This is a genomic window from Ottowia beijingensis (genome assembly GCF_042680925.1).
In the GTDB taxonomy this organism is placed as follows: domain Bacteria; phylum Pseudomonadota; class Gammaproteobacteria; order Burkholderiales; family Burkholderiaceae_C; genus Ottowia; species Ottowia beijingensis.
This window is the reverse complement of record NZ_JBHUEP010000005.1, coordinates 56,141-111,257: the sequence shown is the minus strand read 5'-3', so window position 1 is coordinate 111,257 and position 55,117 is coordinate 56,141. Positions and strand designations below refer to the sequence as shown.

At 68.9% G+C, this 55,117-nt stretch carries 52 protein-coding genes; 18 read left to right on the top strand and 34 right to left on the bottom strand.

The window, feature by feature from the left end; genetic code table 11:
• Positions 1–34: 34 nt before the first annotated feature.
• Complete coding sequence (locus ACFSCU_RS03910; protein WP_180550619.1) at positions 35–637, top strand: MarC family protein; 603 nt, start codon at positions 35–37, stop codon at positions 635–637.
• 4 nt (positions 638–641) lie between these two features.
• Here the strand turns inward: ACFSCU_RS03910 and ACFSCU_RS03905 are convergent, their stop codons facing one another.
• Positions 642–1,481, bottom strand: coding sequence for a DMT family transporter (locus ACFSCU_RS03905; RefSeq protein WP_180550618.1), 840 nt, complete (start codon positions 1,479–1,481; stop codon positions 642–644).
• Between the two features lie 272 nt (positions 1,482–1,753).
• On the opposite strand from ACFSCU_RS03905, the gene ACFSCU_RS03900 reads away from it, so the two are divergent.
• Positions 1,754–1,960, top strand: coding sequence for a dodecin (locus ACFSCU_RS03900; protein WP_180550617.1), 207 nt, complete (start codon positions 1,754–1,756; stop codon positions 1,958–1,960).
• Between the two features lie 58 nt (positions 1,961–2,018).
• Here the strand turns inward: ACFSCU_RS03900 and ACFSCU_RS03895 are convergent, their stop codons facing one another.
• Positions 2,019–3,029, bottom strand: coding sequence for a fumarylacetoacetate hydrolase family protein (locus tag ACFSCU_RS03895; RefSeq protein ID WP_377559953.1), 1,011 nt, complete (start codon positions 3,027–3,029; stop codon positions 2,019–2,021).
• Positions 3,030–3,110: 81 nt separating this feature from the next.
• Between ACFSCU_RS03895 and ACFSCU_RS03890 the strand changes: the two genes are divergently transcribed.
• Together ACFSCU_RS03890 and ACFSCU_RS03885 are read left to right on the top strand one after the other, a co-directional pair.
• The gene (locus tag ACFSCU_RS03890) at positions 3,111–4,199 is read left to right on the top strand and encodes a DUF3108 domain-containing protein (RefSeq protein WP_180550616.1); all 1,089 of its coding nucleotides are present in this window, start codon (positions 3,111–3,113) and stop codon (positions 4,197–4,199) included.
• Positions 4,200–4,354: 155 nt separating this feature from the next.
• The gene (locus tag ACFSCU_RS03885; protein WP_180550615.1) at positions 4,355–4,636 is read left to right on the top strand and encodes a BTH_I0359 family protein; all 282 of its coding nucleotides are present in this window, start codon (positions 4,355–4,357) and stop codon (positions 4,634–4,636) included.
• A 97-nt stretch (positions 4,637–4,733) separates the two neighbouring features.
• Here ACFSCU_RS03885 and ACFSCU_RS03880 read toward each other — a convergent pair whose 3' ends face one another.
• The gene (locus ACFSCU_RS03880; RefSeq protein ID WP_180550614.1) at positions 4,734–5,843 is read right to left on the bottom strand and encodes an AbrB family transcriptional regulator; all 1,110 of its coding nucleotides are present in this window, start codon (positions 5,841–5,843) and stop codon (positions 4,734–4,736) included.
• A 31-nt stretch (positions 5,844–5,874) separates the two neighbouring features.
• Between ACFSCU_RS03880 and ACFSCU_RS03875 the strand changes: the two genes are divergently transcribed.
• Positions 5,875–6,726 carry a ChaN family lipoprotein gene (locus ACFSCU_RS03875; RefSeq protein WP_377559952.1) on the top strand — a complete coding sequence of 284 codons (852 nt, stop codon included), beginning with the start codon at positions 5,875–5,877 and terminating at the stop codon, positions 6,724–6,726.
• Positions 6,727–7,229: 503 nt separating this feature from the next.
• On the opposite strand, the gene ACFSCU_RS03870 is transcribed toward ACFSCU_RS03875, so the two are convergent.
• The 3 genes from ACFSCU_RS03870 to ACFSCU_RS03860 all read right to left on the bottom strand — a co-directional run bounded on the left by ACFSCU_RS03870 (position 7,230) and on the right by ACFSCU_RS03860 (position 13,176).
• Positions 7,230–7,724, bottom strand: coding sequence for a hypothetical protein (locus tag ACFSCU_RS03870; protein ID WP_257645767.1), 495 nt, complete (start codon positions 7,722–7,724; stop codon positions 7,230–7,232).
• A gap of 105 nt (positions 7,725–7,829) precedes the next feature.
• Positions 7,830–11,123, bottom strand: a complete 3,294-nt coding sequence (locus tag ACFSCU_RS03865) for a carboxyl transferase domain-containing protein (protein WP_377559951.1) — start codon at positions 11,121–11,123, stop codon at positions 7,830–7,832.
• A 439-nt stretch (positions 11,124–11,562) separates the two neighbouring features.
• The gene (locus ACFSCU_RS03860) at positions 11,563–13,176 is read right to left on the bottom strand and encodes an AMP-binding protein (protein ID WP_377559950.1); all 1,614 of its coding nucleotides are present in this window, start codon (positions 13,174–13,176) and stop codon (positions 11,563–11,565) included.
• A gap of 127 nt (positions 13,177–13,303) precedes the next feature.
• On the opposite strand from ACFSCU_RS03860, the gene purU reads away from it, so the two are divergent.
• Positions 13,304–14,158: a formyltetrahydrofolate deformylase gene (gene purU, locus ACFSCU_RS03855; protein ID WP_180550612.1), complete on the top strand. Its 855-nt coding sequence runs from the start codon at positions 13,304–13,306 to the stop codon at positions 14,156–14,158.
• Between the two features lie 113 nt (positions 14,159–14,271).
• On the opposite strand, the gene ACFSCU_RS03850 is transcribed toward purU, so the two are convergent.
• Positions 14,272–16,488, bottom strand: a complete 2,217-nt coding sequence (locus ACFSCU_RS03850; protein WP_377559949.1) for a hypothetical protein — start codon at positions 16,486–16,488, stop codon at positions 14,272–14,274.
• Between the two features lie 179 nt (positions 16,489–16,667).
• Positions 16,668–17,360 carry a YggS family pyridoxal phosphate-dependent enzyme gene (locus ACFSCU_RS03845; RefSeq protein ID WP_377559948.1) on the bottom strand — a complete coding sequence of 231 codons (693 nt, stop codon included), beginning with the start codon at positions 17,358–17,360 and terminating at the stop codon, positions 16,668–16,670.
• Positions 17,361–17,420: 60 nt separating this feature from the next.
• Here ACFSCU_RS03845 and ACFSCU_RS03840 point away from each other — a divergent pair, with 60 nt between their 5' ends.
• The 3 genes from ACFSCU_RS03840 (at position 17,421) to ACFSCU_RS03830 (ending at position 20,956) form a co-directional block, all read left to right on the top strand.
• A complete protein-coding gene (locus tag ACFSCU_RS03840; protein WP_180550608.1) occupies positions 17,421–18,464 on the top strand; it encodes a type IV pilus twitching motility protein PilT in 1,044 nt (347 codons plus the stop codon).
• Positions 18,465–18,660: 196 nt separating this feature from the next.
• On the top strand, positions 18,661–19,797 hold the full coding sequence (locus ACFSCU_RS03835) for a PilT/PilU family type 4a pilus ATPase (protein ID WP_180550607.1): 1,137 nt from the start codon (positions 18,661–18,663) through the stop codon (positions 19,795–19,797).
• 241 nt (positions 19,798–20,038) lie between these two features.
• The gene (locus tag ACFSCU_RS03830; RefSeq protein ID WP_180550606.1) at positions 20,039–20,956 is read left to right on the top strand and encodes an NAD(P)-dependent oxidoreductase; all 918 of its coding nucleotides are present in this window, start codon (positions 20,039–20,041) and stop codon (positions 20,954–20,956) included.
• Positions 20,957–21,116: 160 nt separating this feature from the next.
• Here ACFSCU_RS03830 and ACFSCU_RS03825 read toward each other — a convergent pair whose 3' ends face one another.
• The 3 genes from ACFSCU_RS03825 to ACFSCU_RS03815 all read right to left on the bottom strand — a co-directional run bounded on the left by ACFSCU_RS03825 (position 21,117) and on the right by ACFSCU_RS03815 (position 23,318).
• Positions 21,117–21,896: a BON domain-containing protein gene (locus ACFSCU_RS03825; protein WP_333707516.1), complete on the bottom strand. Its 780-nt coding sequence runs from the start codon at positions 21,894–21,896 to the stop codon at positions 21,117–21,119.
• Entirely contained in the window at positions 21,893–22,492 is a 600-nt protein-coding gene (locus ACFSCU_RS03820; protein WP_333707518.1) for an SIS domain-containing protein, read from the bottom strand. Before ACFSCU_RS03820 ends, ACFSCU_RS03825 begins: the two co-directional genes overlap by 4 nt.
• Before the next feature lie 433 nt (positions 22,493–22,925).
• Positions 22,926–23,318 (bottom strand): YraN family protein, encoded by a 393-nt coding sequence (locus ACFSCU_RS03815; protein WP_333707519.1) that lies wholly within the window; start codon positions 23,316–23,318, stop codon positions 22,926–22,928.
• 26 nt (positions 23,319–23,344) lie between these two features.
• Here ACFSCU_RS03815 and rsmI point away from each other — a divergent pair, with 26 nt between their 5' ends.
• Complete coding sequence (rsmI, locus tag ACFSCU_RS03810; protein ID WP_377559946.1) at positions 23,345–24,271, top strand: 16S rRNA (cytidine(1402)-2'-O)-methyltransferase; 927 nt, start codon at positions 23,345–23,347, stop codon at positions 24,269–24,271.
• Positions 24,272–24,658: 387 nt separating this feature from the next.
• Here the strand turns inward: rsmI and ACFSCU_RS03805 are convergent, their stop codons facing one another.
• The 16 genes from ACFSCU_RS03805 to hpaR form a co-directional block, all read right to left on the bottom strand.
• Entirely contained in the window at positions 24,659–25,906 is a 1,248-nt protein-coding gene (locus tag ACFSCU_RS03805) for a nucleoside recognition domain-containing protein (protein ID WP_180550603.1), read from the bottom strand.
• Between the two features lie 70 nt (positions 25,907–25,976).
• Positions 25,977–26,897 carry a hypothetical protein gene (locus tag ACFSCU_RS03800; RefSeq protein ID WP_180550602.1) on the bottom strand — a complete coding sequence of 307 codons (921 nt, stop codon included), beginning with the start codon at positions 26,895–26,897 and terminating at the stop codon, positions 25,977–25,979.
• A gap of 83 nt (positions 26,898–26,980) precedes the next feature.
• Positions 26,981–27,790 (bottom strand): YecA/YgfB family protein, encoded by an 810-nt coding sequence (locus ACFSCU_RS03795; RefSeq protein ID WP_180550601.1) that lies wholly within the window; start codon positions 27,788–27,790, stop codon positions 26,981–26,983.
• Between the two features lie 185 nt (positions 27,791–27,975).
• Positions 27,976–28,881 carry an EamA family transporter gene (locus tag ACFSCU_RS03790; protein ID WP_377559945.1) on the bottom strand — a complete coding sequence of 302 codons (906 nt, stop codon included), beginning with the start codon at positions 28,879–28,881 and terminating at the stop codon, positions 27,976–27,978.
• 214 nt (positions 28,882–29,095) lie between these two features.
• Positions 29,096–30,088, bottom strand: coding sequence for a 2-dehydropantoate 2-reductase (locus ACFSCU_RS03785; RefSeq protein ID WP_180550599.1), 993 nt, complete (start codon positions 30,086–30,088; stop codon positions 29,096–29,098).
• Between the two features lie 38 nt (positions 30,089–30,126).
• On the bottom strand, positions 30,127–30,906 hold the full coding sequence (locus ACFSCU_RS03780; protein ID WP_180550598.1) for a class II aldolase/adducin family protein: 780 nt from the start codon (positions 30,904–30,906) through the stop codon (positions 30,127–30,129).
• A gap of 76 nt (positions 30,907–30,982) precedes the next feature.
• Complete coding sequence (locus ACFSCU_RS03775) at positions 30,983–31,813, bottom strand: aldolase/citrate lyase family protein (protein ID WP_180550597.1); 831 nt, start codon at positions 31,811–31,813, stop codon at positions 30,983–30,985.
• 14 nt (positions 31,814–31,827) lie between these two features.
• Positions 31,828–32,643: a 2-oxo-hept-4-ene-1,7-dioate hydratase gene (gene hpaH / locus ACFSCU_RS03770; RefSeq protein ID WP_180550596.1), complete on the bottom strand. Its 816-nt coding sequence runs from the start codon at positions 32,641–32,643 to the stop codon at positions 31,828–31,830.
• Positions 32,644–32,652: 9 nt separating this feature from the next.
• Positions 32,653–33,111: a 5-carboxymethyl-2-hydroxymuconate isomerase gene (locus ACFSCU_RS03765; protein ID WP_377559944.1), complete on the bottom strand. Its 459-nt coding sequence runs from the start codon at positions 33,109–33,111 to the stop codon at positions 32,653–32,655.
• Between the two features lie 135 nt (positions 33,112–33,246).
• A complete protein-coding gene (hpaD, locus tag ACFSCU_RS03760; RefSeq protein ID WP_180550595.1) occupies positions 33,247–34,170 on the bottom strand; it encodes a 3,4-dihydroxyphenylacetate 2,3-dioxygenase in 924 nt (307 codons plus the stop codon).
• 28 nt (positions 34,171–34,198) lie between these two features.
• Positions 34,199–34,594 carry a type II toxin-antitoxin system VapC family toxin gene (locus ACFSCU_RS03755; RefSeq protein WP_180550594.1) on the bottom strand — a complete coding sequence of 132 codons (396 nt, stop codon included), beginning with the start codon at positions 34,592–34,594 and terminating at the stop codon, positions 34,199–34,201.
• On the bottom strand, positions 34,591–34,833 hold the full coding sequence (locus ACFSCU_RS03750; RefSeq protein WP_180550593.1) for a hypothetical protein: 243 nt from the start codon (positions 34,831–34,833) through the stop codon (positions 34,591–34,593). Before ACFSCU_RS03750 ends, ACFSCU_RS03755 begins: the two co-directional genes overlap by 4 nt.
• A 54-nt stretch (positions 34,834–34,887) precedes the next feature.
• Positions 34,888–36,360: a 5-carboxymethyl-2-hydroxymuconate semialdehyde dehydrogenase gene (gene hpaE / locus ACFSCU_RS03745; RefSeq protein ID WP_180550592.1), complete on the bottom strand. Its 1,473-nt coding sequence runs from the start codon at positions 36,358–36,360 to the stop codon at positions 34,888–34,890.
• A gap of 148 nt (positions 36,361–36,508) precedes the next feature.
• Positions 36,509–37,285, bottom strand: a complete 777-nt coding sequence (locus tag ACFSCU_RS03740; RefSeq protein ID WP_180550591.1) for a fumarylacetoacetate hydrolase family protein — start codon at positions 37,283–37,285, stop codon at positions 36,509–36,511.
• Positions 37,282–37,971: a fumarylacetoacetate hydrolase family protein gene (locus ACFSCU_RS03735; RefSeq protein ID WP_180550590.1), complete on the bottom strand. Its 690-nt coding sequence runs from the start codon at positions 37,969–37,971 to the stop codon at positions 37,282–37,284. Before ACFSCU_RS03735 ends, ACFSCU_RS03740 begins: the two co-directional genes overlap by 4 nt.
• Positions 37,968–38,477 carry a homoprotocatechuate degradation operon regulator HpaR gene (hpaR, locus tag ACFSCU_RS03730; RefSeq protein WP_180550589.1) on the bottom strand — a complete coding sequence of 170 codons (510 nt, stop codon included), beginning with the start codon at positions 38,475–38,477 and terminating at the stop codon, positions 37,968–37,970. The genes ACFSCU_RS03735 and hpaR overlap by 4 nt, the downstream gene beginning before the upstream one ends.
• A gap of 66 nt (positions 38,478–38,543) precedes the next feature.
• On the opposite strand from hpaR, the gene ACFSCU_RS03725 reads away from it, so the two are divergent.
• The gene (locus ACFSCU_RS03725; protein WP_180550588.1) at positions 38,544–39,617 is read left to right on the top strand and encodes an NAD(P)H-dependent flavin oxidoreductase; all 1,074 of its coding nucleotides are present in this window, start codon (positions 38,544–38,546) and stop codon (positions 39,615–39,617) included.
• Positions 39,618–39,641: 24 nt separating this feature from the next.
• On the opposite strand, the gene ACFSCU_RS03720 is transcribed toward ACFSCU_RS03725, so the two are convergent.
• Together ACFSCU_RS03720 and ACFSCU_RS03715 are read right to left on the bottom strand one after the other, a co-directional pair.
• Positions 39,642–40,085: a BLUF domain-containing protein gene (locus tag ACFSCU_RS03720; RefSeq protein WP_377559942.1), complete on the bottom strand. Its 444-nt coding sequence runs from the start codon at positions 40,083–40,085 to the stop codon at positions 39,642–39,644.
• Between the two features lie 45 nt (positions 40,086–40,130).
• Complete coding sequence (locus ACFSCU_RS03715; protein ID WP_180550586.1) at positions 40,131–41,363, bottom strand: MFS transporter; 1,233 nt, start codon at positions 41,361–41,363, stop codon at positions 40,131–40,133.
• Positions 41,364–41,558: 195 nt separating this feature from the next.
• Here ACFSCU_RS03715 and radA point away from each other — a divergent pair, with 195 nt between their 5' ends.
• Entirely contained in the window at positions 41,559–42,947 is a 1,389-nt protein-coding gene (radA, locus tag ACFSCU_RS03710) for a DNA repair protein RadA (protein ID WP_333705253.1), read from the top strand.
• Positions 42,948–43,180: 233 nt separating this feature from the next.
• On the opposite strand, the gene ACFSCU_RS03705 is transcribed toward radA, so the two are convergent.
• The 3 genes from ACFSCU_RS03705 to ACFSCU_RS03695 form a co-directional block, all read right to left on the bottom strand.
• Positions 43,181–43,975, bottom strand: a complete 795-nt coding sequence (locus tag ACFSCU_RS03705; protein ID WP_180551794.1) for an ABC transporter ATP-binding protein — start codon at positions 43,973–43,975, stop codon at positions 43,181–43,183.
• Complete coding sequence (locus ACFSCU_RS03700; protein ID WP_333705254.1) at positions 43,972–44,874, bottom strand: ABC transporter permease; 903 nt, start codon at positions 44,872–44,874, stop codon at positions 43,972–43,974. The genes ACFSCU_RS03705 and ACFSCU_RS03700 overlap by 4 nt, the downstream gene beginning before the upstream one ends.
• Positions 44,875–44,951: 77 nt before the next feature.
• Entirely contained in the window at positions 44,952–45,929 is a 978-nt protein-coding gene (locus tag ACFSCU_RS03695) for an ABC transporter substrate-binding protein (protein ID WP_377559941.1), read from the bottom strand.
• Positions 45,930–46,579: 650 nt separating this feature from the next.
• Between ACFSCU_RS03695 and proV the strand changes: the two genes are divergently transcribed.
• The 6 genes from proV (at position 46,580) to ACFSCU_RS03665 (ending at position 52,218) form a co-directional block, all read left to right on the top strand.
• Positions 46,580–47,830 carry a glycine betaine/L-proline ABC transporter ATP-binding protein ProV gene (proV, locus tag ACFSCU_RS03690; protein WP_180550585.1) on the top strand — a complete coding sequence of 417 codons (1,251 nt, stop codon included), beginning with the start codon at positions 46,580–46,582 and terminating at the stop codon, positions 47,828–47,830.
• Positions 47,831–47,982: 152 nt separating this feature from the next.
• Complete coding sequence (gene proW / locus ACFSCU_RS03685) at positions 47,983–49,215, top strand: glycine betaine/L-proline ABC transporter permease ProW (RefSeq protein WP_180550584.1); 1,233 nt, start codon at positions 47,983–47,985, stop codon at positions 49,213–49,215.
• 173 nt (positions 49,216–49,388) lie between these two features.
• Positions 49,389–50,435: a glycine betaine/L-proline ABC transporter substrate-binding protein ProX gene (gene proX, locus ACFSCU_RS03680; RefSeq protein ID WP_333705258.1), complete on the top strand. Its 1,047-nt coding sequence runs from the start codon at positions 49,389–49,391 to the stop codon at positions 50,433–50,435.
• Positions 50,436–50,537: 102 nt separating this feature from the next.
• Complete coding sequence (locus ACFSCU_RS03675) at positions 50,538–50,981, top strand: glycerate kinase (RefSeq protein WP_180550583.1); 444 nt, start codon at positions 50,538–50,540, stop codon at positions 50,979–50,981.
• 77 nt (positions 50,982–51,058) lie between these two features.
• A complete protein-coding gene (locus ACFSCU_RS03670; RefSeq protein WP_377559939.1) occupies positions 51,059–51,997 on the top strand; it encodes a branched-chain amino acid transaminase in 939 nt (312 codons plus the stop codon).
• A gap of 11 nt (positions 51,998–52,008) precedes the next feature.
• Positions 52,009–52,218 (top strand): zinc-finger domain-containing protein, encoded by a 210-nt coding sequence (locus ACFSCU_RS03665; RefSeq protein WP_180550582.1) that lies wholly within the window; start codon positions 52,009–52,011, stop codon positions 52,216–52,218.
• A 14-nt stretch (positions 52,219–52,232) separates the two neighbouring features.
• On the opposite strand, the gene ACFSCU_RS03660 is transcribed toward ACFSCU_RS03665, so the two are convergent.
• Complete coding sequence (locus ACFSCU_RS03660; protein WP_377559938.1) at positions 52,233–53,462, bottom strand: O-antigen ligase family protein; 1,230 nt, start codon at positions 53,460–53,462, stop codon at positions 52,233–52,235.
• 257 nt (positions 53,463–53,719) lie between these two features.
• The gene (locus ACFSCU_RS03655; RefSeq protein WP_377559937.1) at positions 53,720–54,967 is read right to left on the bottom strand and encodes a sensor histidine kinase; all 1,248 of its coding nucleotides are present in this window, start codon (positions 54,965–54,967) and stop codon (positions 53,720–53,722) included.
• Positions 54,968–55,117: the final 150 nt, after the last annotated feature.

Sequence of the window (55,117 nt, the reverse complement as noted above, 5' to 3'; positions counted from 1 at the left end):
GGCCGCTGCCAGCCCGGTCGCCGGCTCTTGAACCATGATCACCACCTTCGGCTCCGCCACCATCCTGCTGCTGCTCATCACCGACCCGCTGGGCAACATCCCCATCTTCGCCAACGCGCTGAAGCCGGTGCCGGTGCAGCGGCGCTGGCGCGTGATCCTGCGCGAGGTGCTCATCGCCTTTGCACTGCTGCTGGCCTTCATGTTCCTGGGCGACGGCTTTCTGCGCCTGATGAACCTGTCGCCGCTGTCGCTGCAGATGGCGGGCGGCGTGGTGCTGTTCCTGATCGCGCTGCGCATGGTGTTTCCGCCGCCGCCATTGCCGGCCGACGCGCCGGTGAGCGAACCGCTGATCGTGCCGCTGGCCGTGCCCGCGCTGGCCGGGCCTTCGGCGCTGGCCACGGTGATGCTGCTGGTCAGCCAGGCACCCGAGCGCCGCTGGGAATGGGTGGCGGCGCTCTGCGTGACCATGGCCGTGTGCGCCGTGGTGCTGCTGCTGGCCGAGCGCCTGCAGCGCGTGGTGGGCCTGCGCGTGCTGCTGGCCTTCGAGCGGCTGATGGGCCTGATCCTGGTGGCGCTGTCGGTCGAGATGCTGCTGCGCGCGGTGCGCGAGCTGGCGCGGCAACTGGCCTCGGCCTGAGCCTTCACCGCGCCGGCCGCGCGTGGAACACCAGCACCAGCCCCGCCACCACCAGCCCCAGGCCCAGCAGCGCCAGCGGCGCCATGCGGTTGCCCAGCAGCCACCAGTCGAGCAGCGCCGTGCCGCCCGGCACCAGGTAGAACAGGCTGGTGACGTTGACCAGGTTGCCGGCGCGCAGCAGGCGGTACAGCAGCACCGTGGCGCCGACCGAGATCACCGCGCCCAGCCACAGCACCGACAGCGCGAGCATCGGGTGCGGATCGAAGCGCGGCGCCTGCGTGGGCAGCAGCGCCACGCACAGCGCCAGCGCCACGGCGCACTGCAGCGGCAGCACGCGCGTGGGCGGCTGGGCGATGCGCTTCTGCGCCATGGTGCCGAGCGTGATGCAGCCCAGCGCCGCCAGCGCCCAGGCCACGCCGGCCACCGACACGCGGGCGCGCAGCAGGCTGTCGAGCACCACCAGCACCAGGCCGATCAGCGCCAAGGCGAGCCCCAGCCAGCGCAGCGCGGGCGCGCGCCGCTCCTGAAGCAATAGCGTGGCGATCGGCTGCACGCCCAGGATGGTGGCCAGCGCACCGGGCGTCAGGCCCTGGTCCAGCGCCAGGAAGTAGGTACATGAGTAGCCGCCAACCAGCAGCAGGCCGGTGCCCGCCACCTGCGCGCGCGTGCCCGGCGCGGGCAGCCACGCGCGCTCGCGCCAGCCGAGCAGCGACAGAAACGCCAGCGCCACGCCGAAGCGCAGCGCCAGCAGGACGAAGGGCGAGGCGTGGTCCAGGCCCCAGCGGGAGAAGATGGCGCCGCTGCTCCACAGCAGCACGAACAGCGCCGTCGGCCATGCGTTCATGAGAGATCACCTTGGAGGCTATCCGCCTCTGAAAAACCCGAAGAAAAGCACCGCGCGCAGCAGCGCAGTGCCGACCGTGAAAGGATCGGGCGAAGGACGTCAGCCGTTCGCCCGTGCGCCCGGCGGAGGGGCGGCCACGGCAGGCGGGCTCAGGTGATGGAAGGACATGCGCCGCATCATCAAAGCGCCGCGCCAGCGCGTCGATAACCCCTGCCGACGCAGCCTGCCGGCCGCGCACTACGATGGTTCCTCACCCACACAGGAGACAAGCCATGGACGACCACATCTACAAGCACATCCACCTCACCGGCTCATCGACCGAAAGCATGGAGCAGGCCGTTCGCGCCGCGCTGGCCAAGGCCAAGGATTCGGTGCGCAACATCAACTGGTTCAAGGTGATCGAGACGCGCGGCCACGTGGTCGACGGCGAGGTCGGCCACTGGCAAGTGACGATCGAGGTGGGGTTCAGGCTCGACTGAGTCGACGCCTACCAAAAAGCTATTTTTTATATAGCTGCTCGCGCTTGGTGGACGGGCGCTAGCGCCCGAATTGACTCACATTCTGCTCGATGGCGCCGAACACCGATTCGCCGTCCTTGCCCTTCATCTCGATGCGCACGGTGTCGCCGAAGCGCATGTAGTCGGTCTTGGGCGCGCCGTCCTGGATCGTCTCCATGGCGCGCTTTTCGGCGATGCAGCCGTAGCCCTTGGGCCATTCGCGGCGGCCATCCTTCTCGACGCCCGGGTTGCTGACGGTGCCGCTGCCGATGATGCTGCCGGCGCGCAGGCGCCGCGTGCGCGCGGCGTGGGCGATGAGCTGGCCGAAGTGAAAGCGCATGTCGGGCCCGGCATCGCAGCGGCCGACCTTGCGGCCGTTCCAGTCGATCTGCATCGTCAGGTGCACGCGGCCCTCGATCCAGGCCTCGCCCAGCTCGTCGGGCGTGACGGCCACGGGCCCGAACGCGGTGGACGGCTTGCCGTGGAAGAAGCCGAAGCCCTTGGCGAGTTCGTCCGGGATCAGGTGGCGCAGGCTGACGTCGTTGACCAGCATGAGAAGGCGGATGGCGTCCAGCCCCTGCTCGGGTGTGGCGGCCATGGGCACGTCGCCGGTGATCACGGCCAGTTCGGCCTCGAAGTCGATGCCGAAGTCCTCGCTGGCGACGCGGATGGCGTCGTGCGCACCCAGGAAATCGTCGCTTCCCCCCTGGTACATCAGCGGATCGGTGAAGTAGCTCTCGGGCAACTCGGCACCGCGCGCGGCGCGCACCAGCTCGACGTGGTTCAGGTAGGCCGAGCCATCGGCCCACTGGTAGGCGCGCGGCAGCGGCGCCATGCACAGCGTGGGGTCGAACGGGAAGGCGTGGCGCGCCTTGCCGTGATTCAGTGTGTCGTACAGGTCCTGCAGCTGGGGCGAGATGAAGTTCCAGTCGTCCAGCGCCTGCTGCAGGCGGTTGGCGATGCCGGTCGCATAATGGGCCGTCGTCAGGTCGCGCGAGACGACCACCAGTTGCCCGTCGCGCGAGCCGTCTTTGTAGGTTGCCAGTTTCATGGATGCAGAGGCTGAGATTCGTTGCGCTGGCCCGCGCGGGGAGCGGGCCATTCTAGGCCAGCGCCCCCGGCGCGCCGTGCCATGAGCCGGCGCCCGCCCGCCTGGCGCCGACCGCCGCTGATGCTGGTCGGTGCGGTGGCACTGGGGCATGCGCTGCTGCTGCGCCCAACACCACCCCCAACGTTTGCGCCGGCCGTGGCCCAGGCCGCAAAACCCGCGCCGGTGCTGGTGCGCACGGTGCACGCACCCCCGGCGACAGCCCCGGCGCCCGCGCTGGTCGAAGCCACTGCACCGCCGCCGGTGGTCGTTCCACCGAAAGCCGTTCGCCCGGTGCGTGCCCTGAAGCCGGCGCCGCGCCCGACCACCACGCCGCGCGCGGCCCAGACCGTGGCGGCAGCGCAGACCGCCCCGCCCAGCCCCGCGGCCGATGAACTGCCCGCCACGCCCACGCTGGTCGCGGCGGCCGAGGCACCAGCGCGCACCGCCAGCGCCGCACCACCTGCGTCCGCGCCCAGCCCCAGCGCCCCCGCACAGTTGCCGCCTTCGGCCACGCTGGATTACCAGGTGAGCGGCACCGCGCGCGGCATCGCCTTCCAGGCCGAAGCCCAGCTTGTCTGGCAGCGCAGCGCCAGCCGCTACCAGGCCGAATGGACAGTGCGCATGCCCCTGCTGGGCCAGCGCACGCAGCGCAGCGAAGGCGCGGTGAGCGACGCCGGCCTGGCGCCCGAGCGCTATGCCGAGCGCGCCCGCAGCGAGCGCGCCGCGCATTTCGACCCGGCCGGCGGGCGCATCCGCTTTTCGGCCAACACGCCCGACGCCGCCTGGCAGGCCGGCGCGCAGGACCGGCTGAGCGTGTCGCTGCAACTCGGCGGCCTGCTGGCTGCGGCGCCCAAACGCTACCCGCCCGGCAGCAGCATCACGCTGCACACAGCCGGCGTGCGCGATGCCGAACCCTGGACCTGGGACGTGCAGGCCGACGAGACCCTGCACATCGACGGCCACGCGCTGCCCACCGCGCGGCTGGTGCGCCACCCGCGCAAGGACTACGACACCCGCGTGGAACTGTGGCTGGCGCGCACGCTCGATTACCTGCCGGCGCGCCTGCGCATCACGCAGGCCAACGGCGATGTGGCCGATCAGCAACTGAAATCGCTGCCCGAAGGGCGCTGAGGCAGGCTGCAACGCCCCGGAAACGGGCTTTTTGCACGTCAGCCTCAGGCTGACGGGTTGTCAGGGACAACACGTACACCTTGAAAGCCCCCCATGCGTTCTCATATACAGGGTGGAACCAATTTCTTACCCCCCCTGAAAGGCTCAATGCACTGATGAATACGCTCTACGACTCCGACACCTTCGCGGTGGTCCACCTGCTGCCGGATTCCCATGTGGGGACCGACATGGCAGAAGGCCAGCCCGTGCTGGCGCGCCACGGATTCGAGATCGTGGACAAGCGCTCGGGCAAAGAGGTCTACCTGGACGGCCTGTGGGCCGAACTGTTCCAGCAGCGCATCGCCGCCTGGCAAGAGAACACGCCCACCCAGGAAGAAGTGGAAGACACGCTGGAAGGCTACGCCGAACTGGCACAGAACCCGGTGGTGGTGCACTGACCCCGCCCTGCACCCGACGAAAAAGGCCCGCGCTGCACGCCGGGCCTTTTCTTTTTGCTTCTTTATTGATAGCTGCTGGCGCAGATGGGACGGGCGCTCAAGCCCGATTCGGCACTGAATCCAGCCGCCGTTCCCAGCACCGGAACACCGGCTCGGCCAGCAGCAGCACCGCCACCAGCCGGCAGACCTGAAACGCCGTCACCACCGGCACGCCCAGCTGCAGCACCTTGGCGGTGATCGCCATCTCGGTGATGCCGCCGGGCGAGGTGGCCAGCATCAGCGTGACCGGGTGGATGCCGGTGGCCCAGGCCAGCGCCCATGCGAACAGCGCGCAGGCCACGATCATGCCCACGGTGCCCAGCGCCGCCGCCCCCAGCCAGCGCGGCGCCGCGCGCAGGAACTGGCGCGAAAAGCGCACGCCCAGACTGATGCCGATGACCAGCTGCGCCGCGTTGGTCAGCGCCGTCGGCACGGCCGACAGGTGCAGCCCCGCCATCGTCGGCGCCATGGCGGCCAGCAGCGCGCCGATGAACCACGGGTTGGCGCGCCCCGTCAGGCGCATCGCCATGGCGCCCAGGCCGGTGACCAGCAGCAGCCACAGCAGGCCAGGCCATTCGGCCGCGCGCGCCGTGGGCGGGGTCATGTCCAGCGCCTGCAGGCCCCAGTGCTGCTTGGCCCACTGCATGGCAAAAGGAATGCTGAGCACCACCACCGCCATGCGCACGCTGTGCGCGGCGGCCACCAGATCGGTGCGGGCGCCGGCGCGCTCGGCCAGCAGCGTCATCTCCGACGCACCGCCGATGGCGCCGGCGAAGTAAGTGGTCGCCCGCCGCTCGGCCGGCGCCAGATGGGCCAGCTGGCCGCGCAGCGCCCGGTCCAGCCAGGTGCCGAAACCCAGCCCCAGCGCCAGCGCCCAGGCCACGCCCAGCGCCACGGCCCACCACAGGCTGGCCACCAGCCGCGTCACCTCTGGCGTGAAATACAGGCCCAGCGCAGCGCCGATGGTCCACTGACCGGCATTGCGCAAGGCGTTGGCGCTGTAGGTGGGCAGGCCGGCCATGCTGGCCCCGGCGGTGGCCAGCAGCGGGCCGATCATCCACGGGATGGGCGTGCCCAGCGCGACGCACGCCCGCGCGGCCAGCCAGGCCAGCAGCAGCGTCAGCGCGGTGCGCCACAACAGGTGAACGGAAGCGGAAACTGCGGGCATGGGGCGTTGGGCGAGCGCGTAGTATGGCGCGATGCGCCGCCCCCTTTTGCCCGCCGCCGCACTGAGCCTGGCCCTGCTGGGCGCGGCCGGCTGTGCCACGCCCGCCCCGCTGGGCGCCGACGGGCAGGCGCGCCTGGCCACCCTGCTGCCGGCCGATGTGCTGCTGCTGGGCGAGCAGCACGACGCGCCCGCGCACCAGCAGTTGCAGCGCCAGACGGTGCAATGGCTGGCCGCGCGCGGCGCACTGGCCGCGCTGGCGCTGGAGATGGCCGAGCAGGGCCGCAGCACCGCCGGCCTGCCGCGCCACGCCAGCGAGTCGCAGGTGCAGCGCGCCCTGGCCTGGCGCGATGCCGGCTGGCCGTGGCAGACCTACCGCCCGGTGGTGATGGCCGCGGTACGCGCCGGCGTGCCGGTGCTGGGCGCCAACCTGCCCGCCGCGCGCCAGCGCGAGGCGATGCGCGACGCCGCGCTGGACGCCCGCCTGCCGCCCGCCGCGCTGGCCGAGCAGCAGCAGCGCATGCGCGACGGCCACTGCGGCCTGCTGCCCGAATCGCAGATCGGGCCCATGACGCGGGTGCAGATCGCGCGCGACATCGCCATGGCCGACACCGTGCGCGCCGCGCGGCAACCCGGCCGCACGGTACTGCTGGTGGCCGGCAACGGGCACGTGCACCGCGCGCTGGGCGTGCCGCTGCACCTGCCGCCGGATTTGACGACCAAAGTGCTGTCAGCGCAGTCTGGGCAAGCGCAGGCAGCTATTGATTCAGAAGTAACCGACACCCTGCCGGCACACACCAGCGGCGCCGACCTGCTGTGGCCCACGCCGCCCGTGCCGCCGCGCGACTACTGCGCCGAACTCAGGCGCGCCACGCGCCAGCCCTGAGGGCCTGTCTGCGATCTCGCCACGGGCCGTGCGGGCGCGGGCCATCGATGTGCAGGCAGGGCGGCGCCACCGTCCATGCTGTGGGAGCGGCCTTGGCCGCGATGAGGCGCTGCCTGGGGTGGGTGCGCTGCATCGCGGGCAAGCCCGCTCCCACAAAGCACGCTGCAATCGAAGTCGGCGCCGCGCCGACGAGTTGGCCAGGGAGAACAAATACTCCCCCATATACACTTCGCTAGCGCCCGAATAAAGGGCGCTGGACACGCATACTCCCCATAACGCCAACAGCGGACGGGCCCGCAGCACGAAACCCATCGCCCGGTCGGCGGGTAGCCGTGAACGGCAACCTGGGGCCAGTCTATTGATGACTCCGCGTCATGCATGACACGCTGGCGGCCCTCACGCCAGCCCCCGGATCAATTCCGGGGCAGGCGCTCTCCCGGAGGGAGAGGGGGCTTTCCTTGGCGCGGCACGCGCTGTCATGCTCTTGAAAAACGTCAACAGGCTCAGTACCGGCGCGGGTCGTTCGGCCGGCGGTCGTAGCGGTTGGGCACGCCGTCGCGGTCACGGTCCGCGCCCGGGCGCGCACCGGGGCGGCCTCGGTGGTCCTGGTAGCCGCGCGGGCCGCGGTTGTCCCAATGGCGCGGGCCGGGGCTGACCACGCGCACCGGGCGGGCATCCCAGCGCGGCGGCTGGTAGACCCAGCGGTTGCCTTGGGCGCGCCAGGCGGCCGGCACGTAGGCATGGCCCGGCCGCGCCTGCAGCCAGTGGCCGCGGCGCCAGATGTAGTTGTTATGCGCCCACTCGTAATGCCCCGGTGCCCACACCCAACCGGGGCGCGGGGCGGGCACCACCTCGTAGCGCGGCGGGGGCGGGGGCGTGCCGATCTGCACGTTGATGTAAGCCTGCGCCTGCGCGGCCGTGGGCAGCGCCAGACCAGCGAGGCCGCCGGCCGCCACGGTGGCGGCCAGCAGCAGGGATTTGATCGAGACGGCTTTCATGGATCGCTTCCTTTCGTCATGAATGGCGATGCGTCCATGGTGGCCCGCGCATGTCAAGCGCGTGCAAAGCGGCGGCAAAGTAGTGCGGTGGGCTGGTATCCGCGCTCACCACGCGTCGACGAAGCCGCGCGCCGCACCGCGCGGCCCGCTGCTTGAGGCCAGCCCGCGCGCCAGCCAGGCGCGCGTGTCGGCCGGGTCGATCACGGCGTCGATCTCCAGCGCGGTGGCCATGTTCATCGCCTCGCCATGCTGGTACTGCTGCGCCACCAGTTGGGCGAACAGCGCGTCGCGCTCGGCGCCCGCGGGCACCGCCTCCAGCTCCTTGCGAAAGCCCAGGCGCACCGCGCCTTCCAGCCCCATGCCGCCGAACTCGCCCGTCGGCCACGCGATGGTGAAGAAGGGCTGGTGAAAGCCGCCCGCCGCCATGCCCATCGCCCCCAGCCCGTAGCCCTTGCGCAGCACCACGCTGAAGAACGGCACGCGCAGCGCCCCCGCCGCCACGAACAGGCGGCTGACGTGGCGCACCTGCGCGGTCTTTTCCACCTCCGGCCCCACCATGAAGCCGGGTGTGTCGATCAGGCTGACGATGGGTAGGCCGTGCGCGTTGCACAGCTGCATGAAGCGCGCGCCCTTGTCGGCGGCATCGGCATCGATGGCGCCACCCAGGTGCAAAGGGTTGTTGGCCATCAGGCCGACGGGCCGCCCCTCGATGCGCGCCAGCGCGGTGTGGATACCGGCGCCGAAGCCCGTGCGCAGCGGCAGCAGGCTGCCCTCGTCCACCAGGCCGCGCATCGCCGCGCGGGTGTCGTACACGCGCAGGCGGTTCTCGGGCACCACGGCGCGCAGGCCGCGCTGGTCGGGCGTGATCCAGTCCTTCACGCGGCCCTGGAAGAAGCTCAGGTAATGCCGCGCGGTGGCCACCGCCTCGCGCTCATCGGCCACCAGCACGTCGATCACGCCGTTGGCGTGCTGCACGTCGGCCGGGCCGATATCCTCGGGCGCGAACACGCCCAGGCCACCGCCTTCGATCATGGCCGGCCCGCCCATGCCGAGGTTGCTGTTCTTCGTCGCGATGATCACGTCGCTGCAACCCACCAGCGCCGCGTTGCCGGCAAAGCAGCGCCCGGCGACGATGCCGACCACCGGCACCTGGCCCGAGAGCGACGCATAGGCCGAGAAGGTGCCGATGTCCAGCCCCGCCAGCACATTCGAATCCACATCGCCCGGCCGGCCACCGCCGCCTTCGGCGAAGAGCACCACGGGCAGCTTCTCCTGCAAGGCCAGGCCCAGGATGCGGTCGGTCTTGGCGTGGTTGCGCATGCCCTGCGTGCCGGCCAGCACGGTGAAGTCGTAAGCCATCACCGCCGTGCGCGCACGCTCGGCGCCGAAGATGAGGCCGTTGACACCACCCACCCCCGTCACCATGCCGTCGGCCGGCGTGTTGGCGATCAGGTCTTCCATGCTGCGGCGGCGCGTCTGCGCGGCAATCGCCAGCGCACCGTATTCGATGAAGCTGCCTTCGTCGCACAGGTCGGCGATGTTCTCGCGCGCCGTGCGCCCGCCGCGCGCGTGGCGCCTGGCGATGGCCTCGGGCCGCGCGTCGTCCAGCGTGAGGGCGTGGCGATCCAGCACGCGCTGCAGGTCGGCGCGGATGTGGTCGGGGTCTTGCGCCGCCTGGTCAGCCGCCGCTTGCTCTGCCGCGTGTTCGGCCTCCTCCAGCACCAAGATTACATCGCCCTGCGCCACGTAGGCATCCGCTTCGGCGAACAGGGCACGCACCACGCCGGCGTGCGGCGCGCTCAGCACGTGCTGCATCTTCATCGCTTCCAGCACGGCCAATTCGGCGCCGGCGGGCACGGCGTCGCCCACCTGCACCGACAGCTGCACCAGGCGCGCCGGCATGGGTGCGAGGATGGAGCCTTCGGGCGCTTCGGCGGCAGACAGCGCAGAGGTTTGATTTGAATGAAATTGGCCTTCTGCGCCCGTCCGACGGGCGCGAACAGCTATATTTTTTGAAGCATCCAGCAGTTCTGGCAAAGCGGCTTCCAACCACCGCGTGTGCACCTGCTGGCTCGCCATCTCGGGGCGTTCTGCCAGCGCGCTCAACAAGGGCAGGTTGACCGTCAGGCCATCCACATGACATTCGGCCAGCGCGCGCTGCGAGCGGCGCAGCGCCGCCGCGAAGTCCGGGCCGTGCACGATCAGCTTGGCCAGCAGGCTGTCGTAATGCGGCGATGGCACCACCCTCGCCTGCGCATGTGTGTCCACGCGCACACCGGGGCCGCTGGGCCAGGCCAGATGCGCGATGCGGCCGCTGGCGGGCAGCGCATGGCCCTGCGCATCCAGCGTTTCGGCGTTGATGCGCCACTGGATGGCGAAGCCACGCTCGGGCACCGGCGTGTCTTCCGCCAGGCCAAGCTCCGCCAGCGTTCGCCCCGCCGCCACCTGCACTTGCAGCGCCACCAGGTCGATCCCCGTCACGGCCTCGGTCACCGTGTGCTCGACCTGCAGGCGCGGATTGGCCTCGATGAAGACGAAGGGCAGGTCGGCCGATGCCTCGTCCACCAGGAATTCGAACGTTCCCAGCCCGCGGTAGCCCGCGCGCCGCGCCATCGCCAGCGCGGCCTGCTCGATGCGCGCGCGCAACCCGGCCGCCAGCGTGGGGCTGGGGGCGATCTCCACCAGCTTCTGGAAGCGCCGCTGCAGCGTGCATTCGCGCACGCCCAGGCTCACCACCTGCGCGCCGTCGCCCATCACCTGCACCTCGATGTGGCGTGCACGCGGCATCAGGCGCTCGACGTACACGCCGCCTTCGCCGAACGCGGCCTGCGCCTCCGAGGTGCAGCGCTGCCACAGCGGCGCCACGTCTTCGGCGCGCTCCACCACCCGCATGCCGCGCCCGCCGCCACCCGCCACCGCCTTGATGACGATGCCGCCCGCGCCCTGCGCCATCTGCTCGGCGAAGAAGGCTTCGGCCTCGGACAGCGTCGTCGCGTGGTTCAGGCCCGGCATCAGCGGCACGCCGCATTCGGCCGCCAGCGCGCGGGCGCGCGCCTTGTCGCCGAACAGCGCCAGTTGCTCCGGCGTGGGGCCGATGAAGGTCAGGCCCGCATCGGTGCAGGCCTGGGCGAACGCCGCGCTCTCGCTCAGGAAGCCGTAGCCCGGATGCACCGCGTCGCAGCCCTGCGCGCGGGCGGCGACGATCAGCGCAGCACCATCCAGATACGCCGCCGGGCCGGTGGCCTGCAGCGCGACGGCGTGGTCGGCCAGCTGCGTGTGCAGCGCACCCGCGTCGTCCTGCGCGAACACGGCCACGCTGGCGCAGCCCAAGTCATGCAACGCACGAGCGATGCGGACGGCGATCTCGCCGCGGTTGGCGATCAGGATTTTTTTCAGCATAAGAGATCACTCACAGGCCACGGGCGCGGCCCTCACCCCAACCCTCTCCCAGAGGGAGAGGGAGTAAAACAGCACGCCGCGCGAAGCAGCGGCCTGACAAGACCAAGGCCGAGCGCAGCGATGGCCCGTGTCGCATTTCAACCTCCCCTCTGGCCGTGCCGAGAAGCGCAGGGCGTGGGGCGGGCGCGGCAGCGCAGCATGCCGCGCTTCGTGCTCTGACTCGCTGCGGTTGTCTGAGCGAAGCGCGCAAGCGCGCAGCGAGTTCCGCAGCGCCGCCCCGCGCCCGAGCATCGCAGGTCGCCCGCAGCGAAGCGAAGGGACACGGCCGGTGGGGTCGCCTTTCTTTTGCCTACTTTTCTTTGGCGAGACAAAGAAAAGTAGGTCGCCCGCCGGGGCGAACGCCCGGCCAGCCGCGCTCGCAGGCCCCACACCGTCACCATCAAGCCACATCCTTCAACAACCGCCGCAACACCTTCCCCGACCCCGTCGCCGGCAACGCGTCGATGAAGGCCACGTATCGCGGCGCCTTGTAAGTCGCCATGTTTTCCCGACTCCACGCCATCAGCTCCTCAGCCGACACCTCAGCGCCGGGCTTGCGAACCACAAACGCCTTCACCACCTCGCCCTTCTCCGCATCCGGCTCGCCCAGCACGGCCGCCTGCGCCACCGCCGGGTGCTTGATCAAAATCGTCTCCACCTCTTCCGGGAACACGCTGTAGCCCGAGACCTTGATCATCTCCTTGGTGCGGCCGATGAAGGTGAGATAGCCATCGGCGTCCATGCGGCCCTGGTCGCCCGTCCACACCCAGCCATCTCTCAGCGTCTTCGCGGTGGCCTCGGGCTTGTTCCAGTAGCCCTTGAAGTTGCCGGGCGACTTCACGGTGATCTCGCCCACCTCACCGACCGTCTTCTCGGCGCCGGTCTCGGCATCGACGATGCGGATCGTGACGCCCGGCATCGGCCGGCCGTGCGTGCCCCAGCGGATGGCGTCGTGCGGCATGCCGGTATCCATGGTGTGCGTTTCGCTCAGGCCATAGGCAGCTTCATAGCTGATGCACGGCCCGCGCGTGAACGCCTGCCACTGCTGCGCCAGCGGCTCGGTGAAGGTGATGCCGAAACTCGTGACCGGGTTGCGCAGCAGGCTCGCCAGGTCGAAGCGCTGCGCATCCGGCACCTGCATGCAGGCCACGTTCATCGGCGCGATCGAGTACCAGTGCGTGACCTTGTAGGCATGAATCGCCTGCAGCACGGCGACGGGATCGAAACGGAACAGCAGCACCTGCGTGGCGCCCGCCAGCACCGGCACGTTCACACCCATCAGCATGCCGGCGATGTGGTACAGCGGCGCCACCGACAGCGCCACGTGCTGCGCGCCGATGCCGGCCGATGCGGCCGTCACCTCCGTCTTGAACAGCGCATTGCCGAAGCTCAGCATGGCCCCCTTGGGCAGGCCGGTGGTGCCGCTGGTGTAAGTCATCAGGGCGATGTCATCCATCCCAATGGAACCTGGCGTTGGTCGCCGTCCACTCTGCGCACCCTGCTGCGAAATCTGAAGCATATCAGCGACGCCGGCCGGCAGCGGCGCCGACGCGGCCTGCAGCTCGGATGGCACGGGCAGCGTCGGCTCGGTCGGCAGCAGATCGCCGTAGCGCACCGCCAGCACATGCTGCAGCGCCGTCTGCGCGCGCACCTGATCGACGATGGGCAACAGGTTGTCGGCCGCGATGATGACGCGCGCCTGCAGGTCGCCCAGCTGGTATTCCAGCTCGTGCGCCTTGTTCAGCGGCCCGCAGGGGCAGACGATGGCACCGATCTTCTGGATCGCGTAGTGCGCCACCAGGTACTGCGGGCAGTTGTTCATGAACAGCGCCACCGGCGCACCCTTGCCCACGCCGAGCGACTGCAGGTGCGCACCCAGTGCGTCGCTCCAGTCATCCAAATCGCGCCAGCTGATGGCGCGGCCGTACCAGACGAGCGCCGCCGCGTCGGGCTTCTCGCGTGCGTGGCGGCGCAGGTGTGCGTGCAGGGGCTGGCTCTGGGTGGGCGGTGTCATCTTCTGGGTTCCTCGGGTCGCGCTGCCGGGCTGGTGCAAGACTTTGGCAACTCAATATAGCGATTCGACCGCGCACCACAGCGCCACGCCATCGCGCACGCGACAGCCCTGCGACAATCGGCGCCCGATGCAAGACACCACCACCTACATCCTGACGCTTTCCTGCCCCGACCAGCGCGGCATCGTGCACGCCGTGTCGGGCTTTCTGCTGGAGCGCGGCGGCAACATCGAGGAAGCCGCGCAGTACAACGACCACGACACCGGCCTGTTCTTCATGCGCGTGCAGTTCGCCTGCGCCGACGCAGGCGCCGAGGCGCTGCGCGAGCAGATCGGCACGCTGGCCGCGCGCTTCGACATGCGCTGGCAGCTGCACGCTGCGGCGCAGCCCATGCGCGCTGTCATCTTCGTCAGCAAGGAAGGCCACTGCCTGAACGACCTGCTGTTCCGCTGGAAGTCGGGCCTGCTTCCGCTCGACATCCGCGCCATCGTCAGCAACCACCGCGACTTCTACCAACTGGCGGCCAGCTACAACGTGCCTTTCCACCACATCGCCGTCAACAAGGCGAACAAGGCGCAGGCGGAGGAGCGGCAGCTGGAGATCATCGACGGCGAAGGTGCCGAGCTGGTGGTGCTGGCGCGGTACATGCAGGTGCTGTCCGACGCCATGTGCCAGCGGCTGGCCGGGCGCGCCATCAACATCCACCACAGCTTCCTGCCCAGCTTCAAGGGCGCCAAGCCGTACTACCAGGCGCACGACCGCGGCGTGAAGCTGATCGGCGCCACCGCGCACTACGTGACGGCCGACTTGGACGAGGGCCCGATCATCGAGCAGGACGTGGCGCGCGTGGACCACAGCCTGACGGTGGAAGACCTCACGGCCATCGGCCGCGACACCGAAAGCCAGGTGCTGGCGCGCGCGGTGAAGTGGCATGGCGAACACCGGGTGCTGGTGAACGGGCAGCGGACGGTGGTGTTCCGCTGACCCCGCGCCGCGGGCAGGATTTCAGCCCTTGACTGAACGAGTGCCGCGAGGCAGTCGGGCGGCGCTCTCAGACACCACCTGACCACCCTGCCGGCGGGCTTTGACGGCGTCCGTCATCGGCGGCGCAGCAGGCGCGCCAGCAACAGCAGCACGATCAGCCCCAGCACTGCCAGCAGCGTGTAGCGCACGGCATCGGGCTGGCTGTGCCACCAGGCAGCAACCGAACCGGCCGTGCCACTCTCAGCCGCACCCTCAGAAGCATTGGGCGCGGTTCCGCGGGTATCCAGCCATGCCAGCACACCTTCTCGTCCCACCAGCGCGACGTCGCCGCGGCTCAGCAAGTAGGGACGGGCGTCGGCGGCATCGCTGGCCTCCCCGAGTCGCTGCCACAGAATGCCCTGGCGTCCACCTTGGGCGCCCACCACCTCAGCAACCGACAGCCGGTCGAGACCGCTCATGTCGACCCAGTCGATCTCCTTGTTGCGAACCCGCAGGTGGCCGTTCGGCCCCACGCTGGTCGACGAACTGGCGCCTTGCACCGGTACCTCCATGCTCAGGAATGCCTGGTTCGGCTGTACCGGTGCATCACCAGCCGCCACCATCAGCTCCGCACTGCCCGGCGACATGCCCGAAGCAAAGGCCGTGCGGATCACGACCGGCAAGGAACCCACCGCATCTTCCAGATAGCGTTGCGGCACCACCAGCGTGGCGCGGTCCGTCATGTCCGGCAACAGACCGACGAAGCTCGCATCGGCCCGGCCCGGTCCCGTCACGATGTGGCTCGTCGGCAGCACCTGCACCGGAAAGCCCTGGGGAATCTCGTCGCAGTTGTGTGACAGGGGCTGACGCTGGAACACCGCCCGCAACACGTTGCGCATGCCCAGCACGTGGGATGGCACTTGCAGCGTGAGCGATTCCGGCGCGCCCTCGGCCTTCAACTGGGTCGACCCCAGCATGGTGTCGTTCCAGTACACCGACAGGATCGGCGGTGTGGTGGATGGCGAGGGCGCGGCCACCACATTCAGCACGAGTTGCTTGGGCACGCGCCCACCCCCCAGCACGGCCGCCAGCGGAAAGCTGCCGCTCCATTCGCCCTTGGCGACCACGTCGATGCTGCTACCGCCGGCGCCCAGGGATGCCAGGCTGAAGGTGTTCTGGCGTTGGGGATCGACCGTCTTGGCCGACTGGACCTGCGCGGTCGGACCCTGCAACACCTGGCGCCAGACACTGTCCAGCGCGCCGACCACACCCGCACCACCCGTCGATACGGCCAGCGTCGGTTGCCCGCCCAGCGCAGCGGTGCGAACGCCGGCAGCACCCTTGACGCCATCGGCGCCAGCGGTTGCCAACAACTGATCACCCCACGCCGCCAACGCGGCTTGCGCCTGCGTGTCGCCACTCATCTGCTGGGACAACGCCGCGATGGCATCGCCCACGCGCTTGCGCAGTTCAGCGTCCACCACCAGCACATCCCCGCGGATGGCGCCGCCCCCCGACAGCATGAGCGCAGCCAACTGCGCGGCGTCTTCGATCTTCAAGCCCGAACCCGACCGGAGCCCAGCAAATGCCGGCACACCTGCGAGCGCAGCCGGCACCGACACTTCGCCCAGCGTGACGTTGCTTCCCACGTCGGGCAGCGCCGCCACGCGCGGCGCCTTGCCGGCGCGGGTCAGCGCCGTACCCAGGCGCCAGGCCGTGTCGTACGCGTCCTGGGCCAGTTTCGTGCTGCCCACCAGCAACACGGGCTGCGGCGGCAGCAACCGCCAGGCTTCGTCCACACTCAGGTTCGACAGGCCGTGCCTGAACACCAGCCGGGAATCCGGCGAGATGGTGAGTACGTTGCCCGTGTCCCGCTCCAGCTGGCAGTAGTTGACCGTGGTCAGCGTCTGCCACTGCACGCCCAGGCGCGCAAAGCCGTCGGGCTGGGCCCGTGGCGCCACAGACAGATCGACCGCCAGGGCCGCATCACCTTCCGCCACCGTCTGCGTGTACTGGGGAATGCCGTTGACCGAGAGGATGACGCCGGTGCGTCCTTCCTCCGTCTTGTGGGTGCGGCCGGAGAAATGGATCCGCGCATCAGTCACGTTCGAGCGCGGCATCGGGAAGTAGAAATCGCGGCTGGCGGACTCCTTGAGCAAGGCCACCGGCTCCACCACACCCAGTGCCGACAGTCGAACCTCGCGCGTGTACGACCCATGGGTCGTCAACGCCTGGATCGCTTCGCTGGCGGGGCTCGCCCAGACCGACGTCCCCATGAAGGCCAGCGCAGCGCCGAGAACGCTGATACGTGCTGCGGCACGCAGGCCCGAAAGTTCTGCAGTTGCAGTCATTCTCACTCCCTTCTCATGCAATGTGATGCCCTCGGAGGCGACGCTTTTTCGCAGTCGGCCACCCAGCATTTAATGTAAACAATCGCCATGCGCTCAGCCAGCCCACCGGACAAACCTTCGGCAGACTGGCCACGACGTGCCGAGGACAGGCATTGAGGAGCAGTGGCCAGGCACGGCCATCAGGCGCTTCTGGCCCGCACGCCGAAGATGGCCGTGCCGATACGCACCATCGTGCTGCCGGCCGCCACCGCGGCTTCCAGGTCGGCGCTCATGCCCATCGACAGGGTGTCGAGCCCCAGCCCTTCGGCATTCAACTGATCAAAAAGCGCCCTGGCCCTTGCGTGGACAGCGCAAGCAGCTTCGAAATCAGGAGCAGGCTCGGGGATCGTCATCAGCCCGCGCAGCGCAAGGCGCGGCAGGGCAGCCACGGCGCGGGCCAGCGCCAGCGCCTCGGCGGGTGCCACGCCGGACTTGGTCGGACCGCCGTCGATGTTGACCTGGATGCACACGTTCAGCGGCGCCAGCCCCTCGGGCCGCTGGGCCGACAGGCGCTCGGCAATTTTCAGCCGGTCCACCGTGTGCACCCAGTCGAAGTGCTCGGCCACCAGGCGCGTCTTGTTGCTCTGCAGCGGGCCGATGCAATGCCACGCCAGCGCCAGGTCGCGCAGCTGTGCGATCTTGTCGATGCCCTCCTGCACGTAGTTTTCGCCGAAGGCGCGCTGCCCGGCGCCGGCGGCGGCGCGCACCGCCTCGGCGCCGAAGGTCTTGGAGACCGCCAGCAATGTGACATCTTCCACGTTGCGCCCGGCGAGCTGGCAGGCTGTGGCGATCCGTGCACGCACGTCTTGGAGGTTGCGGGCGATGGTCGTCATAATGCCCGCAGCGTATCAAACTGAAACCTTGGTTTCACTGTTTCCTATTGGGGCTTCGCCGTGGACATTACCCAGTTGCTGGCTTTCAGCGTCAAGAACAAGGCTTCCGACCTGCACCTGTCGGCCGGGCTGCCGCCCATGATCCGCGTGCACGGCGACGTGCGCCGCCTGAACGTGGACCCGCTCGACCACAAGCAGGTGTTCGCGATGCTGTACGACATCATGAACGACACCCAGCGCAAGGTGTACGAAGAAAACCTGGAGGTGGATTTCTCGTTCGAGATCGAGGGCCTGGCGCGCTTTCGCGTCAACGCCTTCAACCAGAACCGCGGCGCCGCCGGCGTGCTGCGGACGATTCCCAGCAAGATCCTGACGCTGGAGCAGCTCAACGCACCCAAGATTTTCGGCGACCTGTCGCTCAAGCCCCGCGGCATGGTGCTGGTGACCGGGCCCACGGGTTCCGGCAAGTCCACCACGCTGGCGGCCATGATCAACCACCTGAACGAGTCCGAATACGGCCACGTGCTGACGGTGGAAGACCCGATCGAATTCGTGCACGAATCCAAGAAGTGCCTGATCAACCAGCGCGAAGTGGGGCCGATGACGCACAGCTTCGCCAACGCCCTGCGCTCGGCCCTGCGCGAGGACCCGGACTGCATTCTGGTGGGCGAGATGCGCGACCTGGAAACCATCCGCCTGGCCATGACGGCAGCCGAAACCGGCCACCTGGTGTTCGGCACGCTGCACACCTCGTCGGCCGCCAAGACGGTGGACCGCATCATCGACGTGTTCCCCGCCGAAGAAAAGGAGATGGTGCGCGCCATGCTCTCGGAATCGCTGGTGGCGGTGATCTCGCAGACGCTGTGCAAGACCAAGGACGGCAACGGCCGTGTGGCGGCGCACGAGATCATGCTGGGCACCCCCGCCATCCGCAACCTGATCCGCGAGGCCAAGGTGGCGCAGATGTACTCATCCATCCAGACCGGCAACGCCATGGGCATGCAGACGCTGGACCAGAACCTGACCGAGCTGGTGCGCCGCAACGTGATCAGCCCGGCCGAGGCGCGGTCGAAGGCGAAGATTCCGGAAAACTTCCCAGGGTAATCAAATCGCCCCCAGGCTCCACATGCTTCGCACTGTTCCGCCACCCCCCCGTCCGGGGGCGCGCCCAGCGGGCGGGCCAAGCCCTTCCACGGGCGCACTGGCATGGCCTGCTCCGCGGCCGCTGGACGTCTTCGTCCGCCGATGCCCGTAGAACTCAGCCGGAGCGCCCCCAAGGCGCCCACTAAGGAAAGAAACCATGGAACGCGATCAGGCCAGTAAATTCATCAACGACCTGCTCAAGCTGATGCTGCAGCGCAAGGGCAGCGACCTGTTCATCACGGCCGACTTTCCGCCCGCCATCAAGGTCGACGGCAAGGTCACCAAGGTGTCGTCGCAGAACCTGACCGCCGGCCACACGCTGGCGCTGGTGCGCAGCGTGATGAACGACAAGCAGGCGGCCGAGTTCGAACGCACCAAGGAGTGCAACTTCGCCATCTCGCCCGCGGGCATCGGGCGCTTTCGCTGCAACGCCTTCGTGCAGCAGGGGCACATGGGCATGGTGATGCGGGTGATTCCGCAGGAACTGCCCACCATCGACACCCTGGGCATGCCGCAGATCCTGAAGGACGTGGCCATGTCCAAGCGCGGCCTGACCATCCTGGTCGGCGCCACCGGCTCGGGCAAGTCGACCACGCTGGCGGCCATGGTGGACTGGCGCAACGTCAACAGCCAGGGCCACATCATCACGATCGAGGACCCGGTCGAATTCGTGCACCCGCACAAGAACTGCATCGTCACCCAGCGCGAGGTGGGGCTGGACACCGAAGACTGGGAAGCGGCGCTGAAGAACACGCTGCGCCAGGCGCCCGATGTCATCCTGATGGGCGAGATCCGCGACCGCGAAACGATGGAGCACGCCGTCGCCTTCGCCGAAACCGGCCACCTGTGCCTGGCCACGCTGCACGCCAACAGCGCCAACCAGGCGCTCGACCGCATCATCAACTTCTTCCCCGAAGAGCGCCGCCAGCAGCTGCTGATGGACTTGTCGCTGAACCTGCGCGCACTGATCTCGCAGCGCCTGATCGCCAAGCAGGAGGGCAAGGGCCGCACCGCCGTGGTCGAGATCATGCTCAACTCGCCTTTGATCAGCGACCTGATCTTCAAGGGCGAGGTGGGCGAGATCAAGGAGATCATGAAGAAGAGCCGCGAACTGGGCATGCAGACCTTCGACCAGGCCCTGTTCGACGCCTTCGAGGCCAACCTGATCAGCTACGAGGACGCGCTGCGCAACGCCGACTCGGCCAACGACCTGCGCCTGCAGATCAAGCTGACCAGCAAGCGCGCCAAGTCGCTCGACCTGGCCGCCGGCACCGAGCACCTGCAGATCGTGTGACACCCCCCTGAGCGGCTGACGCCGCTTCCCCCCTCTCCTGCGGGAGGGGGGACAACGCCAGTGGCCGGGGAGACCCCGGCCACGGCGTTCGCTGGCGCGGCCTGCTCCGCGGCCCTTGGAATCGGGCGAGTCAGCCGGTCGATGACACAATGAATCGCCGCACGTCGGCGACGCGCCGCACCGATCTTCGATGTCGCGCCACCTGCCAAGTCATTCGTCATTCGCTTCCGGAGTCCCCCGCATGAACACCACCATCAACGCCAAGACCTACGAATCCACCGCGCCGCGCCAGGTCGCCTTTCTGGGCCTGGGCGTGATGGGCTACCCCATGGCCGGACACCTGGCGATGGCGGGTCACACGGTAACGGTCTACAACCGCACTGCTACCAAATCCGAAGCGCTCTGCGCCCAGCTGGCGAGCACCGGCAGGGTGAAAAGTGCCGAAACGCCGAAGCTGGCTGCGGCGGGTGCCGACATCGTGTTCTGCTGCGTCGGCAACGACGACGACCTGCGTCAGGTGGTGCTGGCCGACACCGGCGCGCTGGCCGGCATGGAGCCCGGCGCCATCTTCGTCGACCACACCACGGCCTCGGCCAACGTCGCGCGCGAGCTGGACGAAGCAGCGCGCGCACGCGGCCTGCAGTTCATCGACGCGCCGGTTTCCGGCGGCCAGGCTGGCGCGCAGAACGGCCTGCTGACGGTGATGTGCGGCGGCGATCCGTCGGCGTTCGATGTCGTGAAGCCCGTGGCCATGGCCTTCTCGCGCGCCTTCACGCTGATGGGCCCCAGCGGCGCCGGCCAATTGACCAAGATGGTCAACCAGATCTGCATCGCCGGGCTGGTGCAGGGCCTGTCGGAGGCCATCGCCTTCGGCCAGCGCGCGGGGCTTGACATGGCGCAGGTGCTCGGCGTCATCGGCAAGGGCGCGGCGCAGAGCTGGCAGCTCGACAACCGCGGCCCCACCATGGTGCAGGACCAATTCGACTTCGGCTTTGCCGTCGACTGGATGCGCAAGGACCTCGGCCTGGTGCTCGACGAAGCCAAGCGCAACGGCGCCCGCCTGCCCGTCACCGCGCTGGTGGATCAGTTCTACGCCGACGTGCAGCAGATGGGCGGCGGCCGCTGGGACACCTCCAGCCTCATCAAGCGGTTGAAATAAGCCGCAGCGACGAAGCCGAGACAAGCGGGCTGCGCAGCAAGCCCGCCCAAGTCGAATGGCCGCGGAGCAGGCCGCTCGGGAACGCCGTGGCCGGACCTGCGCCGGCCACCAGCGTTGTCCCCCCTCCGGGGGGAAGTCGCGCCAGCGGCACAGGGGGGAGCTATTTCATCGGCGGCAGCGTCTGCACCTGCACCGGCGGGCGCGGCTGCTCGATCACCGGCTGCGTGACCGGGCTGACGACCACGCCCGTGGCCTGGTCGCCCGCGGCGGGCAGCGTGGGCGCCGCCGTGCCGCTCACCGCCGGGTCGGCCACCGGCGCGGCGCTGGTCGTCACGCTGCTGCCCCCCGCCGGATCGGCAATCAGGTCGATCACGCGCACCACGCGCTGCACGCCATCGGTCTGGCGCGCCACCTCGGTGGCCAGCGCGGTTTCGGTGGCCGTCAGGCGGCCCATCAGGTAGGTCGTGCCGCGTTCGGTGGTCACGCGGATGCTGCCGGCGGGCACGCCGTTCTGGTTCATCAGGCGGGTGCGCACCTTGCTGGTGATCAGGCCGTCGTTGGAGCGCTGCAGCGTGCTGGATTCGGGCATCACCGCCAGCTCGTTCACCACGCCCGCCACGCCGGGCACGGCGCGCACCTGCGCGGCCACCAGCTGGCTATCCTGCGCGCTCGGCACTTCGCCGGTGATCAGCACCTTGCGGTAATAGCTGGTGATGTTGACGTGGCCGCGGCCCGGCAGGGCACGCACCACGGCGTCGCCCGCGGCGGCCTCGATGGTGCGGTCGGCCTCCTGCGTTTCGCCGCTGCGGCGGTCGGCCGTCATCAGCAGCGCGCCGGCCCCCACGGCGCCACCCACCAGCGCGGCCGGCACGCAGCCGGCCAGCCCGGCCGCCAGCACCAGCGTGGCACAGGCCGCGGCGCGCAGACTCAAACGTTTCATTCGGAACTCTCCTCGTCACCAAGCAGTTGCAGATCGAGGCCGTCGCACAGGCAGTGCAGCACCAGCTGGTGCGCCTCGTGGATGCGCGGCGTGCGCTCGTGCGGCACGCACACGTGGACGTCGGTGTCGCGCAGCATGTGGCCCAGCTCGCCGCCGCCGCGGCCCGTGAGGGCGATCACGCTCATGTCGCGCTCGTGCGCGGCCTGCGCGGCCCGCACCAGGTTCACGGCCTGGCCGTTGGACGACAGCACCAGCAGCGCATCGCCCGCGCTGCCCAGCGCGCGCACCTGGGCGGCAAAGGCATCGGCGTATTCACCGCGGCGCGCCACGGCGGTGAGCGTGGCCGCGTCGGTGCCCAGCGCCAACGCCGGCAGCTCGGGCCGCACGCGCTCCAGCCCGCCCACCATCAGCGCCGCCATGTACTGCGCCAGCGCGCCGGAGGCGCCGTTGCCGCAGATCAGCACCTTGCCGCCGCCGGTGACGCAGGCCAGCAGCGCCTGCGCGGCTTCGTCGATGGGGCGTGCCAAGGTCTGCGCCCACTGGTACTTCAGGTCGGCACTGTCGATGAACTGCTGGTGAACGCGTTGCTCGGGCATCGGCGCCGATCATAACGCGGCAGCGCGCGTTCGGTGCAAATTTAGGAGCAACAGGCTCCCCCTGAGTCGCCTTCGGCGCCTTCCCCCGGAGGGGGACAACGCTGGCGGTCGGCGCAGGTCCGACCGCGGCGTTCCCGAGTGGCCTGCTCCGCGGCCGCCCGTGCTTGGCGGGCCTGCTGGGCGGCCCCCCGCGGTGATGCGCGTCTGATACTTTTGCGCGCTCAAAGAAGACAGCTTCTCGCGCGCGAGGCGATGACGAAATGACCTCGCTGCGCTTCCATGACGGCGGCTGCGCCGCCATGACGCCAGCCGCGTGCGAGGCATTTTGCGCATCACGGGCGTCATTTCGTCATCACGCCGCGCAGCGGCGAAGTCATTGCGTCATCCGCAAAAAAAACCAACGCTTGGAACGCAAAACGGTACGAGTCGGTACTCAACCAGCGTCGAAAGCGCCCTTGATCCACTCGATGCGATCACCCTCGATGGCCACCACGTCGAAGCGGCACGGCGGCGGCTGGCGGTGGCGCAACAGGTAGTGGCGCGCGGCCAGCACGATGCGGCGCTGCTTGTTGGCGCCCACGCTGGCGGCCGCGCCGCCGTGCGTGGCGCTGCCGCGTGCGCGCACCTCCACGAACACCAGCGTGCCGCCGGGCGCGCGCATCACCAGGTCGATCTCGCCGCCGCCGCGGCCGGGGGTTCGATAATTGCGCTCGAGCAGCGTCAGGCCGGCGCGCAGCAGGTGCGCCAGCGCGGCGTCCTCGGCCGCGGTGCCGCGCACGCGGGTGGTGGCGCCGGCGGCGGCGCGATTGAAATTCCACAGTGCCATCGTCGTGGCGCTAGCTGAGCGATCCCATGTCCACTTCGCCCCCCATCGGCAAACCCTCGTTCGACCTCGCGCTGCAAGCCGCGCTGCAGGCCGCGGGGCCGCAGCATTATCCGGCCGGCGCGCTGTACGTCGTCGCCACGCCCATCGGCAACCTGGCCGACATCACGCTGCGCGCGCTGCACGTGCTGGCGCTGGCCGACGCCATCGCCTGCGAGGACACGCGCCACACCGCGCCGCTGCTGCGCGCCTACGGGCTGGACGGCAAGCCGCTGATCGCCCTGCACGAACACAACGAGGCCGAGGCGGCGCAGGGCGTGATCGCGCGGCTGCAGGCGGGCCAGCGCGTGGCCTGCGTCAGCGACGCCGGCACGCCCGCCGTCAGCGACCCCGGCGCGCGCCTGGCCGCCGCGTGCGCCGCCGCCGGCCTGCGCGTGGTGCCGCTGCCGGGCGCCAGCAGCGTGACGACGGCCATCAGCGCCGCCGGGCTGGCGGGCGACGGGCAGTTCGTGTTCGCCGGCTTTCTGCCCACCAAGCCTGGCGAACGCGCCAGCGCCGTCGATGCGCTGGCGGCCGAACCGCGCGCCGTGGTGCTGCTGGAGGCGCCGCACCGCATCGCCGCGCTGGCCCATGCGCTGGCCGCCCTGGGCGCGCGGCCGGTGACGGTGGGGCGCGAGCTGACCAAGCAGTTCGAGCAGATCGCCACCCTGCCCTGCGCCGAGCTGCCCGCCTGGCTGGCCGCCGACGCGCAACGCCAGCGCGGCGAGTTCGCCCTGGTGCTGCACCCGGCCGATGCCGCCGCCGCGCCGGGCGACGAGGCGCGCGTGCTGCGCCTGCTGCTGGCAGCGTTGCCGACCAAGACCGCCGTCAAGCTGGCCGCCGAGATCACCGGCGCGCCGCGCAATGCGCTGTATGAGCGGGCGCTGGCGCTCAAGCAGATGACGGATGACGAATGACGCCGGCTGGCGCCGGCATGACGAACAAGCCCTGGCCGCGGAAGCGCAGCGAAGCCATTGGCCGCCGTTCTGGCACACGCAAGAGCGCGCAAGGCTCGAAATCAAGCGATAGCTATTTGGCGCGGTATTGCAATATGAAAACAGGAGCTGCTTGCGCCCGATGAACGGGCACTGAAGCCGTTTTTCTTGATGCAAAAAATCTGACAGGTCCCCCCCCATGGATGCAGGGCCGGCGCGGGAGAAGCCCGCATACCGTCTTGCGTTCAGAACGATGACAAATGACTGCGTCTGGCGCCGCATGACAAATGACGAATGCCTTTTTTGTCATTGAAGCGCAGCGAAGTCATTTGTCATTTGTCATTCGTCATTTTTGACAGCGCATTGGTATCAGGCAAAGAACGCGTAGGCCACAACGATGGCCGCCACCAGCCCCACGGCGTCGGCAAACAGGGCGCAGGGCAACGCGTGGCGCGTGTTCTTGATGCCCACGCTGCCGAAATACACCGCCAGCACGTAGAAGGTGGTCTCGGTCGAGCCCTGGATGATGGCGGCCAGCTTGCCCGCGAACGAATCGACGCCGTGCGCCTGCATCACGTCCACCATCAACCCGCGCGCGCCCGAGCCGCTCAGCACCTTCATCAGCCCCACCGGCACGGCGGGCAGAAAGTCGGTCGGCAGCCCCAGCGCCGCCACCGCCGCGCCGATGGCGCCCACAGCCAAATCCATCAGCCCCGCCGCGCGGAACACGGCAATCGCCACCAGCATCGCCACCAAGTAGGGGATGATGCCCACGGCCACGCCAAAGCCCTCCTTCGCGCCATCGACGAACGCCTCGTACACATCCACCCGCCGCAGCGCGCCGGCCACCAGAAACAGCGCCACCACGGCCAGGATGAAGCCGGCGCCGATCAGCCCCATCCACTGCGCCGCCTGCTCGGGCGGCAGGCGCGACAGCCACCACACCAGCGCCCCCACCGCCGCCCCGAAGCCCGCCAGCGGCCCCAGCAGGCTGGCGCGCCACAGCGAGATGCGCTGCACCGCCGCTACCAGCACCAGCGCCGACAACAGCCCGCAGGCGGTGACGATGAGCGTGGGCAAGAAGATGTCGGCCGCGTTGAAGCCCACCAGCCCCTGCTTGACGGCCATCGTCTGCCGGATGGCGATGACCGAGGTGGGGATCAGCGTCAGCCCCGCCGTGTTCAGCACCAGGAACATGATCTGCGCGTTGGTGGCGGTGCCGGGCCGTGTGTTGAGCGACTGCAGCTCCTGCATCGCCTTCAGCCCCAGCGGCGTGGCGGCGTTGTCCAGCCCCAGCAGGTTGGCGCTGATGTTCATCGTCACCGCGCCCTGCGCCGGGTGCCCCGCCGGCACGCCCGGAAACAGGTGGCGGAACACCGGGTTCACCCCGCGCGCAAAGGCATCCACCATGCCCGCGCGCTCGCCGATCTTCATGAAGCCCAGCCACAGCGCCATGATGCCGACCAGGCCAAGCGAGATGTCGAAGCCGGTCTTGGCGGCATCGAACATCGCCGTCATCAGGCGCGGAAAGACCGTGAAATCACCCTGAAAGGTCTGCACCAGCGCGACGGCGATGGCGCTGAGGAAGAAGGAGAGCCAGACGAAATTCAGGACCAAATCAGACTTTCCCTAGATTCCAATTCTCGCGGAACACTACAAATACTGAAGCAATAGAAGCCATTCCCTTTTACGACGCTGCGATCTGATGAAAGGGCAAGTAGATGTGTCCCGTTTGAGCGGCATACCGCTTCTTCCTAAGCAGAAGGCTTACGAAGTCAATGCGTTCCTTAAAGACGGCCATAAGGTCCGCACCATCCATGAGCAAAACGACGGCACCTCCAGCGGCGTGAGCAGCTACCCCGTCCGGAGAAAAGCCATTGATCGACAGAAAGACGCCAAGTGTGTTTTCGAGCTTCCGACGAACCTTGCCAGAAAACGAGTCCAGTGCAGCAGCGTTGACCAGTTCCTGTTGCCACTTGGCCTCAAAAAGGTAGTCGGTACCATCGAAAGAGAAGGCGCCATCAATCTGCTCACCAGTGTTGCGAAACGAGGCCTTGGGATCGAGATCAAACAGCTCGAACAAGTCGTACATGACGCGCTCCAGCTCGAACCCCCGACTCTGCATATTCCAGGACATTACGAGTGCCATGTACCGATTCTTGATGTCCTCCAATCTTTGTCTGACCGCCGCATTCGTTCGCAGCTTCTCTGCAGCACGACGCTGCCGATCAGCAAGCTCATCAGCCTCTTTGCGAGCTTCTTGGTGGGGTGTTACCAAAGCCTTGAGTTGAGTAACCGCTATCCGTGCGCGTTCAGCCTTCTGAGCGCCTCCATCGAGTTGCTGCAAATGCTCAAACGTAGTGATACTGCAAACTTCATTGCAAAGACGAGTCAAATCCCCGAGGTGCTTGTCTTGGTCTCGGACGAGGTAGTCAACCAAGTCGGATACCACTTGCCTCTTGTAGCTGTCCCAGTTCAGCGTAGCGAGGACTGACGGATTCGAAAGACACTGCTGGAGAAAGCTCTTCAGGTCAGCCTTGTACCAATAGACCGCGCACAATGCTTCCTTGAGCGCGGGAACTGCTGCTGGCGTGAGTCGCTTAGTCATGACATAAAAGTCTGGTCGTTGTTTGTCGAGTCATTTAGGCGGGATGTTGAGCGCGGTGCGCAGGCTTCCTAGCGGCCTGAGCCTCACGCCCCACAACACTTCTTGTACTTCTTCCCGCTCCCGCAAGGACACGCATCGTTGCGCCCCACCTTGCTGCTCTGCGCCGGCGCCACGCGCGGGCCCAGGCTCTTGGCGATGTCGTACAGGTCGTACACGGCCCACAGCGCCTCGCCGAAGGCGTCGAAGCGGGCCTGGCTGACGCTGGGCGGGCCGTCGTCCTCGTACAGGTTCAACACCGGCGTGTCCGTGTCGTCGTCGGTCAGGTCCTCAATGCAGGCCAGTGCGTCGGCCAGCATGTCGGCGATTTCCTTGTCGCGCGGCGGCGCCCAGTCGTCGGCCCAGTGATCGACCGCCGCCAGAAAGCCAACCGCCCACACCTGCGCCAGCGCTGGCGGCGGGCCGTCTTGCCCCTGGGTGGCCTCGGCGCGGTCGGCTTCGGGCAGGCAGGCCAGCAGGCCGCGCCAGTCCATCACGGCGGGGCTGAGGGCGCGCTCGTCCTCCAGCGAATCGACCTTGGCGTTCAGCGCGGCGCGCAGCTGCGATTCGCGCTCCAGCCAGCCCATGCTGAACTGCGTGCGCTCGGCCGGGCTGGCGAACACGTCGGCGCCGTCGCGGCCGAAGATGAAGGGCAGCCATTCGTCCTCGCCGATGGCGCGGCGCGTGCACAGCAGCGCGGTGAGCACGCCTTCGCAGAACTCCCACTGCGGCGTGTCGGGGTGGCGCTCGCGCACGACGTCGAGCACGTCTTCCAGCGCGTCGAGCGTGGCGCTGGTGGCGTCGTCGAATTCGTCGCTGCGAGCGTCGTCGGAGGGTGCGTGGGTGGGGTCGGTCATGGCGCAATTTCTGAGGGCGATGCGCGGATGGTAGCGGCGCCAGTTCGATCAATCATCCAATGGCCGCGGAGCAGGCCATGCCAGCGACCGCCCGAGCCGGGGTTCCCCCGGCGACCGGCGGTGTCCCCCTTCCCGCGAAGCGAGAGAAGGGGGGAAGCGCCGTCAGGCGCTCAGGGGGATGTTCCCTATTTTTTCCGCATCCCGAGCCAGATGACGGCGCCCACCACGATAAACGCCCCCGCCACCTGCACCGGCGCGATGGCTTGGCCGAGGATCAGCCACGCCAGCACCAGCGCGAACACCGGCTCGACGTTCATCACCGCCGAGTTGCCGACCACACCCAGGCGCGGCAGCACGGTGAACAAAATGGTGATGCCGGTGCCGTACAGCAGCGTGAGCAGCGCCAGGCCCCACCAGCCCGCCGTGGCGGTGGGCAGCGCGAAGCCGCCGCGCCAGGCCACGGCCACGCCGGCCAGCAGGCCGACGATGGCCATGGTGGCGAAGGTGCGCAGGCGGCCATCCAGCCCGCCGGCCTCATGCTGCGTCAGCACCAGCGCCAGCCCGAAGGTGGCAGAGGCCGCCAGCGCATAGCCCACGCCGGCGCCGATCTCGCGCCACTGCCCGGCCGCGCCCAGACCCGAAGCGGCGCCCAGCACGTCCAGCGCCAGCACCAGGCCGAGCAGGATCACCGGCATGGCGATGAGCAATGCGCGCTCAGGCTGGTGGCGGTACAGCAGGCGTGCCCACAGCGCCGTCATCAGCGGAAAGCTGTTGAACACCAGCAGCGCCAGCGCCACCGGCAGCCGCGCGACGGCGGAATACAGGCACAGGCTTTGTACCGCGATCAGCACGCCGATGAGCGGCAGGGCCTTGCGCTGACGCGGCGTGAGGGTGAGCGGTACCCGGTAGATCGCCAGCAGCGCGCCCACCACCAGCGCCGTGGCGATGCTGCGGAAGGTGACGGCCGTGGGCACGTCCACGCCGTGGTTGAAGGCCAGGCGCGCGGCGACGTGGTTGGCACCCATCACGAAGGCGATGAACAGCAGCGTGAGGAAGGCCAGGGTGCTGAGGGCGCGGGTGGGCGGGGTCATGGGCGGGCGCCCTCGCTCGGCACCGCACGCCCCAAGGGTCTTGCTCCCTCGCCCCTCTGGGGAGAGGGCTGGGGTGAGGGGCGGGCCGCGTGGGGGCGGTGCGGCCGCCGGGCCCCTACCCCGGCCCTCCCCCAGCGGGGGAGGGGGAAGCAGCCCTCACCCCCGCCCTCTCCCGCTGGCGGGAGAGGGAGCAAGGCCGGGCAAGGTGATGCGGTCATGCCGCCGCAGGATACAAACCCCGCACGCGCGCATGCAGCCGGCTCAGGCCCAGCAGCGCATCGGTGTACGGCGTGGGCACCTGCGTGAGCTGGCCCAGCTCGCGCACCGAGGAGACCAGCGCATCCAGCTCCACCGGCTTGCCGGCTTCCACGTCCTGCAGCATCGAGGGGCGCATGGCGCCCAGCTTGCGCGTGACGGCGTGGCGGTCTTCGGGCTGCTCGGCGATGGGGATGCCGATGCGCGCGCCGATCTCGCGGGCCTCCAGCATCACGGCGCTGAGGAAGCCTCGCACCAGTTCGTCGTCGAGCACGCGGTCGGCGCTGGCGCCGGTCATGGCGCAGACCGGGTTGATGGTCATGTTGCCCCACAGCTTGTACCAGACGTCCTTCTGGATCTGCGGCGAAAGCGTGACGTCGAAGCTGGCCTTGGTCAGCAGCTCGGCGAGCGCCCGCACGCGCGGCGTTTCACCGCCGGCCGGCTCACCCACGATCAGGCCCTGGCCTGCACGGTGGCGGATGACGCCCGGCGCATCAACCGAGCAGCTGGCGTGCACCACGCAGCCGATGACGTGCTGCGCCGGAATGGCCTGGGCGATGGCGCCGCCCGGATCGACCGACTGCAGCGTGAGCCCGGCCACCGGCCCGCCGAAGCCCTGCAGGAACCACCAGGGCACGCCGTTCATGGCGGTCAGCACGATGGTGTTGGGCCCGATCAACGGCTGGATGCGCCGCGCCACGTCGGCCATGCCGGGCGCCTTGACGGAGACGATGACCAGGTCCTGCACGCCGAGCGCGGCGGTGTTGTCGCTGGCGGTGACGGCTTGCGCGCGCTCGGCCTCGCCTTCGCGCAGGCGCAGGCCGTGCGCACGCACCGCCGCCAGCGTGTCGCCGCGCGCCACCACGCTCACGTCGCAGCCGCTGGCGGCCAGCCTGACGCCCATCCAGCCGCCGATGGCGCCTGCGCCGTAGATGGCGATTTTCTGTATCATTTTGGCCTCCAGCGCTTGCCTGCTCTGCGCAAGCAGCTTCAATTTTTATAGCTTGCGTCGATGCGCTCGATCTGCCGCACCAAGGCGTTGAACACATCCTGCCCAGCGCCGTGCTTTGGGTCGAACTGCAGCGCATCGCGCGTGCACTTGGCGGCGATGGCCTCGGGCACCGGCAGCGGCGCGCCCATGCTCTGCGTGGCCAGTTGAATCTCGCAGGCACGCTGCAGCGTCCACAGCACGGCAAAGGCCTGCGGCAGCGTCTGGCCCCAGCTCAGCAGGCCGTGGTTGCGCAGGATCACGGCCTGCTTGTTGCCGATGCTGGCCAGCACGCGCGGGCCTTCCTCGGCGTGGATGGTGATGCCCTCGAAGTCGTGCGTGGCCACCATGTCGTGCAGCTGCGCGCTGTAGAAGTTGCTCTGCGACAGGCCGCTGGCCAGTGAAGCCACCGCCACGCCCGCCGTCGTGTGCGTGTGCATCACGCAGTGCGCGCCATCGATGCCGCCGTGGATGGTGCTGTGCAGCACGTAGCCGGCAGGGTTGATCGGGTGCGGCGAGCCATCGAGGATGTCGCCCGCCAGGTTCACCTTGACCAGGTTGCTGGCGGTGACCTCGTTGTAGTGCAGGCCGAAGGGGTTGATGAGGAAGTGCTTCTCTTCCCCGCTCACGCTGCCCGGCAGGCGCAGCGTGATGTGGTTGTAGATCATCTCCGTCCAGCCGAGGAGCGCGAAGATGCGGTAGCAGGCGGCGAGCTGGACACGCGCGGCGCGTTCGTCGGGGTGCATCTGCGCTGCAGTGCTGGTTGGACGGGTTTGCAACATGCCGTTTGCTCCTTGTTCAATAGCTGCTCGCGCTTGTCAGACGGGCGCTGGAGCCCGATTTGACCCCAAACCTGTTTCAGTAACTCGACGGCCCCGCCGCCCCTGCGCCATCCTTGTACTTCGCCAACAGGGCGCGCGCGCCGCTGTCCAGCAGCATGGTGTCGGCGCCCACGGCGACGAAGCGCGCACCGGCCGCCAACCACTTGCGTGCCTGCGGCTCGCTGGTGGCCAGGATGCCCGGTGCCTTGCCTGCTTTCAGGATGCGGGCGATGCCGTCCTCAATGACCTTCTGCACCTCGGGGTGCGCGGCGTTGCCGGGGTGGCCCATGCTGGCGCTCAGGTCGGCCGGGCCGATGAATACGCCATCCACACCAGGCGTGGCGGCGATGGCGTCCAGGTTCTTCATCGCCTCCACCGTCTCGGCCTGCACCAGCACGCACACGCGGTCGTTGGCCTCGTGCACGTATTGCGGGTGCGCTTGCCAGCGCGAGGCCCGCGCCAGCGCGCTGCCCATGCCGCGCACGCCGGTGGGCGCGTAGCGCGCGGCGGCGGCCACCTGGGCGGCCTGCTCGGCGGTATCGAACATCGGCACCAGCAGCGTCTGCGCGCCGATGTCGAGAAACTGCTTGATGATCGCCGTGCCCGCCTCGCCCGTGCCCAGCGGCACGCGCACCACGGGGTGCGAGCGCCCGTCGCCAAAGGCCTGCTGCGCGCTGGCCACGGCCTGCAGCTGGGTAAGCGTGCTGCGCACGTCGTTGGGGGCGTGCTCGCCATCCAGCAGCAGCCAGTCGTAGCCGACACCGGCGATCAGCTCGGTGCTGTAGGGGCTGGCCAGCGCCACCCACAGGCCGATCTGGGCGCGGCCTTGTTCAAGAGCTTGCTTGAAGGGGTTCAGCGGGGTCTGCATGTTGTTGGTATTCCTCAGACGAACTTGAATGCCATCTTGCCGAGCGGGCCGTAGTCCGCCTCGAACAGGTCGCCCACTTTAGCCGCCACGGGGCGGGTGAAGGAGCCGGCCAGCACGATCTGCCCGGCCTTCAGCGATTCGCCCCAGGGCGCCAGCTTGTTGGCCAGCCAGGCGATGCCGATGGCCGGATCACCCTGCACGCCGGCGGCCAGGCCCGTCTCTTCCACGACGCCGTTCTGGCGCAGGATGGCGCCGACCCAGGGCCGGTCGATGGCGCGCGCGTCGGCGCGGCCGGCCCCGACCACGATGCCGGCGTTGGCCGCGTTGTCGCTGATGGTGTCGAACACCTTGCGCATCGCCTTGGTGTGGCGGTCGAACTGCTCGATGCGGGCGTCGATGATCTCGATGGCGGGCGTGACGTACTCCGTCGCGGCCAGCACCTGCTCGACGTCGACATCGGGGCCTTGCAGGTCCTTGTTGAGGATGAAGGCCAGCTCCACCTCGACACGCGGGGCAATGAAGCGCTGTGCCGGAATCTCCAGCACCTCGCCCGGTTGGCAGGTGAACAGCATCGAATCGAGCAGCGTGCCGTAGTCTGGCTCGTCGATCTGGCTGGCCTGCTGCATGGCGCGCGAGGTCAGGCCGATCTTGTGGCCGATCACCTGTCGGCCCTCGGCGATTTGCCGCGCGACCCACGCACGGCTGATGCGGTAGCCGTCCTCGATGGTCATGACGGGAAAGCGCTTGGAGAAATGCTCGACGGGCGTGCGCGTGGTTTCGCTCTGGTGCAGTTCGTCGGCGAGTTGGTCGATTTGTTCGGAAGTCAGCATGTCATTGACTCAGTTCTTCTTGAAGAGGGGATGTAGCGTGCTGTGCTTGGCGTCGAACACCTCGGGGCCTTCGTCGATCTGGATCGTGAGGCCGATGTGGCGGGTCGCCATCACGGCATCCAATCGAGCCCTGGTCGCCGCCAACAGTGCGCGACCAGCTATCTGCTCTGTAGCAGCCGTGCGTCCTCGGCCCATGCGCAGGTTCAGGTACATGAAACCGTACTCACCCGGGTCGCTGGTCGACACGCCGGTCTTGCCCGCACCCGCCGCGCGCCCCGCCGCGCCGCCATCGGCCACGGCGAAGTGCGGCGTCGGGTAGGCCAGCACGCGCGTGCCGCCGGTGGGGAAGACCTGCGCGCCGGCTTCGTCGCGCACCGTGAGCATGGCGTCGGCCAGCTCGCGGCACAGCGCGGGCATGTCGACCACGGTATCGAGGTTGCCGGTGTAGAGGATGACCAAGTGGGGCATGAGCGTTTGCGCGAGATCAGATCAAGGTTTGCTCCTTCCCCCGCTGGGGGAAGGCGGGGATGGGGGCCGACAGCGCTGGCGTACGGCACGCGGCTGGCCCCCACCCCCGCCCTCCCCCAGCGGGGGAGGGAGAAGTCACAGACGAGGGAAGGACTTGTACGACGTCGCGCGCGACGCTTCAGGCTGCGGCACCGCATGACCATCCTGCTTCGTCACCGGGAAGATGGCGTTGATCTGCCCCGTGCCCGAGGCGGCGAAGTACGGCGTGACCACCTCCACCTTGCCGTCGTAGGCCGACCAGCCCAGCGCGCCCAGCAGCATCGCCGTGTCGTGCATGAAACCCTCGCCGTGGCCCTTGGCCGCGTACTCGGGCAGCATGGCGCAGAAGTCCGCCCACTCGCCGTTCTTCCACATCTCGACCACCTCGGCATCCAGCTTGCCGAGGAAGGGACTCCAGATCTTGAACGCGAACTCCGGCGCCAGCCCGTTCTGCGCGAAGCGGTGCGACAGCGAGCCACTGGCCAGGAAAGCCACGGTGCCGTCGTAATGCTTCTCCACCGCCTCGCGCATCGCCCAGCCCAGGCGCGCACTGTCGTTCAGGTAATGGCTGGTGCACATGGCCGACACCGACACCACCTTGAAGTGCTGGTCCTCGTTCATGTAGCGCATGGGCACCAGCGTGCCGTATTCGGGTGCCAGCGTGGTGGCGTCATGCGCCAGCGTTTCAACGCCCTGCTCGTTGCACGCCTGGGCCAGGATGCGCCCCAGTTCGGGGTTGCCCGAGAAGGCGAACGGCATGTTGCTGATGAAGTGCGGCAGCTCGTTGCTGGTGTACACGCCCTCCCAATGCGGCGCGCAGTTGAGGTGGTAGTTGGCGTTCACCAGCCAGTGCGTGTCGAACACAACGATGGTGTCCACGCCCAGTTCGCGACAGCGGCGGCCGATCTCGTGGTGGCCGTCGATCGCGTCCTGGCGCGTGCCCTGGCGGTCGCCCGGCAGTTCGCTCAGGTAAAGCGACGGCACGTGCGTGATCTTGGCGGCGAGTGCTAATTGGCCCATGGTTTGTCTCCTCAGGTCAGAGTGCCCCTCAAGGGCAGATCAGTTGCAGTTCGGGGAAATAGGTTCTGTAGCGCGCGGCGTCGCGGGTCAGCAGGCGCCAGTTTTCGGTCTGCGCCTGCGCGCCGATGAAGAAGTCGGGCAGCACGCCGGTTCGGGCGCCGCCCCGCTCGCGGTAGCGGCGGAAGGCCAGCGCCGCATCGCGCGCAGCCGTGCGGCTGATCTCGGGCAGCGAGATCTGCAGGTCATCAAGAAAGGCATCCAGATCGAAGTCGAAACCGGGGTGCCCCACCAGTTCCGCGTACACCACGATGTTGATGGCCAGCCCCTGCGCGCGGCCCCGGCGCAGATGCTGCGCGGACCACGGCATCCACACTGGGTCGCGCTTGAACACGTCCAGCAGCACATTGGTGTCGACCAGGATCACGGGCGGTTCCAGTCGTCACCGCGCGTGGCGCGCAGCCATTCGTCGGTACTCGGGCCATCTTCCATCACGCCGATCCACTTGACCAGCGGGTCATCTTCCGGGATCGGCAGCGGCGCCCTTTCAGCCACCAACAGTTTCCGCAGGGCAGTCAGGCCGGCCTCGGTCTTGCTCACGCCGTGGCGCTCGCAGTAGTCCAGAAATTCGGCCTCCAGGGCCTTGGGCAAGCGAAGTGTCAGCATGACGGCCTCCTGAATGACGGATATCGGAAATTGTATGGCGTTACTATGTTTGTGTCATACGCCCCAATGCGGGATGTGGTGGCTGCCCATCGACACCGCCACGTTCTTCGGCTCCAGAAACACCTCGTAGCTCCAGGTGCCGCCTTCGCGGCCCGTGCCCGATGCCTTGGTGCCGCCGAAAGGCTGGCGCAGGTCGCGCACGTTCTGGCTGTTGACGAAGCACATGCCGGCCTCGATGGCGGCGGCCACGCGGTGCGCGCGGCCGATGTTTTCGCTCCACACGTAGCTCGACAGGCCGTATTCGATGTCGTTGGCCTTGGCGATGGCATCCGCCTCGTCCTTGAACGGGATCAGGCAGGCCACGGGGCCGAAGATCTCTTCCTGCGCGATCTTCATGCGGTTGTCGACGTCGGCGAACACCGTGGGCCAGACGTAGTTGCCGCCTGCCACGTGCTCCGGCAGTTCGGCGGCGTAGCTCGGGCGCTCGATGCCGCCGCAGAGCATGGTGGCGCCCTCCTTCGGCCCCAGTTCGATGTAGCTGCGCACCTTGGCCAGGTGGCCCTGGCTGATCATCGGGCCGATGATGGTCTTCTCATCCTGCGGGTCGCCTACGGTGATTTTCTTGGCACGCTCGGCAAACTTGGCGGCGAAGTCGGCGTAGATGCTTTGCTGCACCAGGATGCGGCTGCCGGCGGTGCAGCGCTCGCCGTTGTTGCTGAAGATCATGAAGATCGCGGCGTCGAGCGCGCGGTCCAGGTCGGCGTCGTCGAAGATCACGAATGGGCTCTTGCCGCCCAGCTCCATGCTGAACTTCTTCAGGCCCGCGGTCTTGACGATGCGGTTGCCGGTGGCGGTGGAGCCGGTAAACGAAATGGCGCGCACGTCGGGGTGCGCACACAGCGGCTCGCCGGTCTCCTTTCCGAAGCCGTGCACCACGTTCAGCACGCCGGCGGGGATGCCGGCTTCCAGCGCCAGCTCGCCCAGGCGCGCGGCGGTCATGGGCGACAGCTCGCTCATCTTCAGCACCGCGGTGTTGCCGAAGGCGAGGCACGGCGCGACCTTCCACGTCGCGGTCATGAAGGGCACGTTCCACGGGCTGATGAGCGCGCACACGCCGACCGGGTGGAACAGCGTGTAGTTCAGGTGCGTGGGCGTGGGGTAGGTGTGGCCGTCCACGCGCGTGCACATCTCGGCGAAGTAATGGAAGTTGTCGGCCGCGCGCGGCACCAGCTGCTTGCCGGTCTGGCTGATGGTCTGGCCGGTGTCGTCGGTCTCGGTCTTCGAGAGCTCGGGCACATGCTTCGCAATCAGTTCGCCCAAGGCGCGCATCTTCTTCGCGCGCTCGGTGGCGGGCAGGCCGGCCCAGGCCGGGAAGGCGGCTTTGGCGGCGGCGACGGCGGCGTTGACTTCATCCGCGCCACCGGCGGCCACTTCGGCCAGCACGCCTTGCGTGGCGGGGTTCACTGTCTCGAAGTAGTCGGTGCCGGGGACGGCCTTGCCGTCGATGAGGTGGTCAATCTTTTGCATTGGGGGCTCCAGGGATCAAGGAAAAGGAGTCAAGTACGCAGAGGACGCAGAGATTTCGCAGAGGACGCAGAAGAATCCGAACAAGAGTTTTGAATCTTCTGCGTCCTCTGCGTAACTTTTGCGTCCTCTGCGTCCGGTATTTCTGGCTTCATCGCGCGGGGGCGACGATGGTGTTCGTGAGTGCGCCGATGCCCTCGACCTCGGTCACGACGGCCGAGCCCACCGGGCAATCAACCACGCCATCGGGCGTGCCGGTCAGGATCAAATCGCCGGGGTACAGCGTCATGAAGCTGCTGAAGTACTCGATCAGCGTGGGCACGTCGAACACCATGTCGGCCGTGCTGCCCTGCTGCGTGACCTGGCCGTTGACGGTGGTGCGCAGCTTCAGATTCATCGGGTCGGCCACGTCGGCCGCATCCACCAGCCAGGGGCCGATGGGCGTGCAGGTGTCGCGGTTCTTCACGCGCAGGTTGGGGCGGTACCAGTTCTCGAGGTAGTCGCGGATGGCGTAGTCGTTCGCCACGGTGTAGCCGCGCACGAAGTCGTAGGCGTCGCCCTTCCTCACGTGCTTCGCCTCGCGGCCGATCACCACGGCCAGCTCGCACTCGTAGTGCATGTTCTGCACGCTGTCGGGCCGCACGGTGAAAGCCTGGTGGCCGATCAACGAGGCCGCGCCCTTGGCGAAGGCCAGCGGCTCCTCGGGCGGTTTGAAGGCCAGCTCGCGCGCATGGTCGGCGTAGTTGATGGCCAGCGCCAGCACGGTGCGCGGGCGGTGCAGCGGCATGTCGGCCAGCGGCGGCAGCCACCCGACTGCATCGAAGTTCAGCAGGCGGCCCTTGAAGGCGGGTGTCTGCAGTTCGAGTTTTCCATCGCGCTCGATGGCATGGTGGACCGCGCCGGCCCAGGCGATGCGGGCGTGTTTCATGTGGCCTCCGCGATCAAAGTGTGGTGAAGCGGCGCGAAGCCCGGCGCGCTGATCTCGATGCGGTCGCCGGCCCTGGCGCGCGGGCGCGCGCCATCGGGCAGGCAGTCGGTGCCGAGCATCAGCACGTCGCCGGGTTGCAGCGTCATGAACTCGCCCACGTCGGCCAGCAGCGTGGCGGCGTCGCGCACCAAGGTCGAGAGGTCGACGGTCTGCATCGCTTGGCCATTCACGCGCACTTCCAGCTTCAGCGCAGCGATATCGGCCAGCGCCAGCGGCACGCTTGCCGGGCCGCAGCCCAGGAAGCCGTCGCGGTTGCGAAACTTGATCGGCGGGCGGTAGTAGCTGGGATGCGGCAGGCTCAGGTCGGCCAGCAGCACGCAGCCCGTCACTCTTTTATTGATAGCTGCTTGCGCTTGTCCATCAAGCGCTGGGGGCAAATTTGGCTCAAAATCACCGATCACCAGACCAAGCGCCGCCCCCACCTCCACCTCGCCCGGCACGGCGATGTCGGCGCCGCAGGGCGTGAAGGTGTTGGCAGTCTTCACGTACAGCACGGGCGCCTTGGGCGCGGCCTTGTACGGCGCCTCGGTCATCTTCGGCGCCCACAGATCCCACTCGCGGCGGAAGTTCAGCAGCGTGCCGTACACGGTGCCGGCGGGTAGCCAGCGTGCAGGGGCGGCGCTCATGCCGCGGTCTCCGTCAGGCGCATGCCTGCGTGGTCTTGCATGGCTTCTGTCTCCTCTTCTTCGGTCGGGTGCAGGGCGATCAACTCGTCCAGCAGGGCGTAGAGCTGCGCCAGCTTGGGCTGGCTCATGTGGGTTTCGAGGTCCTGGTACTGCGCCTCGATATCGGCGCGCAGCGCGGCGGCCAGCGCCAGCCCCTCGTCGGTGGCGCTGACCACGCTGCGGCGCGCGTCCTCGGCGCTGCGCGCGCGCTGCACCAGGCCGGCGGCTTCCATGCGCGCCAGCATGCCGGTCAGGCTGGGGCCGAGCAGGTGCGACTCGCGCGCCAGGCGGCCGGTGTCCAGCCCCTCGGCGTGCGCCGGCTCGGCCAGCACGCGCAACACGCGCCACTGCTGGTCCGACAGCCCATGCGCGCGCAGCATGGGGCGGCGGTGCTGCATCACGGCCTCGCGCGCCTTCAGCAGCAGCAGCGGCAGGTTGCGGTGGCGGAAGCGGGCGGGCTTGGGCATTTATTTAATGTATTAAATAAATCGAAGGGTTGCAAGCCCCTTTTGATCCCAGCCCACAATCCGTCCATGAACACCTTTGCCGACCGACTGAAGATTCGACTGCCCCTCATCCAGGCCCCCATGGCGGGCGCGCAAGGCAGCGCCATGGCGCTGGCCGTGGGCGCGGCCGGCGGGCTGGGCTCGCTGCCCTGCGCCATGCTGGCGCCCGATGCGCTGCGCGCCGAGCTGGAAAAGCTGCGCGCCAGCGGGCGGCCGTACAACGTGAATTTCTTCTGCCACCAGCCGCCCGCGCCCGATGCGGCGCGCGACGCGGCCTGGCGCGCGGCGCTGAAGCCCTATTACGACGAGTTGGGGCTGGACATGGCGACGATCCCGAGCGGGCCGGGGCGCCTGCCCTTCAGCGCCGAGGCGGCCGATCTGCTGGAAGAGTTCAAGCCCACCGTGGTGAGCTTCCACTTCGGCCTGCCCGCGCCCGAGCTGCTGGCGCGCGTCAAGGCCTGGGGCGCTTTCGTGATGTCGTCGGCCACCACCGTGCGCGAGGCGCTATGGCTTCAGGAGCATGGCGCCGATGCCGTGATCGCCCAGGGCCTGGAGGCCGGCGGACACCGCGGGCACTTCCTGAGCATGGATCTGAGCGAGCAGATGGGCACCTTCGCCCTGCTGCCGCAGATCATGAATGCCGTGACCGTGCCGGTGATCGCCGCCGGTGGCATCGCCGACGCGGCGGGCGTGCGCGCCGCCATGGCGCTGGGCGCGGCGGGTGTGCAGGTGGGCACAGCCTACCTGTGCAGCGACGAGGCGCTCACCAGCCCGCTGCACCGCGCCGCGCTGCAAAGCGCCGCAGCGCGCCACACGGCGCTGACCAACCTGTTCACCGGCCGGCCGGCGCGCGGCATCGTCAACCGCCTGATGCGCGAGTTGGGCAACGCCGATGCCGAGCATTTCAGCACCGGGCTGGGCGCGGTGGCGCCGGCCTTTCCGCTGGCCACCAACGCCATCGGCCCGCTGCGCGCGGCGGCCGAGCAGGCCGGCCGCACCGACTTCACGCCGCTGTGGAGCGGGCAGAACGCCAGTGGCTGCCGCACCGGCTCGGCGACGGAGATCACGCAGGCGCTGGCGCGGGGCTTCGACAAGGGCTGACCGCGCGCGCCTGCCGCAAACGCCTCAATACCGCGTCGGCGTGAAGTCCTGCGCCGCGCCGGCTTCTTCCCAGTCGATGAAGCGCGTGAGCACACGGCAGGCGGCGCGCTGGGTGGGGGTGAGAAAGCCGAAGCGCCCGCTGTCGAGATCGTGCGGCATGCGCTGGCCGCGCCAGTCGCTGGCGGTGCCGAGCGACCACGACGGGAACACCGGCAGCGTGATCGGCTCGCGGTGCAGCGTGAGCAGGTCGGTGTGCAGGCTGCTGCTCTGCACGCGCCCGATCACCTCTTCCATGCTCGCGGCCGGGCCTTCGATGAGCTGGCAGAAGCGGCCATTGCAGAAGAGCAGCACGCCGCTGACCCGGCGCGGCGCGTTGAACGCGCGCCCCTGGGCGTACAGGTCGTCCAGCCGCGCCGGGTCGAAGGCCGGCGTGGCCGTGCTGACGTAGCACCAGGACAGATGTTGCATGCGGCCCATTCTAGGGACGCACGGGCCGCGCGGCTATGCGGGCCGTCAGGCCACCTGCCCCTTGGTCTCGCGCCCCAGCAGCGCCACGGCCGCGGCGCCGATGGCGATGGTGACGGCGAACAGCGCGAAGATGGCGCCGGTGCTCCAGCCCTGCGCGCCCAGGAAGGGGATGGCCAGCGGCCCCAGGATGCCGCCCACGCGGCCCACGCCGGCCGCCGTGCCCACGCCGCTGGCGCGGATTTCGGCCGGGTAGTTCTCGGGCGAATAGGCGTACAGCGCGCCCCAGGCACCCAGGTTGAAGAACGACAGCAGCGCGCCGAACAGCAGCAGCCCACCCTGCGTCTCGGCGTTGCCGAAAGCCCAGGCGCTGGCCGCCGTGCCCAGCAGGTACACCACCAGCACGAACTTGCGGCCCATGCGCTCGATCAGCCAGGCGGCGGTGAAGTAGCCGGGCAACTGCGCCAGCGTCATCAGCAGCACGTATTCGAAGCTCTTGATCAGCGCGAAGCCCTTGCCGATCATCACGCTGGGCAGCCACAGGAACATGCCGTAGTACGAGAACACCACGGTGAACCACAGGATCCACAGCATCAGCGTGTTGCGGCTGTGCTCGGCCGACCACAGGCGGGCCAGGCGCGCCGTCCACGGCAGGCCAGCGGAGGGCGGGGCGGTGGGCTTGTCGTCGGGCAACTTGCGGCGCAGGTACAGGGCGTAGATGGCCGGCAGCGCGCCCAGGATCAGCGCCACGCGCCAGCCCATGTCGGGCGCGAAGCGCGGCATGACGAAGTAGGCAATCAGCGCCGCCAGAATCCAGCCCAGCGCCCAGAAGCTTTCCAGCAGCACCACGATGCGGCCGCGCTCATGCGCGGGCACGCGCTCGGACACGTAGGTGCTGGCCACCGGCAGCTCGCCGCCCAGCCCCATGCCGATGAAAAAGCGCAGCACGAACAGCACCGTCAGCGTGGTGGCGAAGGCGGAGAGACCGCTGGCGATGGCGAACAGCAGCAGCGTGATGACGAACACGTGCTTGCGGCCGATGCGGTCGGCCATCATGCCGAACATCACCGCGCCCACGGCCATGCCGATGGAGTTGACCGCGCCCAGCCAGCCCATCTGCCCGGCCGTCAGGCCCCAGTCCAGCTTGAGCGCGGCGAGGATGAAGGACAGCAGGCCGACGTCCATGGCGTCGAACATCCAGCCCAGGCCCGAGGTGACGAGCAGGCGGTTCTTGGACACCGGCTGGCCGGTGGAGGGATCGGTGACGGTGGTGGTGGACATGGCGGCAGCCCTTTCACGAAAGGTGGCGCATGGTAACGGTTTGCGGCGGCGCCCGGCAGCACCGCTGGCACCAAAAAATGATAGCGCCTTGCGCATGCCATGCAACAGATTCAAGTCATTTCAATCCGAAATCAAGGCAAGACAAGCGCTGGCAGCTATCAATTGATGAGCCACAAACCTCTTACGATCACCGCCATGGCGAAAGACAAGACCCTCTACACCTGCAACGACTGCGGCGCCACCACGCCGCGCTGGCTGGGCAAGTGCCCGTCGTGCGGGGCGTGGAATTCGCTGGTGGAGACGGTGGCCGAAACGCCCGCCAGCGGCAAGAACCGCATGGGCGCGGCCTTCGCGGCGCTGGCGCCGTCGAGCGAAGTGCGCCCGCTGGCCGCCATCGAGGCGGTGGACGTGGCCCGCACGCCCACCGGCCAGGGTGAGCTGGACCGCGTGCTGGGCGGCGGCATCGTCGAAGGCGGCGTGGTACTGATCGGCGGCGATCCGGGCATCGGCAAATCGACGCTGCTGCTGCAGGCCGTGGATGCCTTGCAGCGCAGCGGCTTGCCGGCGCTGTACGTCACCGGCGAGGAAAGCGGTGCACAGGTGGCGCTGCGCGCGCGGCGGCTGGGCATCACCGGCTCGCAGGTCAGCGTGCTGGCCGAAATCCAGCTGGAGAAGATCATCGCCACCCTCGCCGCGCAGCAGCCTGCCGTGGCGGTGATCGACTCGATCCAGACCGTCTACTCAGACCAGCTCACCAGCGCGCCCGGCAGCGTGGCGCAGGTGCGCGAGTGCGCGGCGCACCTCACGCGCTGGGCCAAGTCGAGCGGCTGCGCCATCGTGCTGGTGGGCCACGTGACCAAGGACGGCCAGCTGGCCGGCCCGCGCGTGTTGGAGCACATGGTGGACACGGTGCTGTACTTCGAGGGCGACACGCACAGCAGCTTCCGCCTGATCCGCGCCATCAAGAACCGCTTTGGCGCCGTCAACGAGATCGGCGTGTTCGCCATGACCGAGCGCGGGCTGAAGGGCGTGAGCAACCCCAGCGCGATCTTCCTGAGCCAGCACGCGCAGCCGGTGCCCGGATCGTGCGTGCTGGTCACGCTGGAGGGCACGCGGCCGATGCTGGTGGAGATCCAGGCGCTGGTCGATTCGGGCGGCGTGAGCCCGCGGCGCCTGTCGGTGGGGCTGGAGCGCGACCGCCTGGCCATGCTGCTGGCGGTGTTGCACCAGCACGCGGGCGTGGCCACGGGCGATCAGGACGTGTTCGTCAACGCCGTCGGCGGCGTGCGCATCAGCGAGCCGGCGGCCGACCTGGCGGTGATGCTGGCCATCACCTCGTCGCTGCGCGGCAAGGCGCTGCCCAAGGGCTTCATCGCCTTCGGCGAAGTCGGCCTGGCCGGCGAGGTGCGCCCGGCGCCGCGCGGGCAGGAGCGGTTGAAGGAGGCGGCCAAGCTGGGCTTCAGCGTGGCCGTGGTGCCCAAGGCCAACGCGCCGAAGAAGGCGGACAAGGCGTTCGAGGGGCTGACCATCCACGCCGTGGAGCGCGTGGATGAGGCGATGGCGCTGGTGCGCGGGCTGGATTGAACGGGCGCCGATCCAGCCTCTGACCACTCAGCGGCTCCAAGCCTTGTGGGAGCGGGCTTGCCCGCGATGGCAGCCTTTCGCCCTGACTCAAGGTTTATCGCGGGCAAGCCCGCTCCCACAGGGGCAGGCAGGCAGGGCACCCATGCTCAGAGCATTGCTTTATATGGGAGTATCGGCTTCCAGCGCCCATCCAACAAGCGCCACAGACCATCCATACAGGGAGTATCCGCCACTCACCCCAGCAGCAACGCGTCGTCGCTCACCTTCTCGCCGCGCGTGCGCTCGAACATCGCCAGTAGGTCGGGCACGTCCATGCGGGCGCGCTCGTCGCCCGATACGTCGAGCACCACCTGCCCCTGGTGCAGCATCACGGTGCGCGTGCCGTGGTCCAGCGCCTGGCGCATCGAGTGCGTGACCATCAGCGTGGTCAGCTGGTTCTCGGCCACGATCTGGTCGGTCAGCTGCAGCACAAAGGCCGCCGTCTTGGGGTCGAGCGCAGCGGTGTGTTCGTCCAGCAGCAGCATGCGCGAGGGGCGCAGCGCCGCCATCAGCAGGCTGACGGCCTGGCGCTGCCCGCCCGAGAGCAGGCCCATGCGGTCGCCCAGGCGGTTTTCCAGCCCCAGGTTCAGGTGCGCCAGCCGCTCGCGGAACAGCGTGCGCAGCTCGGGCCGCACGGCGCGGCCCAGGCCGCGGCGCTGGCCGCGCTGCCAGGCCAGGGCCAGGTTCTCCTCGATGCTGAGCGCCTCGCAGGTGCCGGCCATCGGGTCCTGGAACACGCGCGCCACCAGGCCGGCGCGCTGCCAGGCGTTCAGCTTGGTCACGTCGCGGCCGTCGATGACGATCTGGCCGTCGTCCACCATCAAATCGCCGCTGATGGCGTTGAGCGTGGTCGACTTGCCCGAGCCGTTGCTGCCGATGACGGTGACGAACTCGCCCGCCGCGATGTTCAGGCTGACGCCGCGCAGCGCCGGGTTCTCGATCGGCGTGCCGGGGTTGAAGGTCTTGTGCAGACCGCGCAGCTCCATCATGGGCGGCCTCCCGTCGGTACCGGCTTGCGGCGCAGCTTGGCCTTCAGCTTGGGCAGCACCAGCGCCACACCCACCAGCACGGCAGTGATCAGGTTCAAATCCTGCGCCTGCAGGCCAATGAAGTCGGCCTGCAGCGCCAGCGCGATGAACAGGCGGTACAGCACCGCGCCCACCACCGTGGCCAGGGTGATGATGATGAGCGCGCGGCTGGGCATCAGCGTCTCGCCGATGATGACCGCCGCCAGGCCGATGACGATGGTGCCCAGGCCCATCGAGATGTCGGAGCCGCCCTGCGTCTGCACGTACAGCGCGCCGCCCAGCGCGATCAGCGCGTTCGACAGCGCCATGCCGCCCATCGTCAGCCGCCCGGTCGGGATGCCCTGCGCGCGCGCCATGCGCGGGTTGGCGCCGGTGGCGCGCAGCGCCAGCCCGGTCTGCGAGGCGAAGAACCAGTCCAGCGCCAGCTTCACCGCCAGCACGATCACGGCCAGCACCAGCGGCTGCACCCAGTAGGCGCTGCCTTCGCCCACGAAGGGCGCGAACACCGTCGGCTCGCCCAGCAGCGGCACGTTGGGCGCGCCCATGATGCGCAGGTTGATCGAGTACAGCGCGATCATGGTCAGGATCGACGCCAGCAGCTGCAGGATGTTCAGCCGCACGTTCAGCCAGCCGGTGACCAGGCCCGCGCCCGCGCCGGCCAGCGCCGCCACGCCGCAGGCCAGCCAGGGGTTCCAGCCGCCCACGATGAGCACGGCCGCCACCGCGCCGCCCAGCGGAAAGCTGCCGTCGGCCGTGAGGTCGGGAAAGTCGAGCACGCGGAACGAGATCCACACCCCCAGCGCCACCAGCGCGAAGATGAGACCGATTTCCAGCGCGCCCATCAGCGAAAGCATGGACATGGGCAGAGCGCTCCCTGAAAACAGCACCGGCGCCACGCGGGCGCCGGTGTCAAACACGCGATTTTATTTCGCCGGCGTCACTTCACCACGTCGGCGGCTTCCTTGATCAGGCTCTCCGGCAGCGTGATGCCCTGCTTCTCGGCCGCGCCGGGGTTCACCATCAGCGACATCTTGGCGCCCACCTCGGGGGCGATCTCGCCCGGCTTGGTGCCCTTCAGGATGCGGTCGACGATCTTGCCGGTCTGGCGGCCCAGGTCGTAGTAGTTCATGCCCAGGGCGGCGGTGGCGCCGCGCTTGACCGAGTCGGTGTCGGCGGCCACCAGCGGCAGCTTGGCCTCCTGCGCCACGCGCACCATCGATTCGTAGGCCGACACCACGTTGTTGTCGGTGGTGGTGTAGATCACGTCCACCTTGCCCACCAGGCTCTTGGCGGCGCTGGGGATGTCCACCGTGCGCGGCGCGGCGGCCTCGGCCACGGTCATGCCGCGCTTTTGCAGCTCGGCCTTCAGATCCTTCAGCACGATGGTGGAGTTGACCTCGCCCGGGCTGTAGACGTAGCCCACGCGCTTGGCGCCGGGCTTCACCTTCAGCAGCAGGTCCATCTGCGCGGCCAGCGGCAGCGCGTCGGAGACGCCGGTCACGTTGGTGCCGGAGGGCTGCCAGTCCTTCACCAGCTTGGCGGCCACCGGGTCGGTCACGGCGGTGAAGACGACCGGGATGTTCTTGGTGGCGGCCACGGCGGCCTGGGCGCTGGGCGTGGCGATGGCAACGATGGCGTCCACCTTGTCGCCGGCGAACTTGCGCGCGATCTGGCCCGCGGTGGCGGTGTTGCCCTGCGCGCTCTGGTAGGCCACCCGCAGGTTCTTGCTCTCTTCCCAGCCCAGCGCCTTCAGCTCGTCCTGCACGCCCTTGCGCACCGAATCGAGCGCGGGGTGGTCGACGATGGCGGTGATGCCAACGGTCTTGACCTGCGCGTGGGCCCAGGGCGCGGCCACCAGCGCGGCCACGGCGGCCAGGGCACCAACCGCCAGACGACGAGAAGCAATGCGTTTCATGAGGAAGTCACCTTTCTGTGTAAGCAGGGCCAACAGGCACAAAAAAGCGATGTTCGCACACCCCGCGGCCGCGCCGCATCCGCATGGGCCCGCGCCAGCCGCCCGCAGCAGCTGTCTTGCACGGCTTGGGTGCCAAAACAAGCGACATCCATTTGGCGCGGTGTTCCAGTATCAATACAGAAGCTGCTGGCGCCCGTCATGCGGGCGCTAAAGGCTATTTTAATAATCAAGGAAATTCAACAAGTCCCCCCGTCAAAACCCGCGCCACACCCTGGCACCACACACCGCCGGGCGCGCCCTTGGCCACGCGTGCCGGCACCGCGCTTCATTACCGAACACCGCAGCGCCGCGCGGTCTTCATGCTCATTGAGTTATAATGCCCGACTTTCCAAGCCCCGGTGCAGCGGCCCGCCCGCCTTGTCACCCCGGCTTTCTGGGGCGGCTTGATCGCCCTTCCTCAGGTGGACTTGCTGCGCGCGCCACGCCGCACATCGCCCACCGCGCGGGTTCCTGGCGGAGCCCGCGACATCACCCATTACCCGCAACCAGGCCCCGGCATTCGCACAGCCTCCCGTTGTCGGCGTCATTGGCGTCGTCCTCGAAGCATTCCTGCCGCGGCCCGGTTGCCCTGAAGAACCGGAGGAACCCCCGTGGCCAAGCAAATCGTGATCGAGCACCTGTTCAAGGTGTTTGGCGACGCACCCGAACGCGCGCTGGACCTGGCACGCCAGGGCGTCGCCAAGCAGGACATCGTGGCCCAGACCGGGCAGTCGATCGGCGTGTTCGACGCCAGTTTCACCATCGAGCCGGGCGAAATCTTCGTCGTCATGGGCCTGTCGGGCTCGGGCAAATCGACCCTGGTGCGCATGTTCAACCGCCTGATCGAGCCGACGGTCGGCCGCATCGTGGTCGACGGCGAGGACATCGCGCAATACAACGACAAGCAACTGCGCGACTTCCGCCGCAAGCACATCAGCATGGTGTTCCAGTCGTTCGCGCTGCTGCCGCATTTGACGGTGCTGCAGAACACCGCCTTCGGGCTGGAGCTGGCCGGCGTGCCGCTGGGCGAACGCGAGGCCGCCGCCCGTGCCGCGCTGGAGCAGGTGGGCCTGGCCGTGTGGGCCGCCAGCTACCCCGACGAACTGTCGGGCGGCATGCAGCAACGCGTGGGCCTGGCGCGCGCGCTGGCGGCCGACCCGTCGATCCTGCTGATGGACGAGGCCTTCTCGGCCCTCGACCCCATCATCCGCACCGAGATGCAGGACGAGCTGCTGCGCCTGCAGCAGGTCAAGCGCCGCACCATCGTCTTCATCTCGCACGACCTGGACGAGGCCATGCGCATCGGCGACCGCGTGGCCATCATGAAGGACGGCCAGGTGGTGCAGGTGGGCACGCCGGAGGAAATCCTGCGCCAGCCGGCCGACGACTACGTGCGCCAGTTCGTGCGCGGCGTGGACCAGGCGGCCGTGTTCAAGGCCGGTGACATCGCCCGCAAGACGCAAGTGGAAGTCTCCGAAAGCCCCACGCGCGGCTGCCGCCCGGCGCTCAAACGCCTGCAGGACCAGGACCGCGAATGGGCCTACGTGGTCGATCCGCGCCACCGCTACCTGGGCGCCGTGTCGGCCGATTCGCTGCGCAAGGCGCTGCACGGGCATGACGGCCCGCTGGGGCTGACGCACGCCTTTGTGCCCGCCGTGGAGCCGGTGCCGGCCGACACGCCGATCACCGAGCTGTACCGCCTGATGGTGGCGCAGCCGGCGCCGCTGCCGGTGGTGGCCGAGGACGGGCGCTTCATCGGCACCGTCAGCAAGAACCGGCTGCTCACCTTCCTCGACCCCTACACCGACGCCGACGGCAACCCGCTGCCTGAAGCCGCCCCGGCCGAAGCCGCCGTCGCATGACCGCGCCCTGACGAGCGCATGACCTCGGCCTGCGGCCATCGATGACGCGCCCTGCGGGCGCATGACCACACCGTCATGGCGCGAAGCGCCGTCATCGAAGGCGAAGCCGAAGTCATGGAGCACAGCGACGTCATTGACGCCAGAGAAACCTCATGAGCACTACAACGAACTTCATCGACCCCTACCAAGCCCCGCCCACCGACGCCAACCCCGAGTGGCTGGGCGGCCCCGCCGCCGTGACGCGCGATGTCACCGCCGCGCAGACACCCACCGAGTTTCAGGACCCCTACCAGGCCCCGCCCAGCGACGCCAACCCCGAATGGCTGGGTGGCCCCGAAGCGGTGACTCGCGACGTAACCGCGACGGGCGACGGCCTGCTCTCGGCCTCCGACGCCCTGCCCGGCGCGGCCGCCGACGCCGCCGAGGCCACCAGCGCCATCGCCCGCTGGTTCGACGGCGCGCTGCCGGTGCAGGCCTGGATCAACCAGGCGCTGGGCTGGTTCGTCGACCAGTTCCGCCCCGCCTTCCAAGTGATGCGCCAGCCGGTGGATGCGCTGCTGTCGGGCGTGGAGGCCGTGCTGCTGTACCCGCCCACGCTGGTGATGATCGGCATCCTGTCGCTGCTGGCCTGGCAGATCGCCGGCGGGCGGCTGGCCGTGGCCACGCTGGCCTCGCTGCTGGGGCTGGGCCTGCTGGGCATCTGGGGCGAATCGATGACCACGCTGTCGCTGGTGCTCACCGCGCTGTTCTTCTGCGTGCTGATCGGCCTGCCGCTGGGCATCTGGCTGGCGCGCAGCGACCGCGCCAACCAGCTGGTGCGCCCGCTGCTGGACGCCATGCAGACCACGCCGGCCTTCGTCTACCTGGTGCCGGTGGTGATGCTGTTCGGCATCGGCAACGTGCCGGGCGTCATCGTCACCATCATCTTCGCGCTGCCGCCGCTCGTGCGCCTCACCAACCTGGGCATCCGCCAGGTGCGGCCCGACCTGATCGAGGCCGCGCAGGCCTACGGCGCCTCGCCCTGGCAACTGCTGACGCGCGTGCAGCTGCCGCTGGCCATGCCGTCGATCATGGCCGGCATCAACCAGGCGCTGATGCTGAGCCTGTCGATGGTCGTCATCGCCTCGATGATCGCCGTCGGCGGCCTGGGCCTGATGGTGCTGCGCGGCATCGGCCGGCTCGACATGGGCCTGGCCACCGTGGGCGGCCTGGGCATCGTGATTCTGGCCATCGTGCTGGACCGCCTGACGCAGGCGCTGACCCGCACCGAACGCCACGGCGCCGCCTGGCACCAGCGCGGCCCCATCGGCCTGCTGCGCCGGCTGCTGGGTGGTGCGCGCCCACAGCCCGCCACCTCGCCCACACCGCAAACCGCCGCCGCCTGAAGCATGACGAATGACCGGCGCTGGCGCGCCATGACCTCGGCTTTGCCTTCGATGACGCGCCCTGCGGGCGCATGACTGAATTCATGGCGCCATGGGCGCCGTCATCGAAGGCCGCAGGCCGAGATCATGCGCCGCCAGGCGCGGTCATCAGCCATCACCCAAGGAACCACTCCATGACCCACACTGTTCTCAACCCCTCCCGCCCCGCGGCCATCCTGCGCCGCCTCGCTACCGCCGCGCTGTCCGCCTGCGCGCTGGCGCTGACCGCGCCCGCCCTGGCCGCCGACCCGCCACTGCCCGGCCAGGGCGTCACGGTGCAGCCCATCAAGAGCTCGATCGCCGAGGAAACCTTCCAGACCCTGCTGGTCATGAAGGCGCTGACGCAGCTGGGCTACGACGTCAAGCCGATCCGCGAGGTGGAATACGCCACCGGCCACCTGGCGCTGGCCAACGGCGACGCCACCTTCCTGGCCACGCACTGGGATCCGCTGCACGACAACTACTTCCACAACTCCGGCGGCGAGGCCAGGCTGTGGCGCGACAACACCTACTCCGGCGGCGCCATCCAGGGCTATCTGGTCGACAAGAAAACCGCCGACGCGCACGGCATCACCAACCTGAGCCAGCTGGCCGACCCGGCCATCGCCAGGCTGTTCGACGTCGACGGCGACGGCAAGGCCGACCTGACGGGCTGCACCCCCGGCTGGGGCTGCGAGGCCCAGATCGAGGCGCAACTGACGGCCTACAAGCTGCGCGACACCGTGACCCACGTCAGCGGCAACTACTCGGCGCTGATCGCCGACGTCATTCAGCGCTTCAAGGCCGGGCAGCCGGTGTTCTATTTCACCTGGACGCCGTACTGGGTCAGCTCGGTCATGGTGCCGGGACAGGACGTGACCTGGCTGCAGGTGCCGTTCTCGGCCATGCCGGGCGCGCAGGCGGGGCAGGACACGGCGCTGCCCAACGGCCGCAACTACGGCTCGGTCATCAACAACCAGCGCATCGTGGCCAACCGCGCCTTCATCGACGCCAACCCTGCGGCCAAGAAGCTGTTCCAGGTGATGAAGCTGCCGGTGGGCGACATCACGGCGCAGAACAACGCCATGAACGACGGCCAGAACACCGAGCGCGACATCGAGCGCCACACCGACGGCTGGATCAAAGCGCACCAGACGCTGTTCGACAGCTGGCTGCAGCAGGCCCGCCAGGCGGCGCGCTGAATGCTATTTTAATAATAGCTTCCTGCGCTTTCTACAAGACGCCTGCAGGCCGATTTGGCTTGTGAACCAGGCCAGGTGGAGCGTTTGCGACAATCAGCCCCCATGACGTGGCAACGCATTCTCACCTTCATGGCCGCCATCGCACTGGGCGCGATGGCCTGGCGGGCCGGCGGCGGCGCAGGGCTGGCCCTGCTGTTCAGCGGCCTGCTGCTGTGGTTCCTGCTGTACTACACGCGCATCATGACCATCATGAAGCGCGCCGCCGACCGGCCCATCGGCTACGTCGGCAGCGCCGTGATGCTGAACGCCAAGCTCAAACCCCGCATGCCGCTGCTGAACGTGATCGCGCTCACGCGCTCGCTGGGCGAGCGCCTGTCGGCCGAGGGCGCCGAGCCCGAGGTGTACCGCTGGCGCGATCCCGGTGATTCGCACGTCACCACCGAGTTTGAGGGCGGCCGCCTGCTGCGTTGGCAGCTGCAGCGCCCGCCGGTGCCCAGCGAGCCCGACGCGGCCCCGCCCCTGCCCGCGCCCGGCGCCGAGTCTTAGAATTGATCTTTTGCGCCGAGCCGGCAGGCTGCACACGTCCGGCCCGGCGGTTCACCGCTGACATCAGGACCTTTCCCATGAGCACTGCCCCCCTCTCCATGGCCGACCGCGACGGCAAGATCTGGCTCGACGGCCAGCTGGTCGACTGGCGCGACGCCAAGATCCACGTGCTGACGCACACGCTGCACTACGGCTGCGGCGCTTTCGAGGGGGTACGCGCCTACAACACGGTGAACGGCACCGCCATCTTCCGCCTGGAGGAGCACACGCAGCGCCTGTTCAACAGCGCCAAGATCCTGCGCATGCCGATGCCGTTCTCGCAGGAGCAGGTGAACGAGGCGCAGAAGGAAGTGGTGCGCGCGAACACGCTGGAGAGCTGCTACATCCGCCCGCTGGTGTGGATCGGCTCCGAGAAGCTCGGCGTCAGCCCCAAGGGCAACACCATCCACGTGATGGTCGCCGCCTGGGCCTGGGGCGCCTACCTGGGCGAAGAGGGCCTCAAGAAAGGCATCCGCGTCAAGACCAGCAGCTACACCCGCCACCACGTCAACATCACCATGACGCAGGCCAAGGCGGTGAGCAACTACAGCAACTCGATCCTGGCCAACATGGAGGCACTGGACGACGGCTACGACGAGGCCCTGCTGCTCGACTCGGCCGGCTTCGTGAGCGAAGGCGCGGGCGAGAACGTGTTCCTCGTCAAGGACGGCGTAATCTACACGCCCGACCTGTCGGCCGGTGCGCTGAACGGCATCACCCGCAACACGGTGCTGCACATCGCCAAGGACCTGGGTGTCGAGGTGGTGCAGAAACGCATCACGCGCGACGAGTGCTACATCGCCGACGAGATGTTCTTCACCGGCACGGCGGCCGAGGTGACGCCCATCCGCGAACTCGACCGCGTGCAGATCGGCGCCGGCCAGCGCGGCCCGGTGACCGAGAAGGTGCAGAACGCGTTCTTCGACATCGTGAACGGCAAGAACGCGACATACGCGCACTGGCTGGCCAAGGTCTGAAGGAGCACGCCATGACTGCGCCCCAAGCCGTCGAGCTGCTGGCCAAGGACCTGACCCCGGCCGGCGAAACCTTCTGCCCCAACCCCAAGGCCGGCATGGCGCTGTGGAACACGCACCCGCGCGTGTTCCTCAACCTGTCGCACGGCGGCGAAGCCAAGTGCCCGTACTGCGGCACCGTCTACCGCCTCAAGGCGGGCGAGGCGGTGGCGCACGGCCACTGAGCTGACCGGACCTTTTAAGCTAACGCGGCGTCACGGCGCGGCGCGGCCAGCGCCTGCGTCCACCGCTCCGAAGGCTCGGTCGACAGCCGCTGCCACACCAGCACCACGAACCACAGCGCCAGGCCGATCGAGGCGTCGCGCAGCGCCGAATTGGTGGCCAGCGCTACCAGCAGGGTGAGCAGCGCCACCACGCCCAGCCGTCCACTCAGGTCATGCCGCTGCCAGGCGCGCGGCAGGCCGGCCGCCACCATCAGCAGCAGCAGCAGCGCGCCCGGCACGCCCGCCTGCGCACCCATCCACAGGAAGTCGTTGTGCGGCATGTTCGAGACCGCCAGCGTGGCGTCCACGCGCTGGCGCCACTGGTCGTTCCAGGCACCGATGCCCCAGCCCGTCAGCGGGCGCTCGTGGATCATGTCCAGCGTCTTCTCGTACAGCCGGTAGCGGATGCCCCAGCTGCTGCCGATGCCCACCGCCTCGCCCTGGTGGGCGCTGACGATCTCGTCGACCCCCAGCACCAGCCGATCCTTGACGCCGGGCGTCAGCAGCCCGATCGACAGCGTCAGCGCCACGGCCACGGCCAGCGCCAACAGCTGGCGCTGGCGTTGCGCGCGCAGTTGGTGCAGCACGCCGGCAGCCGCCGCCACCAGCACGATCAGCCAGGCGGTGCGTGAATACAGCGTGGTCAGCAGCACCCCCAGCGCGCCCAGCGACAGGGCGATCGCCGCCACCCGCGCACGGCCCGTCAGCCACGGCGCCACCAGCAGCCCGCTGACGGCGGCCAGCGCCATCAGCACGGCGTTGGCCAGCGACTTGTTGCCGCCGTAGCGCACGATGCTGTCCCAGACCAGGCTGGGCGGCAGGCCCACCAGCAGGTGCAGCCCCACCAGCAGCAGGCTGACGACCAGGCCCAGAACGAAGCCGCGCACCGCCCACACGGCTTCCTCAGCCGTGAGTGCCAGCACCAGCCACAGCATCAGCACGATGCGCAGCGCGTGCAGGGCGTTGGAGGCGGTTTCTGCGTAGCGCGGGCCCAGCAGCAGGATCAGCCCGCCCCAGCCCAGAAACAGCAGGCTGGGCCACCAGTTGGGCTGCTGGCGCAGCTGTTCGAAGCGCGCACGCAGATCGCCTTGCCACAGCATGGCCGCCACCAGGGCGACAAAGGCGGTGTAGTTCAGGCCCACGGGCCAGAAAGTGGCAAACCCCCACAACAGGGCAGCCCAGCGAACCATGGGGAACTGCGGCATGGCGGGCAATTGTAGGTGGCGCGCCCGCGGGCCCAGGGCGGCGTGCGGGCCAAAAAAAACCGCCCGTGAGGGCGGTTTCCGGACCGGAGTCGTTTCTTGTTGTGTGTTTGGCGGCGCTTGCGCGCCGAGCCCATATGCAGCGTGACAGCTTCAAGATACAACTCTACACAGCACGCAACGCTGCGACACTCCCCTGTTCGCGGGAGTCCATGACACAAAACAAGAACAAAGTGTTCTTTCTTACGTTTTGTGACTGCTCAGGGGGTGCTCTTGACCACGGGCAAGCGCAACGTGAAGCGCGCGCCGCCGCCCGGGCGGTTGTCGCAATGGGCGCTGCCGCCGTGCCGCACCGCGATGGAGCGCACCAGCGCCAGGCCCAGACCGACGCCGCCGTCGCGCTCGCTGGCGCCGGGCAGGCGGTAGAAGGGCTCGAAGATGCGCTCGCGCTGCGCCTCAGGCACGCCGGGGCCGCGGTCGTCCACGTGCAGCTCGGCGTGGCCATCGGCCAGCGACAACCCGGCGCTGACCTGGCCGGCGCTGCCGTGGCGGGCGGCGTTCTCCAGCAGGTTGCGCACGGCCCGGCGCAGCAGCTTGGCCACGCCGGGCACGATGATGTCGCCGCTGCCGTCGGGCACCTCCAGCGCGGCGCCCACGCGGGCGCTTTCCTCGGCCACCAGGCCGATCAGGTCGACCGGCTCGACGGTGCCCATGTCGGCTTCGCGCGCGTCCAGCCGGCTGGCCAGCAGGATTTCGTCCACCAGCTGGTCCAGCTCGGCGATGTTGCGCTGGATCTCGGCGCGCGCAGTGGGCGAGCCCTGCGCGCCCACCAGCTCGATCGCCATGCGGATGCGCGCCAGCGGCGAGCGCAGCTCGTGCGAGGCGTTGGCCAGCAGCGACTTCTGCGACTGCAGCAGTGCGGCCTGCGACGCCATCAGGCTTTGCACGCGCTCGGCGGCGGCGTTGAAGCGGCGCGACAGGTCGGCCACCTCGTCGTGCCCGCCTTCGGGCAGGCGCACCGACAGGTCGCCCTCGCCCCAGCGCTGCACGCCGCGCTGCAGGCCTTCCAGCCGCTGCGTCAGCCGGCGCGCGACGGGGAACACGCCGATCATCACGCCCAGCCCCGCCAGCCCCAGCGTCCACCAGAAGCCGTAGGGCGGGCGCAGCCAGGCCAGCGGATGATCGCTGCCGCGGCGCGGGCGGCCGCCGGCCGCGGTGCGGTTGCGCGGCGGCATCTGCAGGGTCAGCACCTCGCCGTCTTCGAGGGTGACGACGAACTCGAAGCCCTGCCCCGGCACGCGGCGCGGTTGCGCCTCGGCGCTGCCGATGACGTCGCCCGCGGCGTTGCGCACCACCACCTCGCGCGGCGTGGGCGGCTGGCGGTCGCGCTGCTCCTCGGCCTGGTGCCAGGCCCAGCCGACCAGCAGGCTGAGCAGCGCCACGCTGCCGGCCACGGCGAGCCAGATGCGCAGGTACAGCTTGCGGGCGATGGGGTTGGCGGGTTTCACGGCGGGGCTCTGTGCGGGCGCTCAGCCGCGCGGCGCCCGGGCGGCGCGGGGGTTGAGCGGCATCATCACATCAAAAAACATAGCTGCTTGCGCTCGTCATTGCTTGATTTCAGGTTTTTTTCTCTTGGAATCCTTGTGTATCAAGCGCAA

Coding starts and splice junctions, on each gene's coding strand:
- ACFSCU_RS03910 (WP_180550619.1), top strand. CDS start 35: ATGATCACCACCTTCGGCTCCGCCACCATCCTGCTGCTGCTCATCACC.
- ACFSCU_RS03905 (WP_180550618.1), bottom strand. CDS start 1,481: ATGAACGCATGGCCGACGGCGCTGTTCGTGCTGCTGTGGAGCAGCGGC.
- ACFSCU_RS03900 (WP_180550617.1), top strand. CDS start 1,754: ATGGACGACCACATCTACAAGCACATCCACCTCACCGGCTCATCGACC.
- ACFSCU_RS03895 (WP_377559953.1), bottom strand. CDS start 3,029: ATGAAACTGGCAACCTACAAAGACGGCTCGCGCGACGGGCAACTGGTG.
- ACFSCU_RS03890 (WP_180550616.1), top strand. CDS start 3,111: ATGAGCCGGCGCCCGCCCGCCTGGCGCCGACCGCCGCTGATGCTGGTC.
- ACFSCU_RS03885 (WP_180550615.1), top strand. CDS start 4,355: ATGAATACGCTCTACGACTCCGACACCTTCGCGGTGGTCCACCTGCTG.
- ACFSCU_RS03880 (WP_180550614.1), bottom strand. CDS start 5,843: ATGCCCGCAGTTTCCGCTTCCGTTCACCTGTTGTGGCGCACCGCGCTG.
- ACFSCU_RS03875 (WP_377559952.1), top strand. CDS start 5,875: ATGCGCCGCCCCCTTTTGCCCGCCGCCGCACTGAGCCTGGCCCTGCTG.
- ACFSCU_RS03870 (WP_257645767.1), bottom strand. CDS start 7,724: ATGAAAGCCGTCTCGATCAAATCCCTGCTGCTGGCCGCCACCGTGGCG.
- ACFSCU_RS03865 (WP_377559951.1), bottom strand. CDS start 11,123: ATGCTGAAAAAAATCCTGATCGCCAACCGCGGCGAGATCGCCGTCCGC.
- ACFSCU_RS03860 (WP_377559950.1), bottom strand. CDS start 13,176: ATGACACCGCCCACCCAGAGCCAGCCCCTGCACGCACACCTGCGCCGC.
- purU (WP_180550612.1), top strand. CDS start 13,304: ATGCAAGACACCACCACCTACATCCTGACGCTTTCCTGCCCCGACCAG.
- ACFSCU_RS03850 (WP_377559949.1), bottom strand. CDS start 16,488: ATGACTGCAACTGCAGAACTTTCGGGCCTGCGTGCCGCAGCACGTATC.
- ACFSCU_RS03845 (WP_377559948.1), bottom strand. CDS start 17,360: ATGACGACCATCGCCCGCAACCTCCAAGACGTGCGTGCACGGATCGCC.
- ACFSCU_RS03835 (WP_180550607.1), top strand. CDS start 18,661: ATGGAACGCGATCAGGCCAGTAAATTCATCAACGACCTGCTCAAGCTG.
- ACFSCU_RS03830 (WP_180550606.1), top strand. CDS start 20,039: ATGAACACCACCATCAACGCCAAGACCTACGAATCCACCGCGCCGCGC.
- ACFSCU_RS03825 (WP_333707516.1), bottom strand. CDS start 21,896: ATGAAACGTTTGAGTCTGCGCGCCGCGGCCTGTGCCACGCTGGTGCTG.
- ACFSCU_RS03820 (WP_333707518.1), bottom strand. CDS start 22,492: ATGCCCGAGCAACGCGTTCACCAGCAGTTCATCGACAGTGCCGACCTG.
- ACFSCU_RS03815 (WP_333707519.1), bottom strand. CDS start 23,318: ATGGCACTGTGGAATTTCAATCGCGCCGCCGCCGGCGCCACCACCCGC.
- rsmI (WP_377559946.1), top strand. CDS start 23,345: ATGTCCACTTCGCCCCCCATCGGCAAACCCTCGTTCGACCTCGCGCTG.
- ACFSCU_RS03800 (WP_180550602.1), bottom strand. CDS start 26,897: ATGACTAAGCGACTCACGCCAGCAGCAGTTCCCGCGCTCAAGGAAGCA.
- ACFSCU_RS03795 (WP_180550601.1), bottom strand. CDS start 27,790: ATGACCGACCCCACCCACGCACCCTCCGACGACGCTCGCAGCGACGAA.
- ACFSCU_RS03790 (WP_377559945.1), bottom strand. CDS start 28,881: ATGACCCCGCCCACCCGCGCCCTCAGCACCCTGGCCTTCCTCACGCTG.
- ACFSCU_RS03785 (WP_180550599.1), bottom strand. CDS start 30,088: ATGATACAGAAAATCGCCATCTACGGCGCAGGCGCCATCGGCGGCTGG.
- ACFSCU_RS03780 (WP_180550598.1), bottom strand. CDS start 30,906: ATGTTGCAAACCCGTCCAACCAGCACTGCAGCGCAGATGCACCCCGAC.
- ACFSCU_RS03775 (WP_180550597.1), bottom strand. CDS start 31,813: ATGCAGACCCCGCTGAACCCCTTCAAGCAAGCTCTTGAACAAGGCCGC.
- hpaH (WP_180550596.1), bottom strand. CDS start 32,643: ATGCTGACTTCCGAACAAATCGACCAACTCGCCGACGAACTGCACCAG.
- ACFSCU_RS03765 (WP_377559944.1), bottom strand. CDS start 33,111: ATGCCCCACTTGGTCATCCTCTACACCGGCAACCTCGATACCGTGGTC.
- hpaD (WP_180550595.1), bottom strand. CDS start 34,170: ATGGGCCAATTAGCACTCGCCGCCAAGATCACGCACGTGCCGTCGCTT.
- ACFSCU_RS03750 (WP_180550593.1), bottom strand. CDS start 34,833: ATGCTGACACTTCGCTTGCCCAAGGCCCTGGAGGCCGAATTTCTGGAC.
- hpaE (WP_180550592.1), bottom strand. CDS start 36,360: ATGCAAAAGATTGACCACCTCATCGACGGCAAGGCCGTCCCCGGCACC.
- ACFSCU_RS03740 (WP_180550591.1), bottom strand. CDS start 37,285: ATGAAACACGCCCGCATCGCCTGGGCCGGCGCGGTCCACCATGCCATC.
- ACFSCU_RS03735 (WP_180550590.1), bottom strand. CDS start 37,971: ATGAGCGCCGCCCCTGCACGCTGGCTACCCGCCGGCACCGTGTACGGC.
- hpaR (WP_180550589.1), bottom strand. CDS start 38,477: ATGCCCAAGCCCGCCCGCTTCCGCCACCGCAACCTGCCGCTGCTGCTG.
- ACFSCU_RS03725 (WP_180550588.1), top strand. CDS start 38,544: ATGAACACCTTTGCCGACCGACTGAAGATTCGACTGCCCCTCATCCAG.
- ACFSCU_RS03720 (WP_377559942.1), bottom strand. CDS start 40,085: ATGCAACATCTGTCCTGGTGCTACGTCAGCACGGCCACGCCGGCCTTC.
- ACFSCU_RS03715 (WP_180550586.1), bottom strand. CDS start 41,363: ATGTCCACCACCACCGTCACCGATCCCTCCACCGGCCAGCCGGTGTCC.
- radA (WP_333705253.1), top strand. CDS start 41,559: ATGGCGAAAGACAAGACCCTCTACACCTGCAACGACTGCGGCGCCACC.
- ACFSCU_RS03705 (WP_180551794.1), bottom strand. CDS start 43,975: ATGATGGAGCTGCGCGGTCTGCACAAGACCTTCAACCCCGGCACGCCG.
- ACFSCU_RS03700 (WP_333705254.1), bottom strand. CDS start 44,874: ATGTCCATGCTTTCGCTGATGGGCGCGCTGGAAATCGGTCTCATCTTC.
- ACFSCU_RS03695 (WP_377559941.1), bottom strand. CDS start 45,929: ATGAAACGCATTGCTTCTCGTCGTCTGGCGGTTGGTGCCCTGGCCGCC.
- proW (WP_180550584.1), top strand. CDS start 47,983: ATGAGCACTACAACGAACTTCATCGACCCCTACCAAGCCCCGCCCACC.
- proX (WP_333705258.1), top strand. CDS start 49,389: ATGACCCACACTGTTCTCAACCCCTCCCGCCCCGCGGCCATCCTGCGC.
- ACFSCU_RS03675 (WP_180550583.1), top strand. CDS start 50,538: ATGACGTGGCAACGCATTCTCACCTTCATGGCCGCCATCGCACTGGGC.
- ACFSCU_RS03670 (WP_377559939.1), top strand. CDS start 51,059: ATGAGCACTGCCCCCCTCTCCATGGCCGACCGCGACGGCAAGATCTGG.
- ACFSCU_RS03665 (WP_180550582.1), top strand. CDS start 52,009: ATGACTGCGCCCCAAGCCGTCGAGCTGCTGGCCAAGGACCTGACCCCG.
- ACFSCU_RS03660 (WP_377559938.1), bottom strand. CDS start 53,462: ATGCCGCAGTTCCCCATGGTTCGCTGGGCTGCCCTGTTGTGGGGGTTT.